At 48.7% G+C, this 43,280-nt stretch carries 49 protein-coding genes and 4 pseudogenes (1 of these 53 running past the window's edge); 36 read left to right on the top strand and 17 right to left on the bottom strand.

All coding sequences use genetic code 11. The features are described 5' to 3' along the window. Positions 1-390: 390 nt before the first annotated feature. From ACFS25_RS16285 to ACFS25_RS16275, 3 genes are all read right to left on the bottom strand, one after another. The gene (locus ACFS25_RS16285) at positions 391-795 is read right to left on the bottom strand and encodes a LytTR family transcriptional regulator DNA-binding domain-containing protein (protein ID WP_381503075.1); all 405 of its coding nucleotides are present in this window, start codon (positions 793-795) and stop codon (positions 391-393) included. An 87-nt stretch (positions 796-882) separates the two neighbouring features. Further along, a complete protein-coding gene (locus tag ACFS25_RS16280; protein WP_381503071.1) occupies positions 883-1,197 on the bottom strand; it encodes a hypothetical protein in 315 nt (104 codons plus the stop codon). Between the two features lie 842 nt (positions 1,198-2,039). Further along, on the bottom strand, positions 2,040-6,068 hold the full coding sequence (locus ACFS25_RS16275) for a hybrid sensor histidine kinase/response regulator transcription factor (protein ID WP_381503067.1): 4,029 nt from the start codon (positions 6,066-6,068) through the stop codon (positions 2,040-2,042). A gap of 129 nt (positions 6,069-6,197) precedes the next feature. Here ACFS25_RS16275 and ACFS25_RS16270 point away from each other — a divergent pair, with 129 nt between their 5' ends. The 3 genes from ACFS25_RS16270 to ACFS25_RS16260 all read left to right on the top strand — a co-directional run bounded on the left by ACFS25_RS16270 (position 6,198) and on the right by ACFS25_RS16260 (position 8,100). After that, a complete protein-coding gene (locus ACFS25_RS16270; protein ID WP_381503064.1) occupies positions 6,198-6,362 on the top strand; it encodes a hypothetical protein in 165 nt (54 codons plus the stop codon). Between the two features lie 572 nt (positions 6,363-6,934). Beyond that, positions 6,935-7,237 carry a transposase gene (locus ACFS25_RS16265; RefSeq protein ID WP_381503061.1) on the top strand — a complete coding sequence of 101 codons (303 nt, stop codon included), beginning with the start codon at positions 6,935-6,937 and terminating at the stop codon, positions 7,235-7,237. Then, complete coding sequence (locus ACFS25_RS16260) at positions 7,222-8,100, top strand: IS3 family transposase (protein WP_381503107.1); 879 nt, start codon at positions 7,222-7,224, stop codon at positions 8,098-8,100. Before ACFS25_RS16265 ends, ACFS25_RS16260 begins: the two co-directional genes overlap by 16 nt. 228 nt (positions 8,101-8,328) lie before the next feature. Here the strand turns inward: ACFS25_RS16260 and ACFS25_RS16255 are convergent, their stop codons facing one another. Next, on the bottom strand, positions 8,329-8,556 hold the full coding sequence (locus ACFS25_RS16255; RefSeq protein ID WP_381503058.1) for a helix-turn-helix domain-containing protein: 228 nt from the start codon (positions 8,554-8,556) through the stop codon (positions 8,329-8,331). A 210-nt stretch (positions 8,557-8,766) separates the two neighbouring features. Here ACFS25_RS16255 and ACFS25_RS16250 point away from each other — a divergent pair, with 210 nt between their 5' ends. The 11 genes and pseudogenes from ACFS25_RS16250 (at position 8,767) to ACFS25_RS16200 (ending at position 20,377) form a co-directional block, all read left to right on the top strand. After that, complete coding sequence (locus ACFS25_RS16250; RefSeq protein WP_381503055.1) at positions 8,767-8,931, top strand: hypothetical protein; 165 nt, start codon at positions 8,767-8,769, stop codon at positions 8,929-8,931. Positions 8,932-9,034: 103 nt separating this feature from the next. Further along, on the top strand, positions 9,035-10,072 hold the full coding sequence (locus ACFS25_RS16245) for a CgeB family protein (protein ID WP_381503052.1): 1,038 nt from the start codon (positions 9,035-9,037) through the stop codon (positions 10,070-10,072). Next, entirely contained in the window at positions 10,069-11,286 is a 1,218-nt protein-coding gene (locus ACFS25_RS16240) for a lipopolysaccharide biosynthesis protein (RefSeq protein WP_381503049.1), read from the top strand. Before ACFS25_RS16245 ends, ACFS25_RS16240 begins: the two co-directional genes overlap by 4 nt. Further along, on the top strand, positions 11,240-12,361 hold the full coding sequence (locus ACFS25_RS16235) for a glycosyltransferase family 4 protein (protein ID WP_381503046.1): 1,122 nt from the start codon (positions 11,240-11,242) through the stop codon (positions 12,359-12,361). Before ACFS25_RS16240 ends, ACFS25_RS16235 begins: the two co-directional genes overlap by 47 nt. Next, positions 12,354-13,475 (top strand): glycosyltransferase, encoded by a 1,122-nt coding sequence (locus tag ACFS25_RS16230; RefSeq protein ID WP_381503043.1) that lies wholly within the window; start codon positions 12,354-12,356, stop codon positions 13,473-13,475. The genes ACFS25_RS16235 and ACFS25_RS16230 overlap by 8 nt, the downstream gene beginning before the upstream one ends. After that, positions 13,457-14,692 (top strand): glycosyltransferase family 4 protein, encoded by a 1,236-nt coding sequence (locus ACFS25_RS16225; RefSeq protein ID WP_381503040.1) that lies wholly within the window; start codon positions 13,457-13,459, stop codon positions 14,690-14,692. The genes ACFS25_RS16230 and ACFS25_RS16225 overlap by 19 nt, the downstream gene beginning before the upstream one ends. Continuing rightward, positions 14,667-16,007, top strand: coding sequence for a hypothetical protein (locus ACFS25_RS16220; protein ID WP_381503036.1), 1,341 nt, complete (start codon positions 14,667-14,669; stop codon positions 16,005-16,007). Before ACFS25_RS16225 ends, ACFS25_RS16220 begins: the two co-directional genes overlap by 26 nt. A 796-nt stretch (positions 16,008-16,803) precedes the next feature. After that, positions 16,804-17,136, top strand: a complete 333-nt coding sequence (locus ACFS25_RS16215) for a hypothetical protein (protein ID WP_381503034.1) — start codon at positions 16,804-16,806, stop codon at positions 17,134-17,136. Between the two features lie 76 nt (positions 17,137-17,212). Next, positions 17,213-18,031 (top strand): annotated as a pseudogene (locus tag ACFS25_RS16210) (IS3 family transposase); the annotation flags it as partial. A 329-nt stretch (positions 18,032-18,360) separates the two neighbouring features. Next, complete coding sequence (locus tag ACFS25_RS16205; RefSeq protein WP_381503031.1) at positions 18,361-19,476, top strand: Fic family protein; 1,116 nt, start codon at positions 18,361-18,363, stop codon at positions 19,474-19,476. 229 nt (positions 19,477-19,705) lie between these two features. After that, a pseudogene (locus tag ACFS25_RS16200) lies at positions 19,706-20,377 on the top strand (recombinase family protein). Between the two features lie 142 nt (positions 20,378-20,519). Here ACFS25_RS16200 and ACFS25_RS16195 read toward each other — a convergent pair. Next, the gene (locus tag ACFS25_RS16195) at positions 20,520-20,900 is read right to left on the bottom strand and encodes a winged helix-turn-helix transcriptional regulator (RefSeq protein WP_381503029.1); all 381 of its coding nucleotides are present in this window, start codon (positions 20,898-20,900) and stop codon (positions 20,520-20,522) included. A 106-nt stretch (positions 20,901-21,006) separates the two neighbouring features. Here ACFS25_RS16195 and ACFS25_RS16190 point away from each other — a divergent pair, with 106 nt between their 5' ends. From ACFS25_RS16190 to ACFS25_RS16175, 4 genes are all read left to right on the top strand, one after another. Further along, positions 21,007-21,759 (top strand): SDR family NAD(P)-dependent oxidoreductase, encoded by a 753-nt coding sequence (locus tag ACFS25_RS16190; RefSeq protein WP_381503027.1) that lies wholly within the window; start codon positions 21,007-21,009, stop codon positions 21,757-21,759. Positions 21,760-21,810: 51 nt separating this feature from the next. Continuing rightward, positions 21,811-22,437, top strand: a complete 627-nt coding sequence (locus ACFS25_RS16185) for an NADPH-dependent F420 reductase (RefSeq protein WP_381503024.1) — start codon at positions 21,811-21,813, stop codon at positions 22,435-22,437. A 109-nt stretch (positions 22,438-22,546) separates the two neighbouring features. Further along, positions 22,547-23,305 carry an SDR family NAD(P)-dependent oxidoreductase gene (locus tag ACFS25_RS16180; RefSeq protein ID WP_381503021.1) on the top strand — a complete coding sequence of 253 codons (759 nt, stop codon included), beginning with the start codon at positions 22,547-22,549 and terminating at the stop codon, positions 23,303-23,305. 467 nt (positions 23,306-23,772) lie between these two features. Next, on the top strand, positions 23,773-24,591 hold the full coding sequence (locus ACFS25_RS16175; protein WP_381503018.1) for an alpha/beta hydrolase: 819 nt from the start codon (positions 23,773-23,775) through the stop codon (positions 24,589-24,591). A 217-nt stretch (positions 24,592-24,808) separates the two neighbouring features. Here the strand turns inward: ACFS25_RS16175 and wrbA are convergent, their stop codons facing one another. Further along, positions 24,809-25,423 carry an NAD(P)H:quinone oxidoreductase gene (gene wrbA, locus ACFS25_RS16170; RefSeq protein ID WP_381503015.1) on the bottom strand — a complete coding sequence of 205 codons (615 nt, stop codon included), beginning with the start codon at positions 25,421-25,423 and terminating at the stop codon, positions 24,809-24,811. A gap of 315 nt (positions 25,424-25,738) precedes the next feature. Between wrbA and ACFS25_RS16165 the strand changes: the two genes are divergently transcribed. From ACFS25_RS16165 to ACFS25_RS16115, 8 genes and pseudogenes are all read left to right on the top strand, one after another. Next, the gene (locus ACFS25_RS16165; protein WP_381503012.1) at positions 25,739-25,894 is read left to right on the top strand and encodes a hypothetical protein; all 156 of its coding nucleotides are present in this window, start codon (positions 25,739-25,741) and stop codon (positions 25,892-25,894) included. A gap of 230 nt (positions 25,895-26,124) precedes the next feature. Then, complete coding sequence (locus tag ACFS25_RS16160; RefSeq protein ID WP_381503009.1) at positions 26,125-26,637, top strand: IS110 family transposase; 513 nt, start codon at positions 26,125-26,127, stop codon at positions 26,635-26,637. 182 nt (positions 26,638-26,819) lie between these two features. Next, a complete protein-coding gene (locus tag ACFS25_RS16155; protein WP_381503007.1) occupies positions 26,820-27,038 on the top strand; it encodes a transposase in 219 nt (72 codons plus the stop codon). A gap of 174 nt (positions 27,039-27,212) precedes the next feature. Further along, a pseudogene (locus ACFS25_RS31895) lies at positions 27,213-28,646 on the top strand (IS1182 family transposase); the annotation flags it as partial. A gap of 221 nt (positions 28,647-28,867) precedes the next feature. Beyond that, positions 28,868-29,065, top strand: coding sequence for a hypothetical protein (locus ACFS25_RS16130; RefSeq protein ID WP_381502990.1), 198 nt, complete (start codon positions 28,868-28,870; stop codon positions 29,063-29,065). Positions 29,066-29,068: 3 nt separating this feature from the next. Then, complete coding sequence (locus tag ACFS25_RS16125) at positions 29,069-29,308, top strand: alpha/beta fold hydrolase (protein WP_381503105.1); 240 nt, start codon at positions 29,069-29,071, stop codon at positions 29,306-29,308. Between the two features lie 314 nt (positions 29,309-29,622). Next, positions 29,623-29,847 carry a hypothetical protein gene (locus tag ACFS25_RS16120; RefSeq protein ID WP_381502987.1) on the top strand — a complete coding sequence of 75 codons (225 nt, stop codon included), beginning with the start codon at positions 29,623-29,625 and terminating at the stop codon, positions 29,845-29,847. Between the two features lie 435 nt (positions 29,848-30,282). After that, positions 30,283-31,236 (top strand): ABC transporter substrate-binding protein, encoded by a 954-nt coding sequence (locus ACFS25_RS16115; RefSeq protein ID WP_381502985.1) that lies wholly within the window; start codon positions 30,283-30,285, stop codon positions 31,234-31,236. A gap of 349 nt (positions 31,237-31,585) precedes the next feature. Here the strand turns inward: ACFS25_RS16115 and ACFS25_RS16110 are convergent, their stop codons facing one another. Continuing rightward, positions 31,586-32,197, bottom strand: a complete 612-nt coding sequence (locus ACFS25_RS16110) for a hypothetical protein (protein ID WP_381502982.1) — start codon at positions 32,195-32,197, stop codon at positions 31,586-31,588. Between the two features lie 125 nt (positions 32,198-32,322). Between ACFS25_RS16110 and ACFS25_RS16105 the strand changes: the two are divergent. The 4 genes and pseudogenes from ACFS25_RS16105 to ACFS25_RS16090 form a co-directional block, all read left to right on the top strand. Then, a pseudogene (locus ACFS25_RS16105) lies at positions 32,323-32,586 on the top strand (transposase); the annotation flags it as partial. 70 nt (positions 32,587-32,656) lie between these two features. Beyond that, positions 32,657-33,211, top strand: a complete 555-nt coding sequence (locus ACFS25_RS16100) for a hypothetical protein (protein WP_381503109.1) — start codon at positions 32,657-32,659, stop codon at positions 33,209-33,211. Between the two features lie 139 nt (positions 33,212-33,350). Then, entirely contained in the window at positions 33,351-33,824 is a 474-nt protein-coding gene (locus ACFS25_RS16095; RefSeq protein WP_381502979.1) for a transposase, read from the top strand. A gap of 30 nt (positions 33,825-33,854) precedes the next feature. Continuing rightward, positions 33,855-33,992, top strand: coding sequence for a hypothetical protein (locus ACFS25_RS16090; RefSeq protein WP_381502976.1), 138 nt, complete (start codon positions 33,855-33,857; stop codon positions 33,990-33,992). Between the two features lie 802 nt (positions 33,993-34,794). Here the strand turns inward: ACFS25_RS16090 and ACFS25_RS16085 are convergent. Beyond that, a complete protein-coding gene (locus ACFS25_RS16085; protein WP_381502973.1) occupies positions 34,795-35,463 on the bottom strand; it encodes a recombinase family protein in 669 nt (222 codons plus the stop codon). Positions 35,464-35,723: 260 nt separating this feature from the next. Here ACFS25_RS16085 and ACFS25_RS16080 point away from each other — a divergent pair, with 260 nt between their 5' ends. Together ACFS25_RS16080 and ACFS25_RS16075 are read left to right on the top strand one after the other, a co-directional pair. Then, entirely contained in the window at positions 35,724-35,972 is a 249-nt protein-coding gene (locus ACFS25_RS16080) for a hypothetical protein (RefSeq protein ID WP_381502971.1), read from the top strand. Further along, entirely contained in the window at positions 35,965-36,669 is a 705-nt protein-coding gene (locus ACFS25_RS16075) for a recombinase family protein (RefSeq protein WP_381502968.1), read from the top strand. Before ACFS25_RS16080 ends, ACFS25_RS16075 begins: the two co-directional genes overlap by 8 nt. On the opposite strand, the gene ACFS25_RS16070 is transcribed toward ACFS25_RS16075, so the two are convergent. The 6 genes from ACFS25_RS16070 to ACFS25_RS16045 form a co-directional block, all read right to left on the bottom strand. Next, positions 36,661-37,050: a DUF1810 domain-containing protein gene (locus ACFS25_RS16070; protein WP_381503103.1), complete on the bottom strand. Its 390-nt coding sequence runs from the start codon at positions 37,048-37,050 to the stop codon at positions 36,661-36,663. The genes ACFS25_RS16075 and ACFS25_RS16070 overlap by 9 nt on opposite strands. Before the next feature lie 126 nt (positions 37,051-37,176). Continuing rightward, positions 37,177-37,479 (bottom strand): transposase, encoded by a 303-nt coding sequence (locus ACFS25_RS16065; protein WP_381502965.1) that lies wholly within the window; start codon positions 37,477-37,479, stop codon positions 37,177-37,179. Further along, positions 37,424-38,200 (bottom strand): IS110 family transposase, encoded by a 777-nt coding sequence (locus ACFS25_RS16060; RefSeq protein WP_381502963.1) that lies wholly within the window; start codon positions 38,198-38,200, stop codon positions 37,424-37,426. The genes ACFS25_RS16065 and ACFS25_RS16060 overlap by 56 nt, the downstream gene beginning before the upstream one ends. Positions 38,201-38,454: 254 nt before the next feature. Further along, complete coding sequence (locus tag ACFS25_RS16055) at positions 38,455-38,601, bottom strand: IS3 family transposase (protein ID WP_381502960.1); 147 nt, start codon at positions 38,599-38,601, stop codon at positions 38,455-38,457. After that, the gene (locus ACFS25_RS16050) at positions 38,582-38,806 is read right to left on the bottom strand and encodes a DDE-type integrase/transposase/recombinase (protein WP_381503101.1); all 225 of its coding nucleotides are present in this window, start codon (positions 38,804-38,806) and stop codon (positions 38,582-38,584) included. Before ACFS25_RS16050 ends, ACFS25_RS16055 begins: the two co-directional genes overlap by 20 nt. After that, complete coding sequence (locus ACFS25_RS16045) at positions 38,781-39,242, bottom strand: IS3 family transposase (protein WP_381502957.1); 462 nt, start codon at positions 39,240-39,242, stop codon at positions 38,781-38,783. The genes ACFS25_RS16050 and ACFS25_RS16045 overlap by 26 nt, the downstream gene beginning before the upstream one ends. Positions 39,243-39,566: 324 nt before the next feature. Here ACFS25_RS16045 and ACFS25_RS16040 point away from each other — a divergent pair, with 324 nt between their 5' ends. Together ACFS25_RS16040 and ACFS25_RS16035 are read left to right on the top strand one after the other, a co-directional pair. After that, positions 39,567-40,250: an IS110 family transposase gene (locus ACFS25_RS16040; protein WP_381502953.1), complete on the top strand. Its 684-nt coding sequence runs from the start codon at positions 39,567-39,569 to the stop codon at positions 40,248-40,250. Then, positions 40,222-40,422 carry a transposase gene (locus ACFS25_RS16035; protein WP_381502951.1) on the top strand — a complete coding sequence of 67 codons (201 nt, stop codon included), beginning with the start codon at positions 40,222-40,224 and terminating at the stop codon, positions 40,420-40,422. The genes ACFS25_RS16040 and ACFS25_RS16035 overlap by 29 nt, the downstream gene beginning before the upstream one ends. Positions 40,423-40,676: 254 nt before the next feature. Here the strand turns inward: ACFS25_RS16035 and ACFS25_RS16030 are convergent, their stop codons facing one another. The 3 genes from ACFS25_RS16030 to ACFS25_RS16020 form a co-directional block, all read right to left on the bottom strand. Then, the gene (locus ACFS25_RS16030) at positions 40,677-41,741 is read right to left on the bottom strand and encodes a transposase (RefSeq protein ID WP_381502948.1); all 1,065 of its coding nucleotides are present in this window, start codon (positions 41,739-41,741) and stop codon (positions 40,677-40,679) included. A gap of 7 nt (positions 41,742-41,748) precedes the next feature. Continuing rightward, positions 41,749-42,060, bottom strand: a complete 312-nt coding sequence (locus ACFS25_RS16025) for an IS110 family transposase (protein WP_381502945.1) — start codon at positions 42,058-42,060, stop codon at positions 41,749-41,751. Positions 42,061-42,395: 335 nt separating this feature from the next. After that, the gene (locus ACFS25_RS16020; RefSeq protein ID WP_381502943.1) at positions 42,396-42,596 is read right to left on the bottom strand and encodes a hypothetical protein; all 201 of its coding nucleotides are present in this window, start codon (positions 42,594-42,596) and stop codon (positions 42,396-42,398) included. Here ACFS25_RS16020 and ACFS25_RS16015 point away from each other — a divergent pair. Next, positions 42,595-43,107 carry a TolC family protein gene (locus ACFS25_RS16015; protein WP_381502939.1) on the top strand — a complete coding sequence of 171 codons (513 nt, stop codon included), beginning with the start codon at positions 42,595-42,597 and terminating at the stop codon, positions 43,105-43,107. The two genes, ACFS25_RS16020 and ACFS25_RS16015, sit on opposite strands and share 2 nt — an antisense overlap. Further along, positions 43,061-43,280, top strand: the 5' portion of a protein-coding gene (locus ACFS25_RS16010; RefSeq protein ID WP_381502936.1) for a hypothetical protein. 5 nt of this gene lie beyond the right edge of the window; only the first 220 of its 225 coding nucleotides appear in the window; the start codon lies at positions 43,061-43,063; its stop codon lies off the right edge, out of view. Before ACFS25_RS16015 ends, ACFS25_RS16010 begins: the two co-directional genes overlap by 47 nt.

The following is a 43,280-nucleotide window of genomic DNA, read 5'->3' as shown; positions in this document are numbered from 1 at the left end:
TAGTCTAACAAGCCTGTCCATAAATTGACTGTTTATGGTCAATATTTTTCAGGACAAGTCAGACTAAAATTTAATAGATCTGACTGGTCGGTAAACTGTAATAGCCGTTCACTTATCGAAGCGTTTTCGTGGACAAAAAGAGTTAAATCTACATTTGTACTAAAGCAACAATGGACACGGAATGGATTATCAAAAATTTTAAAAACAAAATAATACAGTAGTAAGATCGGACTTTCTACCCTTTACTAGACTAACCAATGAACGATCTTAGTGTAATGTCCAGTAAACGGTAGACAGTCCAGTAGGTATATTATATAAGCATTTAAGAGACGTAGAAATTAAGATTAGGCCTGAATGAACTTACGGCCAATTCGATTAACCAACAAGCCATTAGCCACCTTGACTACCCCCGGTAGAATCCTGTAATTCTTTTTTGACTAGCGACCACCGCCGTCGGGAAATAGCAACGTCAATCCCGGTCGAAAGACGTAACAGGGGCCCACGATGGGTCAACTGGGTTTTCTGCACAAACGCTCGGTTGATGAGGCAGTTCTGATGAACACGGATAAAGTCGTTCATTGGTAATTGGCTGACGTAATGCTTCAGCGTGTAGGCCATCAGCTGTTTGGTCCCATCGTTCCAGTACAGCCAGCTATAGCCACGGACTCCTTTGATCATCATCAAATCAGTAATGGGTCTACTTTGCCAGCCAACGCGATGATCATTGACGCGTATCGTGATACTATACGAAACAGCAACACGTTCAGGGGTGGAAACCAGAAACGGATAATTCATAAATAACTTGAGTTTAGAGGAAGGTCGTCGGATTGATAAATACACCCCAACAGGTATCGTTTAGGCTTTTTCGACCAGCAGACCTATTTATTTCAAGAACTTTTGCAATGATTTAAAGCGATTCCAATCCCGGATAGCCCCATCCTGATCACCCATATCATATTTGGTTAGAGCCCGAATCTGGTAGGCAAGATGACTGGTCGGATGGAGCAACAAAACGTCATTACACGCGACAAGAGCAAGCTCACACTGTTGACTCAGGCGTAACTCAGCCGCCTGTTTTAAGCGAGTCATTATTTCTTTAGCTGTCGAGGGGGCCAGTTCAATAGGCCGGGGCTCTTCTTGCCTAAGAAGCTTTTTAAAGAAATTCATAACGGATGAGGTAATTAATGGCGGATTCATAACGATTTATGTGTTTTTATCAAGCAGATAGATATGGCTTGCACCTGAAAAAATCTTGAAAATTGAGCCGGGCTGTCGGGCCATACTACCATAATCACCTTTCCGCTCTGGTCGATTCGACGATTAATTGGATAACCACTTCACTAACACGAGCCGCGTTTAGTGTACAGTTGGCCAGTACAGGACTGCTGTCTTGGTGGGTATTCCCCGTGATGACTATCTCGTCCAGGTGAGCCATGGTGCCCCAATCAATAGGGCTAACAACCGATCCTGAAACCTTGGTTGGATTGGTGCAGGATGAGTATGGTCCTAGACATAACGAATGGTTGGCCCCCAACCTGGAAACATCACAGCACGTAGTTGAAGCAGAATTGGTAAGCCGATAGCCTCCCGGTTAAATAGGCAAAAAGATGGTTTCATAACGATGAGTGGGTAATGCGGTTGACTGCCCCAAAAGTAGAATAACCCCGTTTGTCCAACTCTTACGGTGGTAACACATCCTCTTGCTGTGGTAACAGATGGCAAAAAAAGCCCGTTACAGCGCCTAGCAGGTAATCTAGTCGGGCGTAACCCGGCAGTTGGGTGGCTCATCCGGTCATTAAACAAATCTGGGGTGGCATCCCCGAGTTAGCCCAACTGCTGACTGTGTCCGGGGCGGGGCGGTCAACCGCTGGTTGGAGATGAAGTCGAAAATGGAGTGCATCGTCGGCGCGGTTTAGGGCTTGAGAACGCAGCCGTACGTGTGGGACGTTGGGCTCATTGGGGTGCCTACGAGAGACGTATTGACTCTCGCTTATGTAAGATAGGCCGTCACTGAAACGGCACACTGGCAAGGCAGAGGTTTAGACGGACCGGGTAATAAAGCGGGAAGGGGGCTGGCCAAACTGTTCGCGGAAACACTGCCCAAAGTAGGAGGGGTTGTCAAAGCCCACTGCGTAAGCCGACTGGCTGACTGATAAGCCCTGTTGCAGCAGCGCGATCGACTGCTTGAGTCGGTACTCCCGAATGAAGTCGGTGGCCGGTAAGCCGACCAGCGTTTTGAGTTTGCGGTAAAGCTGCATTCGGCTTAAATTGGCCTGTATCGCCAGTTCTTCCGCCCCAAATGACGAATCGTCCAGATGGGTATCTAGGATCCGGTACAGCGTTTGTACAAACGGGTGCACCGGTTCGGACGAGGTTTCAGGCGATTGTAATTCCGCCCGGATCTTCTCACCCAGTCGGCGCTGGGTAGCCAGCAAATTGCGTACCCGCAGGCGCAGTTCGGTTACGTGGAAGGGTTTAGTCAGATACTCGTCGGCACCCAGCCGCAGCCCCTGCATCCGGCTATCCAGACTTACTTTGGCCGTGAGCAAGATCACCGGAATATGATCCGTACTGGCATCTGTTTTAAGCTCCTGGCAGAGTTCATAGCCGTTCAGGCGGGGCATCATTACGTCGCTGATGATCAGATCGGGGAGTAGTTGTCGGGCCTGTTCCAGCCCATCCAGTCCATCAGCGGCCCGATGCAGGGTGTAGTAGGGGGGCAAACTGGCGGTGATGAACTGGGCCATGTCGTCGTTGTCTTCCACCAGCAACAACACCGCGGGTTCGGCTTGGGGCGAGTCGGCAGACTGGCTTTCGGAAGCAGGCTCCTGTGGGGCCGTTGTTAGCGGAGCGCTTCCAGTCGGATCAAGGGCCACGGTTGTAGCGGTCACTGTGGGAGCGGCCACCGAATCAGTAACGGACTGATAGGGAAGCCAGACCCGGAACGTGGTTCCCCGGCCCGGCTGACTCTCGACCTGGATGGTTCCCTGTTGCAGATCGACCAGTTCGTTCACCAGCGCCAGCCCAAGGCCCGTTCCTATTGGCTGAAGACCGTTGCTTTTCTCGACCTGGTAAAATCGCTCGAAGAGGTGCGCCAGATGGTCAGCGGCCAAGCCAATGCCGGTGTCGGCTACCGTTAGGTGAAGGCCGTCCTGACCATACAGCTTTACGGTTACCCGACCCGGCTGCTGAAGGCTGCCCGGCGTAAACTTGAGCGCATTAGCCACCAGATTCGTTACGATGCGCTCAAGTTTGTCGGCATCGAACCAGTACAGACCGGTCTCTTCGGGCTGGTACATCAGGTCAATGTGAGCCGTGGTGGCCGCAGCAGTAAAGCCCTCCAGTACGTGGGCTATCACCCTATCAGGCCGCCCCGACACCAGCGTTAGCTTCATCTGCCGGGCATCCAGCCGGGCCAGGTCCATGAGCTGATTAACCAGTCCCAGCAACTGCCGGGCATTACGCTCCACCAGAATCAACCGTTCGCCGTAGGGCGTCTGTTTCAATTCACTCAGCAACGTTTCCACCGGCGACAGGATCAAGGTCAGTGGCGTTCGGAAGTCGTGGGTAATGTTGGCAAAAAAACGTGATTTGGCTTCATCAAGCTGTAGCAGATACTGGGCCTGCCGGGCAATGGTCTGGGTGGCCTCATTGATCTGGGTTTGCAGCCGGATTTGTGCCTGCTGGTATTGCCATTCCCGCCACCGACCCCAGGCCCATACCCCGCCCAGCAACAAAAACGACAGGGGAAAGGCAAACCAGCCGCGCAGATAAAACGGCCGTAGTACCCGAACCCCAATGGATAGCGTGGCCGACGACATTCGGCCGTCGGCGGCCTGCCCCCGAATCAGCAGTTCATGGTCGCCGTAGGGTAGGTTACCCAGCCGCAGCGAGGACTCCGTCTGGTAGCGCCAGGTATTATCCACTCCCCTGAATTGGTAGGCATACGTATTTTTCTGGGCATCGGTGTAATTGAGCAGCGCGAAGTCGAGGATACTACTCCGGTCGTCGGGCAGCAGCGTTATCTGACCTGTCTTGAGCAGTTCCGCGGTTTTATCGACCAGCGTGTTGCGGTCGGCATCGAACTGGCGGAAGGAAACTACCTGCAGGGGCAGGGAGGGCAGGGGGGGCTCGGCTTCAAAATCACGCGGGTCGAAAGCCGTTACCCCATTCAAGCCACCAAAATAGAGCCGCCCCTGCTTGTCCTGGTGATGCGCGATGCGGTTAAACTCGTTGTGGGTGATGCCCTCCTGCACTGTGTAGGTCCGGGTGGTGAGCCGGACCGGATCAAACTGCATGATGCCGTTGTCGCTGCTGAGCCAGAGGTGGCCCCGCCGGTCGGCATACACCGCATAAATATTATCGTTGTTCAACCCGTCGGCCCGTTTGAACTGGCGGTAGCGGTTTAGGGCTCGATCCCAGCACACCAGCCCGGCATTAGCCGTGGCCAGCCAGTAGTGTCCGTCAGGGTCCTGGTAAAAATGCTGGTAGCTGTCGGCGGGTAGCTTAAAGGCACCCCTGCCACCACGCCAGTAGCGGGCCGTAACGCCTTGTTGGGGGTCGACGGTGTAGAACCCCGTAGTGGCGCAGAGCCAGATCGTGCCCTGGCGGTCGGGGCCAATGTGCAATACGTGGGCCTGGGCTAATTCGGGAAACTGGTTATAGCCCCGGAAGGGGGTTACCCGGTTGGTGGCCGGGTCAACCAGCCACAAACCAGGATCGCCACCGGCCAGCAATCGGTGGGGGGTAGCCGAAAAGGGATGAATGGTCCATACGGCTCCTGGGCCCGGTAGGGGCATCACGGTGCTTTTCGTGGTTCGGTAATCGTAGGTAAAAAGCGTATAGCCCTCGCCTAAGTAGAGTTTGCCATCCAGATTACCGCTCAAACTATTGAATGACCGTGGCCTCCCCAGCAACCGAATGGCCGATGCTCCCGAGCGCCTGCTGGCGAACAACCCCAACCCATTCTCCAGATTCGTGTAGAGCGTATCGCCCACGGCGGTAATGCCCCGAACGGCGGGTTGTTTCCTGTTGCCGGATTCGTAGAACAAGCGTTGAAAGTAGTTCTGGCTGATCCGGATCTGGTAGAGGCCAAAGCTGGTTCCCAACCAGAAGCCCCCAATTTTGTCACGAAAAAAGCTCCGGTTATCAATCAGGCCGCTGGCCAGTTGATCGCTGATATCGAGGATGAACCGGCCAACCGAATCACGCAACTGGTAGCCATTCCAAACCAGTCCATTCCGGTCGAAGGCATAGGCAAGTCGTCGTTGCAGTTTCTGTGGTTTGATCAAGTCATTGGATTGCTCATGACGACGACCCGATCCGTCGATTTTATACAGTTGGCCCGTATAAGGGTGTTGCGCGTCTGTTGCATTCCGGTAAAAGAATTCCGTACCGGCATGGCGCTGGCCTAAATAGGTATAGATAGTTCCTGGGTGATCGTAGGTATGTAGCAAACGTCCATCCGACGTTAGTTCCACCAGTTGTTTCTGGTTGGCAATGGCCCAAATGGTGTTGCGGCTGGTAACGGCCGCCAGCGTCAGTGTCGTGTACCGAGGTAATGCTACCGTCCGCAACCCCGTTTTGGGATGGTAGACGGTCAGTTTGGCTGGCTGGTAATCTATGAAGAAGATCGTTCCGTCAGGACCATTCAGTAGTTGAATCTGCGGCAATACCAGGGGGTGATTGGGTCGGGGCTGGTGGAAGCGTTTCTCGAAGGAGGTGGCTTGGCCGGTTACCGGGTTAAAGAGGGTGATGGCTGATTTACCCTCGGGACCCATGAGCCACAACAGCCCATCGGCATCCTGAGCGATGGAATGGATGTCATCAAAGTCGAGCCCGTTTTTTTCCCGGGTATACGTCGTGAACGTAGCCCCGTCGAAGCGACTAAGACCCAGCTTGGTACCGAACCACATAAAGTCTCGGCGGTCCTGAAAAATAGCGTTCACTTCGCGGTGGGCCAGCCCTTGCTCGATTCCATACCGCTGGACGGAAGCCCCAAAGTGCTGCGCCCCGGCCAGCGAGTAGAAACCGACTAAGAAGGCTAAAACTAGACTGACTGCTTTCAACTTGTACTATGTTAACGCCTGCTTGCTGGGCTGGGATGCCAAATATAAATAGTATATTATTCTGACAGGTATACTAGATGAGTATTAGTTGGCCGCTCTCATAACTCACTCTGGCTCACCAGCGTGCTAATGGGGTGGATCAGAGCGCCACCGACAAGTATAGCCCAGATGGCCCTGGTGGGTGGAAAAGCGGTAGATGATACCAGCTGTTGTCAGCCACACGAGGCCGTAGATGAGTATACCCGTAGCGCCATTTCGGTAAATGTTGCTGATGTCGGATTGGGCTGCTTTTAAGGAATCGATCAAGCAAGGCTATTTCATATAGGACTATCTGCTCAGGATTGAGCTGGCCTAAAGTAACTACGTTCATCTCCTAGACTTTCTTAAAATAGTATTTTACCGTTAATTTTGGGACAAGAAATCCTTATTCTTACGTCTTCAGGTAATTGTACTTTTGCCAGAAATCGTCCGAACAAGGTAACATTTTAATAAGCGTTTACTGGTGTACTTGATAACAGTTAAACTTAGTCTATGCGTCGAGGGGAGAGTTAATTAATTGAAGCCTTTTCGTGAACGTTATCTTAGAAACAGCTAGTTGTATTTATCTAATAGAAAACCAATAGTAAGATCATCAAATTTCATACACATAAATTGTCTATTACCAATACAACAATTGTACTCTCACGGCTAGTTAAGCCAAGCTAAGAGTTCACTAGACTGTTACTAGAAGCATGGCGCCAGTTGGGTAGCTATGTCCCCGCCCGTACCGACTGATAAAGTCCGAATTAAGAGAGCGATCTTTGGACTTGCTACATTTGACTGGAGACGGATTTTAGGCACATTTGGGAACAAACCCAAAAGTACATATGAAGAAAAGACGTGTATTCGACGAGACGTTTAGAAAAATGGCCGTTGAGTTATCTCATGCAAAAGGCTCCGTGCAAGAAGCTGCTCGTGAGTTGGGCATCGATTCCAGCCGAATCACTAAATGGCGACAAAGCCACAAAAGCTCCAGTCAATTAGCATCCTCGGCCGCTGGGCTTAGTGAGGAGCAGAAGCTGATCAGGCGACTACAGAAAGAGCTGAAAGAGGCTCAGCTTGAGCGCGACATACTAAAAAAGGCAGTCGGCATCTTCTCCAGGGGAGACGGGAAATTTTCCGATTTATAGCGGAACATGCTGATCAGTTTCCTGTTGAGAAGATGTGCAAAGTACTGAAAGTCAGTAGCAGTGGCTACTATTATTGGCGCAAGCACCCAGTTGGTGCTAGGCAGCTGAAACAAACTCAGTTGCTGGACGATATTCGGCAGGTACACGCCGAAAGTCAGTCTCGGTACGGCAGCCCTCGGATTGCCGATGAGTTACGAGAGCGTGGCGTAAAAGCATCGCGTAATCGGGTTGCCCGTTTGATGCACAAGGCAGCTATCCGTAGTATCATGTATAAAAAGTATCGTGTTCAGACAACCGACTCATCGCATGATTATCCAGTAGCTAAAAACCTGTTAAACAGAGACTTTACGGCTGATAAGCCAGGCCAGAAATGGGTGTCTGATATTACTTATATTCCCACTTACGAAGGTTGGCTATACCTGACAACCGTACTGGATTTAGCAGATCGAAAGGTGATCGGCTGGGCCTTGAGCGATAACCTGAAAGCCATAGATACGAGCGTGGCTGCGTGGCGTATGGCCCTTAAGAACAGACAAATAGAAGGCGAACTTCTCTTTCATTCAGATCGTGGCGTCCAGTACGCTTGTACTGAATTTAGAGAACAGTTAAAGGGACTGCCAGTCGTACAGAGCATGAGTCGTAAAGGCAACTGCTGGGACAATGCCGTGGCGGAAAGCTTTTTCAAGACGTTCAAAAGTGAACTAGTGAACCATACTGATTTTCCGACTCGGACCGTAGCGCGGTTGGCCACCTTCGAATATATCGAGGGCTGGTACAATCGTCGGCGGAAACATTCAAGCCTAAATTATCAGACTCCCGCTCAACAAGAATCATATTTTTACACTTCCCCAATGGCCGCTTAAGAAAAATCTCCAGTATACTGTTGCAAGTCCACTTTACGACCATTGAGGAATGAAGGCCTGTCATATATAATTTATGACAGGCCTTATTTTTGGCTTACATTCTGTAGTACTTAGGGTAAAATTTCCAAATCGTACCGCATCAGCGGACCGCATAATTCGCCACGACTTCGCTGTAGCGTTCCTTCGTCAGTCTTATTTATCCGCGAATAAGCGATTCTACAGGGTAGCCTACCTGTCAATCAAGGAGTAACTTAGGGGTTGCAAGGCCATATACGGATACACCTTGGCTCGGCTAATGCCTAACAGTTTGGCGATTTCCTGAGCACTTTTTTCCCGCTTTTCACACAAAGTTCGTACGGCCTGAGCTTTATCACTGGCTTCTTTCGTCATGCCTTTGGGACGGCCACCCTGTCGGCCACAAGCACGGGCTGCCGACAAGCCCGCTTCGGAGGGCATAAAATGGCCCTTTTACCCTAGGCTCTTTATGCTCTCCTACTTTACCTCACGCACGGTTTTGGAGACCAGTCGTCGAGGTAACTCGACGGCTGAGTTTAATTACATAAATCCTCGTCAGCTGTCAGTGGCTTTGACACAATGTTTCGAATCGTACAGCACAGTAACGGCTGACCGTCGGCGGCCCTGCGAAAAATCCGACACGTTAAACGTATGTTCGGTAAACGGTTATTTTTCTCGTCGAGCGGCCATCGAATTGTGTTTGAGCTACGCTACGCCCCTGTTATCATTCCGGGCGTATTGCATGGTATTGAGTGCGGCTTTGATCGTATATTGCTCCGCAATAGTCTATGCGCCGGTTGGAGTGGCTATAGCTAAGTAAGCTTTCCTTAAACTATACCGTGATAGTGGGTTCACGGTATAAAAACGACATCAGGAATCTGAAACGGTAGTAGAACACTAACCGTAACTGGTGCATCGAATGGGAAATAACAAACGGGAACCATTCAACAGCTTCAGCAGGGAATACATGAACATTGTCATTATAGGGGCAACGACATATGACGGGGTAGAATTCCACCTGCAACACGCGTGTGAGCAACTTGGGCACAGTTGCGAAATTATTGACTACTTCACCTGGCAACCGATTCCGACGCGCTACATCCGGTATGCGACCCAGGCGAGTGAGTGGTTTGACCGGAGTCTCTCCCAACGCGTGCTGAAACACATCCACCGCAGCCAACCTGATTTGGTCATCTGCACCTATCGTGACATTCATCCCCAGTTAATTGTCGACCTCAAAACCCGCGATTTTCGGGTCATCCACCTCAATCCCGACACGCTTACGACTTTACAACGACAGCAAATCATTGCCTCGCCCTATGATTGTTATTTTACCAAGTGCCCCATCATGGAAGCGCTGTTGAAAAAAATCGGCAAAACCGTGTTTTCCTATTGCGAGCGTTTTAACCCGACGGTTCACCAAAGCCGATTTAACACCAAACAAGAGGCCGAGCGGCACACCAACATCGATATAATGATGATCGGTGAGTTTAACCCCTACCGAGTACATTTCTTACGCGCCCTGGAACAACTGCCTTACTCCATTCGGTGTTTTGGTTATCGGGGACCTTATTTCCCCGCTTCCCTGGAGAAATACTTCACGAACCAATACATAACAGGCCACCAAAAAGCGGATTTGATATACGGTTCCAAAATCGTGATCAATAATTTTCATTTGGGTGAAATCAACTCGGTCAACAACAAGTTTTTTGAGATTGGTGGCATTGGCGGGGTTCAAGTCACCGATTACAAACCGGTGTTGTCCGAGTTTTATGATCAGGACACCATTGCGTTAATCAGTTTTGATACGCTAAACGAACTGGTCGAAAAAGTAGAGCGATTACTAACTTCCGACGAACAACGCTTTCAGCTATCGGCCCTTAACAAAGCTGTATTTGCTCCGTACACCTACACAAATTTGGTACAGGAAATACTAAACTGCCTGTCCGGTTTATGAGCTTTTCTGCTTACATTCACCCAAAACATGTGTATTCGGCTGCAATAGCGATTACGCCATCCCTGTTGGGTTTTGCCCTGCTCAAACTTTTGCTGACCCACCTGAACACGAGTCAATATGCCGACTATACCTTGTTTTTAGTAAGCATTAGTTTTGCCAATGGTTTCGTTGCCGGACCTTACGTCAACTTTCTGAAAGTAGGCGTATATGCACCATCGTCCGCCGATAGGTACTCCTCCTCGTCTGTTTTCGGACTCATTGGCTTGCTGATACTTGTCTGTAACCTGTTTCTGTACGCTTGCTTCGGCGCGTTCGGCGGCAATTTCTTTTTTACGGTCTATGTATGTGGGTATCAACTCTGCTTTGCGATCTACAATTTCGGCATTTTTATCCTCAACAAGGACGACCAGTTGCGTAGACTACTGGCGCTGAGCGTAGCCCCACCGCTACTCAATCTGGCATTCGTAGGCGCCTACTTAGGGTGGGGTGGCAAAAATGACCTTGTCATAGGTGGACTCTCGGTGGCTGGGTACGTGCTTGCGTGCGTGGTGCTCCGAAATAAAATCCATTGGGTTTCTTTGGGGGAGTTAGGGCGGATTTTCAGGCAAAGTTGGCGTTACATTGCGCCCTTGGGGGGATACAACCTGTTGGTTTGGGTCAATGCCAGCGTAGGCGTTCTGGTTCTACACTATTACTATACGGCAGCCGATTTATCGGTTTTCGGGGCGTTTCAGGTTATTCTTACCAAACTATACGCCCTGATCGGCTCACTGGCTTTGGTTCGCTTCACCGCCGATTTGTTCAGGCTGAACGACGTAAATGAAGCGCTGTCCAGCAATCTGAAACTGTATGTCGTTGTAGCAGCGTTGGCCTTTATCGTATTGACCAGTATGCCCAGCTTCTGGATTGCGCTGTTAGTCGCCGAACCACTGGCGAATCACTGGATGCTCTTTGTCTTGATGAACCTCATTTACTTTCTAAGTAGCCTGGTGAGTTTGCTGGAGCAGGTATTTTACTATCGAAAACAAACACATATCCTGGTCATCAATTTTATGATCGGTAACGCGATCACGCTTTGCAGCATCGCATTTTTACCCTTTTCAGGGGGTTTTGGGGTGGCCGTTGCGTATTTGCTGGGCTTTTTGGGTATGATTTTTTACTTACGCAATGAATGGCAAAAAAGTAATCGTTCAAATCGGGTCTATCAACCATAAGCTATACCCCGGTGGCATTTCGAGCTATTTCGAATCAATCATTGACTACCTGAATCTCACGAATCAGGCGGTTATCAGTATTGAAATTGGCGAAAAAGTGGGCGTAAGCGGGAAGCGAATATTTTTCAGCAGTTTCAGACATTCGGCGGTAGTGCGGATGCTGATGATGCGAAACTTGCTGACAGCCATTGACAAACGATTTGGCGACGTCGTTTTTGTTGCCCATTACTTACCCACTATTTTTTTGAGTCTCCCCTTTTTGTTTCGAAGCCATTCGGTTTTCCATTTTCACGGTTGTGCCTTTTTGGAAGCACAGATAGAAGGTAAAAACAAACTCTACGTGCAACTGCTCAAATGGTTCGAGCAATTGATTTACCCCAGGTTTCAACAAATCATTGTTTTGTCGGACTATTCAAAAAGCCTCCTGATCGACCAGTTCAAGGTAAATCCGGCGCAGGTGATTGTGGTACCATATTCATTCAACGGCGATCTGCTCAACATTCCGGCGATCTGCCACCAAAAAGCGGCCCTGCTGACGCCTACGTTTCGAATTAGTTGCGTACGGCGTCTCTATAAACGCATGGGCATTATCCATCTCCTCGAAGCCGTAAAATCGTTGCTCGAAGCGGGGTATGCCCTTGAGCTGTTCATTATTGGCGATGGGGCACTGTTTAATTTATTCAAAACCTATATTGAACAGCACCACCTGCAAGGTCACGTGTTTTTGCTGGGCAAGGTCTCCAACGAGGTGTTGCACGAATACCTGACCTCGTCTCATCTGACGGTTGTGCCCTCTGTTGATTTAGAAGGCTTCGGCATTGCCATTATCGAATCGTTGCAGCGGGGAACACCCTGTTTGGGGACATCCGTAGGCGGAATTCCCGAAATACTGCAAAAAATAGACCCACGCCTGCTCATCGACGAGAATAACCCGAACGGAATTCGTGCCAAATTGCAGTACTATTTAGATAGTCCTGCGTCTCTGCCTTCTCCAACCGAACTGCTGATTCGAACCAAGGCCGCCTTTGCCTACGAAGTTAACTATCCCCGCTTACTGACCGTTTATCATGGGTAAAGGGACTCCAGGCGTTTTGCAGGTCATCCATGGCGAGGCCTTTGGGGGAGTCGAAAGCTGGCTTATCCACATCCTTCCGCTGCTTTTGACGGCCGTTAAGGTTAAAATTCTTATTTGTGACAAACACATTCATCCGGTACTGCGCCATACATTTGAGCAACATCGGATAGCCTACCTGCATCTTCCTATTACGGCGCACGTGTTGGACTACAACCGTCAGCTTTTCCGAAACCGCGCCTTTTTCGATGACATAGACTGCGTGCATTGTCACGTTTACTTCAAGTCTGTTTGGCCACTTCCTTTTTTTAAAGTGCTGCGAAAGCATGTGATTCTGCACAATCATGCGGCCGCTACCGCCCATATCAAAACCCGACGTTATCGCCTGGTTTTTGGTGTCTTAAAGCAGGTACTCAACCTTGGCGCAGACACCAAAATCGCCGTTTCTGAGCAGTCATATCGAGATTTATTCGGTCGCAAAACACCTCGGCACGGCATGATGCCCTGCGGGGTGTGTGATAACCCAACGGATGAATTTCTTACCCATTGCAGCCAACGGCAACAGCGTAAACCGACCAACCGAATCACGTTGCTACACATCGGGCGATTCTATGAAAGCGCCATGTTTGAAGACGCTAAGAATCAGGAATTTATCGTGGCTATTTTGGCCGTATTGAAGCGGATGCAGGTGGATTTCGATATGCTTTTTGTGGGCGAAGGAGACAATAAAGCCATACGGCACCGAATTGAGCAGCTGGGCTTTAGCGAACACGTGCAATTTGTGGCGTATACCGCCGACAAACTGCACGTGTTCGCTAAGGCGGATGTGTTTCTGTTTCCGTCCAGGCACGAAGGTTATGGAATGAGCCTCGTGGAAGCACAACTGGCGGGTTGCCCGTGCTGCGTGTCGGACGCCATCCCTGATGAGGCTATTTTTACAGACAATGTAACCCGATTGTCTTTATCCGACAGCGCAGAGACGTGGGCAGCGGCCGTGCTCGCCCGCAAAAATGCCCCCCTCAGCAACACCTACAACGCCCACATTCAGTATGCCTCCCTTCCCCAAAACGCAAGGGAGTTGCTAACCCTTTATACCCGGTGCCAAAGCGAGAAATAATCATTGAAGCGTTTGTGGTAGACCCTGTCAAAGGCTCGGAGGCAGGCATGGCGTGGCAATACATTGTGGCGTTATCAGCTCGTTTCACCTTGCACGTCGTTACTCAATCGTACGACGGAAACGACCTTCGTATTGCGGCCTGCCTGCTCCAGCATCCGTTACCAAACGTTTCTTTTTATTTCATACCCCTTGCTGCGGTGGGCTGGCTACACCGTTTTCCCATTAATTACGCCCTGTACAATGTTTGGCACATGCAGTCGGCTCGCTTTATCAGCCGGCAATTCAAACACAGCGGCATCGCCATTATTCATAAACTGAATACGACCGGCTACCGAATTCCGGGGTTTTGCTATTGGTTGCCCTATCGATTCGTGTGGGGACCGATAGACGGGTTTACCAATGTAGACAGACGCCTGCTGGTTTTTCTGAATCAAAAAGGCCGTTTGGCTTACTACGGATACAATTTTATCAATACGATAGAACGTACCCTATCGCCCAACGTACGCCTGGCCTGCTCCAAATCGGCCGGGCTGTTAGCGGCTACCTATGACAGTTATCAGTATTTGAAAAAGAGGGTTAAGAACAAACCAATAGCTTATGTACTCGAAACGGGTGTGTCAGACAGTATTATATCGAGCGAGACGCCCCCGAAAGACCCGGCCGTTTTTCAGATTGGGTGGGTGGGGCAATGCATTCACCGGAAAAACCTGCCCTTTCTCTTACGCGCTTTGGCGCAGTTACCGTCCCACATGCGCTACCAGTTACAGGTCGTGGGGGATGGCCCTCTGCTCCATGATTGGCAGAAGCTGGCGATCAAACTGGGTATTGCGCCGTTCATTGAGTGGCACGGCTGGGTTGAGCGGGCGCAAGCCCTCGCCATACTAGCCCGTTCTTCCGTGTTCGTACAGACCAGTATTCGGGAAATCAACAGCACGGTCGTGTTTGAGGCAATGGCAAATGGAGTGCCCGTTGTTTGTTTGAAAACATCGGGAATGAAAGACATTATCAGCGAAGACATCGGCCACTTGGTGGCCATTACCGATCCACAAACCATGATTGATGACTTACAGGATACGTTGCTTACCTATTATCAAGATCCGTCCCTGTTGGCGGAAAAACGAGAACGAATACGGGTAGTGGCTCAAACCACTTACCACCTGGAGACGCAGACTCACTTGATTACTGAGATGTATGAAAGCTGCCTTCAGTCCTGTTAATATCGTTAACGGGGTGCTTTCCGTGAGTTACCTTGCCTTCTTCGTGCTGACGCCCGACTATACGTTACAAGTCAGTTACTCGTTTATTTTTCTGCTGATTTTCTGGCTCAAAATGCCGCGTCATTTTTTCGGCTATATGCTGTTGGCGTGGGTGATGGGGAATTTTTTGGTTTGGATTGCTTCGTACGCTTTGTTTCGATTCTACTTTTTTTCAATCAGCGAGTTCGACTACTGCCGTGGTACGTTATTCAATCTTTTCCTTATACCCATCAATGCTCTGCTCAGGTCTGGAAAGCGCCCTACTCGTGCCAGCGTACCCACATTTTCCAAAGCAGACGCGCGTCACCTTGGCCGACTGTATCAACGCTTAACGATATTCGTCCTGGTCATCCTGGCAGGCTATGTCCTGGCAGGCGGGTTGAAAGCCCGCGAAGAGATTGGCAACTACGTGACCGAGGCCGACCCTTTTTACTACGTTCGTGCCTTTCTGCCGCTGTTTTTTGTGCAGGGATTCATGACCGGGTACTTGCTCAAGCAACGGCATTGGATCGGCGTTTTCGCCTTTTCTGCGGTCATGCTGGCTTATTTTTTTGGGGGACATCGTGGCGATTTATTCCTGACCTTGCTGTCTTTTTTGATAGGGCGCTGGTGGGTAATCAAGCTTACGCTTCGAACCTATTTTTTCGCCATTTTTACGGCGTTAGCGTCCTTTATGGTATTTGGGTATATATCGGCCGGTCGGCTGCAACCGGAGTTCACCCGCTCTCCACCCGACGAGGTAATCGCCAAATTGCTGCAATCAGACCAATTTCTGCAAACGCTGGATCGCGTGATTGAGCCTTCGGGGCAGCGCGTTATTGACTATACCATGTCAGGCAGATACGAGTATTTTTATTTTGACAATTTTTCGCGGCTCATCACCATTCCCATTCCGGCGTTTTTGGTACGGAAGGGCAACAACGACGACGGCCCCGAGACCCTGGAAGCCTATTATGGCTACGAACTTAGCGATTTTCATTCTGTCCCGATTACGTGGCTGGCCGATGCGTTCCGGCGGTTTGGTTTCTTGGGAGTTCCGATTATATCACTTCTATTTTACGTCATTTTTTGGTTACTCAGTAAGCTGGTTTACTCCCTGATGGCCGCCCCTACACATCACCGGGTAGTCATTTTCTTACTCCTGTCGTCTATCCTTATTCGAATTTTCAGGCTCCCGCCGGCCAGTCTCCTGGGTGCGTTTAGTTTCTTTCTCTACGATTTACCCAAGACGTATCTGCTGCTGCTTGGGATTTCGTACCTGTCGAAAATACGGTAGTTTTGCGGTAAAGCTGCGACTGCTGCGGCAGCCCGGTCGTTTTCCTATCTCTCACCGAAGTGATTTCGGACAAACGACCGGGCTGCCGCAGCAGTCGCAGCCTTTTTTTAGGTATAGGTCTGTCATGCAAAACAGCGGGGCCGCCCACGGTCTGCCGTTGCGGTGCGGGTCAGAATGAAAATAGAGCTTCTTATTTGGCCTTTTTTACGGCTCCTGGTGATTGTTGGTTAAGGCGTACAGCGTTGGCTTGCTAATAGCCTGCATCTCACAAATCTTCTTGACCGATGTCTTTTTAACTTCGTAGAGCTGAACAGTCAACTGTTGGAGAGCCTAAAAAAGCCGGGTGTGAACCGACGATTTTCATACGTTGGGTAGTTAGTTTATGAACTAATTTTTATGGAACATTCGCTTCGGCGCAGGGTGGCCTGTGCCATCCGATCGTACGAATGTAGAAGACTCCCCTGATTCGGAGGAGGGACTTGACGATCCGTAAATACGAATCGTTTCAACCGAGGAGTTTGTGGAAATCGTAAAACGGGCTGGTCAAAAAGAGACTGATAAAGTATCGGCTCCGAATAGAGACTAAGTTTTGGTTTGTCGACCTTCAACAATGTGGTCAGTTAAGGCAGCGATTTCATGAACGAAATTAACGAAATCTCTAATTGTATTTAAGCTAGAAGATAGAACACTATGATCATATAAAATAAACATTCACGTAAATAGAATAATTTCAGGAGAGGATTCACTGCTCTGTCATGTCCTGAAATAGGTTTACAGCCCTCAACTGAGCTGTAAAATGAACAAACGACAAAAAGCAGTACGTGAATACTTGCTGGGTGGGTGTACCTACCTGCAACTGGAAAAAAAGTATGGCATCAGTAAAGCCACGATAAATCGGTGTGTGCTCAAGTATCAAGCGCAACAACAGGCTAAACTAAAGGGCGTGAGCTTAGCTTCAGATCCCATGAAGCCCAAACCCAATCAACCACCCAGCGTTGAGCAACTCCAGAAGCTTTTGGAGCAGGAACAACTACGCAATAAGCTGCTGAACGCCATGCTCGATATTGCCGAGGATGAGCTGCAAGTCCCGATCCGAAAAAAGTTTGGCACCAAGCGGTCGAAAAAGTGAGGCACAACGAAAAGCGACAGAGCCTGTCGGCGTTGTGTGCACTGCTTGGTTATAGCAGGCCTTTTATCAATTTGAAAAAAATAATAACCAGAATTGCTTTGAAGCCGAGCTGGTTATTCAGCAAGTATTACTTCACCGTTCGCTGCAACCCCGCTTAGGCACTCGAAAACTACTCGTGCTGATGCAGGATTTCGTCCAAGAACACCAGTTAAAGCTGGGCCGGGATGCGCTGTTTGATTTGCTACGATCCCATAAGTTATTAGTGAAAAAGCGTCGCCGTAGGGTGCAGACTACTTTCTCTAAACACTGGCAGAAGAAGTATCCAAATCTAATACGGGAGTATGTGCCCAAAGCACCCAACTCGTTATGGGTTAGCGATATAACCTATATTCTGGTCGGCGATGGGTTTGCTTACTTAAGCTTGGTGACCGATGCCTATAGCCGAAAGATCGTCGGATTCTGTGTATCGGAAACGCTGAGTGCGATGGGTAGTCTGAAAGCCTTATCGATGGCCTTGAAAGCCTGCCAGGACACGAATGGATTGATCCATCATAGTGATCGGGGCGTGCAGTATTGTTGCCTAGAGTATGTTAGTCTTTTAAAGGACAATAACATCCAAATCAGCATGACGCAAAGCGGAGATCCATTAGAAAACGCTATCGCAGAACGGGTGAATGGTATCTTGAAAGAAGAGCTATTAGCCGATCACTATCCTACCTTGGCCGTAGCCAAAAAGGGGATTGCTCAGGCTGTCCTGATTTACAATTCATTACGTCCCCATAGCAGTTGTGACATGCTGACCCCACAGCAAGCCCATCAACAAAGGGGCGATTTGCGAAGACACTGGAAGAATTACTATAAGAAAGGGAAAATAGACCTAGAAGTTGCCGGCTGATTTTTAGTTGAGATACTGTAAACCAATGGTAGGACTTTAAGCATGAACTAATAAATTCACTTCGAAACTGTAAACTTATTTCAGGACGCCACATCAAAATGAAACGCTCCTATTTGAGACGGCACACCATATTTTAAAGTGAAGAATCATTTTTCGAAATAAGTAGACACCGACTCAAAATTCTAGGTGTTTGAAACTACCGTTATGGTACTTAATGAATGGTATTATACTAAAAAATGAAAGACAGTAATTTCAAAAGAGTTATAGAAAACAAAGCTATAACTCTTTTTTTTGTTAATATTGAGTTATAGAGAGTAGATTTATAACTCATGAAATGGATTTGGCAACTACCGAACTGGCCACAGTTCACATTTGATACAAGTAAGTTTACCCACTTTGAGAGAGAATTCCATCGAAATACAGGGGTGATAATTGGGTCGTTGACTGCCGTTTCTGCCGATGAGGTCAATGAATTACGGATTACTCTACTAAGTAATGAAGCGCTTGACACCTCAAAAATTGAAGGAGAGATCTTAGACCGTGACTCCGTTCAGTCATCGATCCGCAAACAGTTAGGCCTACAAACGGATGGTAGAAGAGTAGGTCCAAAAGAAACAGGTGTTGCTCAAATGATGGTCGACTTAGTCAGAAGCTATCAGGAGCCACTTACCCAAGAACATCTTTTTTTGTGGCATAAAATGATCATGAATGGTAGAATTGATTTGGAAACGATTGGAGACTATAGAGCCCATGCTGACCCAATGCAAATCGTATCAGGCCGATTAGACATGCCCAAAGTATACTATGAAGCTCCTCCATCCGACCGTATGGAAGTAGAGATGAATCAATACATCGATTGGTTTAATCGAGCTGCTGAAGCGCAAATACCAACAGTTGTTCATGCGGGTATGGCCCATTTATATTTTGAATTGATACATCCTTTTGAGGATGGTAATGGGAGGATCGGACGTACCATTGCCGAAAAGGCACTGGCCATCGGGGCCCGGCAGTCATTGATTACGTCATTATCCAGTGCGATCGAGCAAGACAAAAAAGCCTATTATCAGGCTTTAGAGCGGGCTAATACCTCTTTGAACATTACGGAATGGCTCATCTATTTTTCTGAAAAGATCCTGGAAGCCCAAGTCTATGTTCAGACAATGATCGCCTTTATTGTCCACAAAGCTCGGTATTTAGAAACGTACAGTACCCAGTTGAATGATCGACAGATGAAAGTAGCGTTACGTTTGTTCCAGGAAGGGCTAGCTGGCTTCAAAGGAGGCTTAAGTGCAGAAAACTATATTCGAATCGCCAAAACCTCAAGAGCAACTACTACCCGGGATCTGGCTGAAATGGTTGAATTAGGTGCCCTGACGAAGCAAGGAAAGCTACGACACACGCGCTATTATCTTCCTGTAGAGGAAGTAGCTGAAAAAGAACCGTAGCTTGTGCTGGCTTACCGACCAGCTTAAGTATAACGATGTAAACGTTCCCTATTTTGGTGATAACCGTAAATTAGGGATTAAGTGGGGTATCGGCCCCGAGCCAATAGGTATAAATCAGATAGTCATCATGAAATGGAACAGTCTCACAAAATATACCTCATAATGAGCTGAGGGATTTTGTATAGATCTGCTTCTTAAATGTGGGGATGGCAGACCGATATTTGAGGAGATGGAATTAGTAGTCAGTTGGTTGCATCTCCTCAAATATCAGTCTACACCAGTATGTAATTTAATGACCGGTTCACCGACGGTCGGCCGCTGCCGTTCGGATACTTTTATCCTATTTGGGTATGCACGCGTCTCAACCGCACCGGCGGACCGGCAAGATCAAAATTTAGCCCTTCAACTGGATGACCTTAAAAAAGCAGGTTGTCAAAAAATATTTCAGGAAAAGGTGTCATCGGCTAAGATACGGCCACAGCTTCAGAAGATGCTGGAGGTGATTCGGGAAGGTGACACAAGCATGGTTTGGAAACTGGATGGCACCGGCCACCCGGCGGTTAGGCAGGTCTTTAAAAGAGCTTTTCACTTTGATCAATGACTTTCAAGCCAGAGAAATTGGCTTCCGTAGTCTGAATGATGCCGCGCCACGGTGGCCATTGATACCACCACCGCTCAAGGCCGCTTAATATTTAACCTATTTGCCTCGCTGGCTGAGTTCGAACGTGACCTGATCCGAGAGCGTACCAAAGCGGGCTTGGCCGCAGCTCGTGCTAGGCGACGCATAGGCGGACGTCCGAAGGGTTTAACTGCTGAAGCCCAAACAAAGGCGCGGCTGTTAAGTCCATGTACGCCCTTAAGACGCATACGATTCTGGAGATTGGTCAATTGTTTCATCTAAGCCGAGCGACGGTTTATCGGTATTTAGCATGGCAGGAGGAAACTAACAGTCGATCAATACATGACATTGCTTCATAAATCGGGCGTTTTGAGAAACGGACGAAACACACCCGCATACTACTAATGGGCCAGTTCCAGTCTTTTTAGGGTAAGCAGTCTGTGGGGAGTTTACTCCATTTGTAATCTGTCGCTTTGGGAATTAGAGCTACTTCATATTTTAAATTCCATTCTTTTATGTTTTCTAAAATTGGCAAAAAAGCTAAGCCTTTTTCTGACAACTTATAGTCTACCCTTGGCGGTAGTTCCTTAAAGGCCAATCGTTCCAATAAGCCATCTTCTTCCAACTCTTTTAACTGTTCGGTCAGTACTTTCCTTGAAATGTGGGGTACGATGGCATCTAACTGACCAAAACGCAGGGTACGGGTGCCAAGTACATTGATAATGATCGGCTTCCATTTATTGCCAATCGTGCCAATCGCTCTGGTAAATGGGCAATTCGAGTTGCAAAATCTCTCGTCTTTCATCGTTAAAATTTGTAGTTACCTACTAGTAACCAGAATAAACTATTATAGTTTCAAATATAAACTATTGATGGTTCCTTTGCGAAACAAATGTAAAAGTAGCTAAAAAATGAGTAAGCTAACAAGCAAAGTTGCCGTGATTACAGGGGGTAATAGTGGTATTGGATTGGGCATTGCCCAAGAATTTAAAAAGGAAGGCGCTGTAGGCGCTATTGTCGGTAGAAATCAGGAAACGTTAGCGAGTGCTGTGGCTCAGCTTGGCGATACGTTTATAGCCATCAATGCCGATGTAACCAACCTGACCGACCTGGAAAGAGTGTTTAAAGAAACAGCTGAAAAATTCGGTAAAATAGACGTGGTTGTAGCCAATGCGGGTGGTGGAACGATTGGAACGGTGGCAGATACCGGCGAAGCCGACTATGACAAGACAATGGATCTGAACCTGAAGAGTGTCTACTTCACAGTTCAGAAAGCACTGCCCTATATGAATGATGGTGGCTCAATTATTCTTATCGGCTCAAATGCAGCCCATCGGGCCTATTCCTCATTTTCGCTGTATGGGGCTGCCAAAGCGGCTGTAATCTATTTAGCAAAAGGATTTTCAAGCGACCTGTTAGATCGAAAAATTAGAGCCAATGTCATAACACCCGGTACAACCGATACACCCGCATTTGACAAGTTTGTTCCCGCCGAACAAATTGAAGCAGTAAAGAAACACTATGCAGGTGTCATGCCGATAGGCAGGATTGGGCAACCCGCTGACATTGGTAAAACAGCGGTTTTCCTGGCCTCCGATGATTCTTCGTTTATGCTTGGTGCGGAACTCCTTGTTGATGGTGGTATGACCTATTTGGCTAAGTAATTGACCCCACGCTGGCACGAGGTCAAATTCGTGCTATTAACTAATTAAAAAATGAGTAACTCAGAAAACAACGTAGCAAGCTACGCAATAATCGGCTTCGGCAAGATCGGCCAGGCCCTGGCCAAAGCGTTTGCCCGCAAAGTCATCGAGGTATCCGTGGCAACAACGCGCGACCCGGAACGCTTTGCATCCGATGCGGCCACGATCGGTCCCACGATCATTCCCACCACACTCACGGAAGCCGTTAAAGCAGACATCATCTTTTTAGCGGTGCGTTTTGACGCGCACCCGGATGTCGCCAAGGCACTGCCCACCTGGCAGGGGAAGACCATCGTCGATGTGACCAATGCCTACGGTGTGCCCCCTGAGGAGCTGGGAGGACAGCCTTCCGGTAGGGTCGTCGCGCAGGCCTTCACGGGTGGAAAACTAGTTAAGGGCTTCAATCATTTGGGCGCTGCTGTCCTTGAACAAGATCCGGCCGTACAGGGTGGCAGGCGAGTCGTGTTCCTGGCAAGCGACGATGACGACGCAGCATCGCAGATTAGTGCGCTGGCGGACAATCTCGGTTTTTCACCCGTCCAACTTGGCGGTCTTTCGGAAGGCGGACTGCTGGTGCAGGCGCACGGAAATAAATGGGGTCAACTGATCTTTAAGGACTTGGTTAAGTTCGAGGGATGAATCGTGATCGCACATGTCAATGCGATCCTGCCTGGTGAACAAAGAGAACCACAGGTTAATTGAAGCGACTAAACTGAGTTTGTCGCTCAACCATTAATTAATAAACGTAATGAGTAAATTAGAAAACAAAGTAGCGGTCGTTACCGGTGCGTCAAAAGGGATAGGCGCATCGATCGCTAAACACTTTGCGGCAGAAGGCGCAAAGGTGGTTGTGAATTATGCCTCCAGTAGAGAAGGCGCCGATAACGTGGTGAAAGCCATAACCAACAAGGGAGGCATCGCCATGGCGGTACAAGCCGATGTATCGAATGAAGCCGATGTAACCCGGCTGTTTGACCAAACAAAGAAGGCATTCGGCACGGTGGATATTTTGGTCAACAACGCCGTCTTTCAGCAATTTTTACCTATTGAACAGGCATCCGTAGCCGCTTTTCATCAGCATTTCAACGTCAATGTTTTGGGGCCTGTACTGACCATCCAGGCAGCGTTAAACCTGTTTGGCTCTACCGGTGGCACGATCATCAATATCAGTTCGGGTGCCAGCAAATCGCCGATGGCGGGCGTGTCGTTATATTCTGCTACGAAAGCGGCCTTAGATGCCCTAACGATTTCATTGTCGAAAGAACTGGGGGCAAAAAACGTTCGTATCAACTCGATTTTGCCGGGCGCTACGGAAACCGAAGGGGCCACTAGTGCGGGTGTAACTGCCGGTAGTGAGTATGAAAGAATGTTTATTGCCAATACCCCGCTTGGTCGCAGGGGCCAGCCCGAAGATATTGCGAAAGCGGCCGTATTTCTGGCTTCGGATGATGCCGCCTGGATTACGGGCGAGCAACTTTCAGTTTCGGGTGGTATGTATGGGTTTTAAATCCATCCACCCAGAAATAGGAAGGACAATGGGTCGAAATGATTGGTTGACGGTGGTGCTATCAACTGCGCACTAAACTAAATCAGCAATACCACTACTTAGCCCTAAAAGCCACATATGCACCAGTCATTCGTGGCTTTTTGCTTTTCGGACCACACGTTTAACTGACCAAAAAAACGGATGACAAAAGCCTGTGTTGGTACCATCGGTTTTGCGTTATGGCGGCTGAAGCGTATACGACTAACTGAACCGCGGTGGCGACGGTCAGCCGCTGCTGACCACTTGACAATCATCAAAAAATAATCGTCTCTCTAAACGCTCCTATGCGAGACGAAGGAGCGTCGGTGAAGGTATTTCTTAAAGCGGGTCTGATTGTTGCACAACTTTCGATCGCAATGTTTAACATTTATTAATGAAGCCTCTAGCTCTCAACTACTTAGATTTGGCCCTATCGAACTTAGGGCCAAATGGAGACGAAAAGAAAAAAGACTAAGTGGGCTTGGATTGGACTGCCCATCTGTTTACTACTCTATCTAGGCATCTATCTATTCCTCTACGTCGGGAAAGATCAGCAGATTAATCGGTACCGATCCGCTCAATTGCCCGATACGTTTCGCTACAACTTTGTCCAACCCCTAGAAGAACTAATGATTCAAACTCCGCGAGAGGGCTTGTTAAATGCTTTACTTTTCAAGGCCTCTCAATCGAAAGGGGTCGTCTGTTTCTGGAAAGGCAATGGGGGAACTTTAGCCAACTGGGGGGCTATGGCCCCTACTTTTCTACCATTTGGTTACGATGTTTTGATCATTGACTATCGGCAACACGGCAAAAGTAAAGGAGCCATCAGCTTAGCTAATTTCTACAGTGATGCCCAAACCGTTTACGACTCATTAAAGGGCCGATATTCGGAAAACAAGATGGTGATTTGCGGCTACTCCTTAGGCGGTCGGATAGCCGCTCATCTAGCCTCAACGAATCGACCCAAATTCACGTTCCTGATTGATCCAGCCTCAGCGGGTGGTGATTTTAGTGATCGCTTTACGGATCTGCTGTATTACCCTCTTCCCTCGGTGAATGGCTTCACCTTCCTCACCGACCAAGATGTCCAAAATGCGCTTAGTCCGGTTATCGTCATCAGCACCGACAACCCGCATAGTACAGCTTATAAGCTCCATTCCGTTTTGACCCCAAAAGATCAGCTTTTAGTGATCCCAAATGCGACACATGCCAGTATTCTAAACCACCCGCAAACAATGCAACCGCTCAAAAAATTACTCGTCGATTAACGATTCTTTAGAGTACTAGACCAATCGTTTACCTAATCTCTCATAACCCTCTATTGATGTTAGGGGGTTTTTATGGGCCGATGGGTAAGGAAAAGTTTAATGCCCCAACTCGCTAACTTCTACAGGGACGTTTATGACTACCAGGCACTCTTGACAACACACAGCCTATGTGGGTACCCACATAGGCTGTGTGTTGTCAAGAGTGCTAACTTTGTTACTAGTTGAAAGCCAGTTTACGGGCTATCTCGGCTGTGTGTCGGCCCTGAAAGCGGGCCCCTTCCAACTCGTTGGTGGTGGGCTGGCGTTCGCCCTGGCCGCCCGCTACTGTGCTTGCGCCATAAGGCGTGCCGCCGGTTACCTCCGTATGACCCATCTGGCCCTGCCAGGCGTAGGGCAAACCCACAATCACAAACCCGTGGTGTAGCAGCTCGGTATGGAAGGCGCGAATGGTCTCCTCCTGGCCCCCGTGCTGGGTGGCCGTACTGACAAACGCTCCTCCTACCTTTCCTACAAGAGCCCCCCTGGCCCACAGACTGCCCGTACTGTCCATAAAGGCCTGCATCTGGCCACAGAGGTTCCCATAACGGGTGGGTGTGCCAAACAAGATAGCATCGTACTCAACCAGTTCATCTGGTGTGACGATGGGCACATGAGCGAACGCCTGCTGAGCCTTGGTAGCCCCTGTTTTGTCCAATACTTCAGCGGGCAGTGTTTCCGGTACGCGTTTAACGACCACCTCGTTGTTTTCAATTTGGCGAGCCCCTTCGGCAATGGCTTCGGCTAAGGTCCAGACGTGGCCATAGGTAGAGTAAAATACGACAAGCGTTTTCATAAATACGGATTGACATGTTGCGCACGAAATGCAGAGCTTTATCAACGCATCGCCGGATGGCATTGTTTAAACGAAACTGCTTGGCCGTCTTTCTTGGTGACTTCCCTTAGTCAAATTTCACGCCAACTTCAATAGCTATCTGATGCTCTAAGTCATAAGTGAATGATAGTAATTGACAGATAGTTAGAAGTCAATGTCTTATAAAACGCTCCTACCTGAGACGCAAAACTATTCATGCATCTGCTTCTTAAAACGGTCGTGGCTGTTGCACAACTCTGCTTTGGTATATAAATAGCCTTTTCTGTATCTTGAGTTATGGAAGGCAGAAAAGATTACACCGAAAAGCGCATCACTTGTTTTCAGCTCTCCAGCCGCATCCCAACCCACAATTTCTACCGCCGGTTAAAGGAGACGCTCGACTTGACCGCTCCGGCCTTTAGGTTTGAGAACTGGCAAGAAACCAAGACTTGAGTAGCTTGCCAGACAGACAACCGAGCGGGCTTCCCTAACGTCTCCGGCCAGGCTCGCAACCTATGGGCCGATTCAGGTCCCGCTCGGTCTTTCTTACCCAACCTCGAATAGAAATTAGGGCGTTGTGGCCCCTTAGCAAGGTAGTGAGTGATGAGTAAGCAGTCTGATTGTCTAACCGCTCAGGCGGCCCTGCCTAAAATTAAGTACTCGAATGGACATTCGCCACTTCATTGGGATTGATCGGGGCCGCCCGTGCGGTTTCGAAGAACACGCTGGATTGGGCTGTTTATGCTCATAAAGGTATCGTCTGGCAGACCCAATCTGAAAACTCACCAACTGCTATCCGAGCGGTGATCAAACAACTCCAGGCACTCCCTGATTTTGATCGCTCAAACTGTGTGGTTTGTATGGAGCACACCGGTCTTTACAACGCACACGCCTTGGACGTGTTTTTTCAGGCTCAGTTACCGATCTGGCTCGAAGCTTCCCTACATATTAAACAAGCTGGCGGGCTGCAACGAGGCAACGGGGCCGCCCGGCGGTCAGATAGCGTTGATGCTCAGCGCATTGCTGAGTACGCTTATCGCTTTCAAGACCGAACTCGGCTCTGGAAGCCAGCTCGACCAGTCATGAAAAAGCTGACTGAATTTACTCGACTTCGTCAGCGTCTGCAAGGTATGGTCAGCCAGTTGAAACCGGGCTGCCGGAGCAGTGCCTTTAGCCGAGCAAAAACGATTTGGTGACAAAGCCCTGACTACCCAACTAGGTCAGCATTGCAGCAGCTCACTGAAGGCGCTAATAAGTGATTTAAAAGGGGTCGAAAAGGCAATCAAACAGCTTATTACTGACGATCCTACTTTGAAAGCACTCCGCCCCGGCGGCCCGGTTTGAGTTGGTTACTTCTATCCCCGGTGTTGGTCAAGTCGTGGCCACTGAATTAATCCTGGCCAGTGATGAGTTCAACGCAATTGATGACCCCAAAAAGCTGGCTTGCCATGCGGGCGTAGCTCCCTTCGAGCACTCCTCGGGCAGTAGTGTACGGGGTAAGACCCGAGTGAATCATCACGCTCGAAAATCACTAAAAACCTTGCTTCATATGGCGGCTATGTCGGCTCTTCAAGTGCCGGGTGAATTACAGGAGTAGTATCAGCGAAAAGTCAAAGAAGGCAAGAATAAGATGTTGGTTATCAATGCACTAAGAAATAACGGGGCCGCCCGCGCGGCTCATCCATCGGGTCTATGCAGTCGTTAAGCGGGGCAAAAAATATAACAAAAATTATACGCCAACCCTTGTTTGAACCATAGAAATCGGCCCGGCTTCATCTATGAGGACACTAAACAGCTCTATGGACATACGGGCAACCCTTCTATTGATCCCGTAGTATTCTTTAAGCTCATGCTCATCGGTTGCCTGGAGAATATTACCTCCGACAGAAAGTTGATCGAGCATTGCTCGCTACGGATGGATATGCTGTATTTCTTGGGCTACAACATTGATGAGCCATTACCCTAGCACTCCACGCTAAGCCGTACCCGACAGCTTTATCCGGAAGCACTCTTTGAGGCTGTATTCGATAAAGTGTTCCGCCTGTGTGTAGCCAGCAACATGGTGGCTGGCCGTAGAGTAGCCATCGACTCGGCCCCCGTCAAAGCCAATGCTTCGATGGAAAGACTACTAGAAAAACAACCCAATCCACCTGGTCCCAGGCTGATCCGATCGACTGAGGGTCAGGATGAGCCAGTGACTTCCATAGCCAAACTCAGCCCCCGTCAAGCTGCGTCGGTAATTACCGCAGCCGATCACCAGTTAAGACGGTTGAAAAGCATCAGCAAAACCTGAAGAGTGCACCGACTACCCTAGGAGCCGGTAACGAAAAGGCAAAGTTGCTGAGCAACAAAACCCATTACAGTCCCACCGATCCCGATGCCCGCATTTCGATTAAACCTGGTAAAGCCCGCAAACTCAACTACCATTGTAGCCTAGCAGTTGATACCGCAGAAGGCGTCATCAGTCATGTGCAGGCCGATTTTGCCGATGGCCAGGACAGCCAATACTTGCCTGATATCGCACTCAAGCTTCAGCAACGGTTGGCAGCCAATGAGCTACGTTTAGAAGAGGTATTAGCTGATACGGGTTACTCAAACGGGAGTAACTACGCCTTGCTGGAAGGGTGGAAAATCACTGGCTGGATACCCGTCTTTGGCCAATACAAGCCGCAGATCGAAGGCTTTCCCTATGACCCTGAAGGGGATTACTTTACTTGTTTAGCTGGCAAGCGATTGCCTTTCAAGACCTTTGCCACCCATGCTGAAACCGGTTTGTTGAAAGTCTACCGGGCGGATTACCAGGACTGCAAACAGTGTCCGCTCAAACCCACCTGTGTACCCAAGAGGTGGTCCGCCACCGCGGCAATGTCGACAAATTATCCGAACGGCCTATGATCCGTTCTATCGTCGAGCCCTGGAGCGCCAGCAAAGTCGGCGGGGCAAACGCATGAAACGGCTTCGTCAACGAACGGTGGAACCCGTCTTAGGCAGTCTGGTGGAGTACAATGGGTTGCGAAAGATTAATGTACGGGGTAAAGCTGGAGCTCACAAGGTGATGCTGATGGCGGCTATTGCCTTCAACCTGAAGAAGTATATGAAGTTCACCACCAAGTCAAATCTTAGCCAGGCCATAGCCCTAAAGGTGGAATGGTCATTGTCTTCTCAGGACACTTTTCTAGGCTTTGGCGTGCTTTTTCTCAACTAATAAGGGCAGACGATGGTAGAAAAATCTGATTCGCCATTTCAGAGAATGAAAAAGTGATGTAGAAAGCAGAGTTGTGCAATAGCCACGAGCATATAAAGAGACGGACAATGCACAGGTACGTGGCCTGTACTTTTGTACTTTAGCTGACATATTTGCACTCATTCGACAGGTTATTCTTGAAAACATAAATGAGCCTGAAGCGTCTACTACTTCTTTTAACCATGCTTACTGGGGTTACCATAATCAATTCCAGTTGTACAAACTCTAAAGCTATGGTGCAAAATGGGCATAATGACTCCCTTTTGACCTTCCGCTCCTTTGGAAAAGGAAAACCCGTATTTATTCTTTCAGGCGGTCCTGGTCATACCAGCTTCTACATGGACTCGGTAGCCAAACGAATCAGTCAGATGGGCTACTGAGCAATCGTAATTAATCAGTATGGAACCGATGCATCGGTTCAACGTTTCGATACCGCTCGGGTAACCCTGCCTCAATTTGTTGAGGACATTGAACGACTTAGAAAAGCGTTAGGCTACTCCTCATTCACTCTATTGGGCCATTCTTGGGGGGGATCACTAGCAATGGCCTATGTAAAGACATATCCTAAAATTATTCAAGTCTTACCGCCTTATAAAGGCGGGTTAGTTGACGGTGTTGTCTAGTAAAAGTACAATAATACTGTTTTGCTATTTCGTTCACGAAAACCCTGCTTTAAATGGACTCTTGCAACTATCATAGTTAACTGACAACTTAGTCATGTCATAATCTTAGGCCTATGATTCAGTTGGACGATACTCAGGTAAGAGATATTGTTGAGCAGCAACAAATGGGCATGGTCTGCTATGTACATCGGCAAACGGGTCAACCGATTACTTTTCCTGATCCGAAGCAATTTTCTAATTTGGATTGTGATGATTAGCCAGCCGATACGGAACGAGTTAAATCCTTTCCTGAGCTCTGTTGGGAAGTGGCCACCATGAGCAGCCACGAGGAGTTTGGCTTATGGAGCAGTTTGCCAAGCACGAAATGGCTGACTGAGCCCTTACAAAGTCGCTTACTGGCTATCTTGGGCCAATCAAAGCCCTTCCGCCAGTTTAAAGAGGCCATTGATCGCGCAGGTCCTCATCGCCTAGCTTGGTTTGCCTTTGGCGACAAACAAAAAATAGAGTGGCTGAAGTATGAGCTGACCCTAGCCGATTGACTGGCTACGTTCAGTAAGCCTGGTTAAAATATAGAGATTTATTAAACTGCTACATCTTGAATTTATACAATTGCGCCACCTTTCTTCTGGAGTTCATGTAACTTAATATAGTATAAATTTTTTTAGAATGTTGCCAGGAGGGTGTTGTGTATTACTTAGTCGAGTAAAGCAGTTTACTTATTGTCCAGACAAGGTTGTTGAACGGAGAAAGAGTGCTACTTAAGATTAGCCTATAGAATAGAACTATTCCTAGTTAATTTGCATATACAATCTTATGTTGATAGACTATTTCAAGAAATAGGGGTGAACAAGTGCGAGCAAAATCGTATTTGTCAGCTAACCGGAATCGCCTTTTTATAAAGGCGAAAGAATCCAGCAAAAGCAAACATTGTTTACCCGCAACCGTTTCAAATTAGCTAGTCAATCACTCACTATATGCTTGTTCGTTTAGCCCTCGATTGGACACCCAATACCAATCATACCGGATTCTATGTCGCTATAGCCCAGGGCCTTTATCAAAAGGCTGGGCTTGAGGTGCAAATGATCACGCCCGATCAGGATAACTATCAGACTACACCCGCCAAACGAGTAGCGCAAGGACTAGCTGATCTGGCTATTGACCCTTCCGAAAGTGTGATTAGTTATCAAATCAATGGGTTGCCCTTAGTAGCTGTAGCCACTTTACTAGCCCGCGATGCGAGTACCATTGCTACCCTTCAACGAAGCGGTATTGAGCGACCTAGTCAATTAGAAGGTAAAATTTATGGCTCTTATAATGCCCGCTACGAGGATGAAATCATCCGACAGATGATGCGCAACGATGGAGCGCAGGGGCAGTTTAGTACTCGAAAACCGGACCGATTAAGTTTGTGGCAGGCCCTGCTCGATCAGCAGGTAGACGCAACCTGGATTTTTCACCCTTGGGAAGGCGTGGAGGCTCTTACTACAGGGATTGCCCTGAACGAGTTTGGGCTAGCCGACTACGGGATTCCCTACGGTTACAGTCCTATTTTGACGGCCACTTCGGATTGGGCTACCCAACACGCGACCCCGTTGCGTCAGTTCTTGGAGGCCACGAGTCAGGGCTTTCGATTCGCCGTCGAGCAACCTGACCAAGCGGCCTCATTACTCTGGCAAACAGCGAATCAGGCTAGCCTAAGGGATCTGAACTTTTTGCAGCAAAGCCAGCGGGTCGTATCCAGCTATTACCTGAACGAGCTGGGCCAGTGGGGCTGGATGGATGGGGCAATCTGGCAGCAATTTATTAACTGGCTTTTAGAGCGTAAGCTATTAAAGGATAAAACGGGGGCTCCCATAGAGCAAATGGATGCGGGAAAACTGTTTACGAATGAGTACTTACCAGCTCGAGGGGTGCCCACCCAAGATTAGGCAACGAATGGGGGTAACATTTGACGAACGTTGAGGTGATTAAACCCACTGATTAGGTTCTGAATACATCTTAGATTAACATAACGTTCACTTATATGACTTTCGCACTGTGAAAATATGGAGTTCTATTATTCATAGTGACTCTAAAATACCCCTTTTACATTGAGTTAAAGGCTTAGAGGTTAACATATGCTCAGTGGCTGTTGCAAAAGTTTGGCAGGCGTCTGTTAGACTCAATCCCAAGCCTCATTCCGCTAAATTTTACCTTAAAAAAAAGGGGGTAAAAAGTAGAATTTTAATCGGTAACGACTTTTGCAACAACCACTGCCGATATGTTAACCTGGTAAGTTTATTTAGTTAAGCAATAGCCAATGGCCAGTTGGGCCGTAAATGAACCGTGCAAGCGGCTACTTGACTTGTTGGTGTTGACTTGAAGACCCGCCGAAAGATCATAATAAAAACGCTTAGGAGGTAATTGCCGTTGAATGCCCCACAAGAACCGGACATTAACCGTATTACCTGTCCCTAAGGGGTAAGTACGCTGATAAAGGCTCTGTTCTCCCCACTGAGCAACAACGGGGGAGGTATAGTAAGCCCCCACGCTTAAGTAATTGCCACTGTTGTACTGAATATTTTTTCCCGCCGTTAGACGAGGGTCTAAATTGTAGTAATACCGACCGCTTAGGCTGGCTTGAGCCGTGAGTGACCGATACCAGATGGTAGGCTGATTTTGTTCGCTGTGGCTAATATAATCGGTGCGTAAGTTGGCAACCGAGAGTAGAGATACTTTTCGAGTAAGTCGTAGTTCGTGGCTGAATCCAGGTCTAACCAAGTTGAAGAGACCAACTCGCCACAGCGATTTTCTCAATACAGGCGTGGGTAAATCAGCTTGTGCGACACTGGCTAAAGGAAGGATAGCACAGCTAATCAGTACGATTGAAGTAAGCAGATGTGTCCGCATCGTTGTATTCTTTTAGAGGAGACCTTATCTCTGTGCAGCTGATTGGAAACCCTGTATTTTTTGTTGTATAATCATCGTGGCTGTTGCAAAAGTAACTCATTGAGGGCTAGATTAGTTGTTAGTTCATGCTAGGCTTTCATACGATCCAAACTTCACTGGTGAAACGGGTGCCAGCTCACCACTTTTACCAGCAACTACTGAAAGCGGTCGACTTCCGCTTCGTCAGGCCGCTTTTTGAGCCCTTTTATAGCCCCAGCGGAAGGCCTTCGTTGGACCCGATCGTATTTGTCAAGCTGCTGTTGGTGGCTCATTTGGAGAACATTACCTCCGATCGAAAGCTCCTGGAACTGGCGAATTTGCATCTGGGTATCCGTGCATTTTTGGGCTATGAGCTAGACCAATCCTTGCCTTGGCATAGCACGCTCTGCCGAACCCGCCAACGCATCCCGGTTTCGGTCTTTGAAACCGCACCGGCGGCCCGGCTGCTTCACCCACATTGTTGGCTTATGCGTTCAGAAAGGGCTCGTCAGTGGCCATACCCAGGTGATCGATTCGGCGTATATCAAAGCCAATGCGTCCATGAGTCGACTGAAGCCAAAGCCCTCTATCTGGTCGTCTGAGTCTACCCCTAGCTTAGGTAAATTAAGCGCTCCCCGGCTAAGCGCTTCTGTAGATCGACTACAGCACGTCCACCGCATCCATAGGAATATTCTAAAAGCAGCTCCGAACAAATCCGGTCAGCTTCTCAGCAATCGGACTCATTATAGCCCCACAGACCCCGATGCCCGCATTGCGTTCAAAACGGGCAAGCCCCGCCAGTTAGCGTATATGGCCAACGTGAGCGTTGATGCCGCTCAGCATGTGATCACGCATATCCAGGCTGGCTCAGCCGACCGGCGCGATAGTCGCAACCTGCTGCCCATTGTCGACTCGACTCAGGACCGCTTGAAGCGTTTTGGTATAATAATGAGCAACGTAGTAGCTGACGCTGCCGGGCCGCCGGTGCGGCTATAGCTCAGGGGAAAACTATGAACTCCTAGAAAATAGGGGACTAAACGGCTTTATCCCCCCTCACGGCAAGTACAAAGATGAGCGTTCAGGCTTTCGCTATGATGTCAGTACTGATAGTTACAGCTGTAGTCAAGGCAAACAATTGGCCTTTGACAGCCTGGTAGTCGATAAACAGGGTAATCCTAAGAAGCGTTACTTAGCAAAAGCATCCGATTGCAAGGTCTGCCCTATCTGTGAGCAGTGTAAGGGAAAAAAAGCCAAGGAAAAGCGGTTGCATCACACCTATTACAAAGCTCAATACGAACGAATGGTTGAGCGATTATCGAGTCGGTTCGGCAAGCGAATGATGCGGATACGCTCGGCGACAGTCGAGCCGGTTTTAGGTAGCCTGATCAATTACTTTGGGCTACGTCAAATCAACACCAGGGGTCGAGAAGTCGCAGCCAAAGTAATGTATATAGCGGCTATGGCGTATAACTTGAGGAAGTACCTGCGCTTTACGCCCATTGAAAAAGGTGGAATGGTAGTAGCCCTGCCAGTTCCTGATCAGTTTTATTATATACTGATTTACTTTTGCAACAGCCACCATCTATATGTTAAGTACTATATGATGTAAGACAAAAACAAGATCTGTCATACAGAATGTATGACAGATCAACCGTTGCTAAGTAGCCGTAAGAAAGCTCCGTCCGTAAAGGGTAATGGGGTCGGTTCCGCCACAGCGGGGATGGACGCTTTTTCCCAACGGCGAACCGAAGGGGACATGACAACCCGGCCAGCCTGATGAGTCTACGAGCTGCTCAAAGGGCTATCACCGTGGCTTTACCCGGACCACAAGCTTGACGTATACGATTGAAGTCGTATCAAAGTTGACTAGCATACGGTCGATTTCTTCTTGACTACATGTAATCGAAAGCTTTTGTCATCTCATTCAGCAAACTCCTAGTTAAATTGAACACTCGGGGGCATCATCGGTGTATACCAAGTTGAAGAAGACTTGGTTGATCCCCTCAACTCCCATGTATTCAGATGTCTGGCGGAGATGCTGTAGTCAAGAGATGATTGGTAGAAATAACGTTTCCTTTTCAGACTGACACCAGCCATTTAATACGTAGGGTCCGGTAAGAATTTGGCATCAAGACCCATATGGGCGGTGATCGGCCGGCTTACCCCTTGGTTTGTCATACCCTTTTAAGGCGTTTGACGGGATTAGTTTATCCACGCGGGCTGAAAACCCGTTACTTGTCCACCCGCTCCATTGATCCCCTGGCGGATGGCTCCAGCAGCAGGTGCGTAGCGGACGGAGTGGATTGACCCGATGGGGTAAACAATTTCCCTGAAAAAACTTTTTTATAAAAAATGAAACGCGTCTTGTTAACTTCATGGAAGGCCATCGGATCAGCTCCCCCCGCAACCCGACCCGCTGGCGGTCCAAAAACAACAGTTTGATGCCGCTAACGATTTCTTGACCATCTGCGATCGAGTCTCCACGGGTTATGACAGTGGCTATTATTGGGAAGATGTGCAGCGGGCTTTGCGCATTGCGGCAGGCCTGGAGAAATGGCCTGAGGCCTGATTGATACCAGTTACGCTAGCATCTGCTCTTGCCGTTTAAGAATCCGACGAACCGTTTCGCATTTAAACAGCTTGCCATAGCGGGTGCGAAATCCATGTTCATTTAATCGCTCGGCAATCGCTCGTAGGGTCAAGGCATCCCGCTGATAGAGCCGGATTAATTCGCTGGCCTGCCGATTGGCCGGATGCACCCGCGCATTTTCTTTGATGACCACAACGCCCAGCGTTCGATGATCATTGGTGAAGTTCTCGGGTTTACCTAAGATAAAGCCCCGTGCTTTCTTCTGAACTAAAGCGGCCCGGGTCCGCTTGGAGATCTGTTCGGCTTCGTGCTGAGCAAAGCTAGCCATGATGCCAATGGTGAGCGTGTTGGCATCGGGCAGATCACCCGCCACAAAATCCACTTCCGAATCCCGGAGCACCATCACAAAAGAAGCATTGCGGCTGAGCCGGTCGAGCTTGGCAATCAGCAGCCGGGCGCTATGTTGTTTGGCGCTTTGGATGGCGGCTTGCAGCTGGGGCCGCTCTTTCTTTTTTCCTGATTCGATCTCCGTAAATTCCAGCACTAACTCATCATCTTCCCGCAGAAACCGTTGGACCATCTGTCGTTGATCGTCGAGGCCCAGGCCAGAGCGGCCCTGTTTTTGGGTAGAGACGCGGTAGTAAGCGATGTAGCGCATAATGGAGACAAGTTGATATAAGCGGGGGTAAATCGTGGGTAAGATAGGCAATTTCGGTCATCTGCCACAAATCACGAACGCTCGCGTTCAAGACCTGTTATAAACCAATTTTTTTGTACGTTTGACGTGTAGTAAGCTTCCTTTTATAAACGGTCGTGGAGTCCGAAGACGAAAACCAACTCATTCGCCAAGTAGCGTACCCTTGGCTGCAGGCCAACCGGCCAGCGGGTCAGACCCACTAAGCCGATTGGGTGCGGGCCATGGCTGGACTTTATGACGTAACGGGAAGTGCAGACCGGACGAGGAGCATTATTATGGTGGTACTCGATCAGGTCAAGGCGCTAGAAAAATCATCCGAATGGGTAGCGCGTGAACTACGGCTTGAAGCTCTGGCCGAGTTTGTCGAGAGCCGGGCTGACCGGCTACGGCTGGAACAGGCCGCAACCGTCGATGATGAGTCCTTAGATTTATATGTAGACCGCTCAACCCGATTTTCCACCCATGGCTAAACGAGTCCCCTCCATACCGACGGCTATTGATGGCCCTATTTACGTCGCCTATTACCGGCAGGGCGAATCGGGTTTAGGCCTGGAAGCCCAAAAGGGGGCGGTGGTTACTTTCGTCAAAGGAGCGATTGTGGCTGAATTTACCGAGATTGAATCCGGCAAGAATAACCAGCGGGTGGAACTGGCGGCCGCCATTGACCGGGCGAAGCAGGAAAAGGCTATTCTAGTCATTGTGAAGCTGGACCGCTTGAGTCGAAATGCGTCGTTCATTTTTACCCTGCGCGATTCGGGCGTCAACTTTCAATGCGTCGATATGCCAGATGCCAATACCCTCACCATCGGTATTTTTGCCACCCTGGCCCAGCACGAGCGGGAGTTGATCAGTTCGCGCACAAAGGCCGCCTTGCAGGCGAAACTAGCGCAAGGGGCTAAACTAGGCAAGCCCGAGAATTTAACCCTCTGGGCTCGGGCCAAAGGGGCGGCTTCGAACCGACGGTTGGCCATGAATCATCCCGAATCACGCAAAGCGGAAGGACTGGCCAAGGAACTCCGCAACCAGAAAAAGACGTATGCCGAGATTGCCCAAAAGTTAAACGAATTTGGCTTTAAAACGACTCAAGGGTTTGCCTTTCATCCCATGCAAGTTCAGCGATTACTCAAAAGGGTTCTCCGTTTAACGCCCTCCAATGAGCTACTTTAAGTAGCTTGCTGAAGAACTGTTGTTGACAATCGTCAGCGTTCGTTGATCCACCAGGCTGTTCAAATACGTAGCTAAGACCGCTTGAAACAATGGATCAGTCTGGTTCAACAGGATAAACAGGGTCATACTGACGTGTAATTTCATCTGGTCTGGGTTGCCCAGAATTTGATGGGCCGACTTTCCTGCCAGCTGAAGCATGGCGTTCGAAATTTTAATGAGTCGACTTCCCAGCCGTGGGTGCTTCAGAAAATCATCGACTTCCTGGAGGTCTTTGATGGCGTAAAATCGGGCGGTTTCACTAACGCCTAATCCGGCAAGCTGGGGAACGATAGACCACATCCATTGGCTTTGCTTTCGCCCGTTTCTGATTGGACTTGCAATAGTATAGTGGAGATTTTTTAGGCCGCCATTGAGGAAGTGTAAAAATAGGATTCTTGTTGACTAGGCGTGCGGTAATTCAATACTGAATGTTTCCGTCTGCGGTTGTACCGCACGGATTTCCATGGTTCATGCAAGCGCTGGCGTATAGTTTTTATCATATTTCTGTCTGCGGTGAACCACCGAGCAGACACGATGGATTAGTTTGTTACGAACTGCGTTCAGTACTAACATTTTGTTCTTGCCTTCGCCTACTTTCCGTCGATAATAATCACGTAGTTCACCATTCATCTGAATAACCGACATGGCACCCAAGTGGAAAACGGATTTTAAACGTAAACGAGCATGTTGGCTAACGCGTGTTTTGCCACGCACACTACTTCCGGACCGGTACCGCGCGGGCGGCCCCGTCAAATGGAGCAACGCCAGCATGACAGGCCAGTTTTTTAGGATCATTGATCGCTTTAAACTCATCAGTGGCGACCAGTACTTCCGTAGCCGTTACGCTGCCCACACCAGGTACAGAAGTGATCCAGCTAAAGAGTTCTTTGAGCCGACTATCGGCCTGAATGAGCTCATCGATCTGGTTATCAGTTATTTTCAAGTCATCATTGATAGATTTAAGCGATGCCTGACAGTTCTTGATAAGTTGCCTTTGTAGAGTTGAATTAACAAAGTTAGCCTGCTCAGTAAGCGGTTGTAGGAGTTGCTGACGTATGCCTAAAAGGCGTTGACGAAGCGCACTGAAAGCAGCCAGTTTTTGCATCACGGGCCGGGGCGGTTGCCAAAGCTGCATCTGATCTCGAAAGCGAAAAGCATATTCAGCGATGCGCTGGGCGTCGATAGCGTCCGTTTTACCTCGTTGTAAACCGCCTGCTTTCTTGATCTGCAAACTGCTTTCTAACCAAAGGGGGAAAGAAAGCTTGTGCAGGTAGTTCAATAAATGGGCATTGTATATGCCGGTGTGTTCTGCACAGCAAACCGATTCGCTCACTTTGAAGGCTGGTAGTTGCTTAATGAGTTTAAGAGTGGCTTTAATACCGGCTTCGGAGTTCTCTGACTGGCTCTGCAAGAGGATGGTTTTACCATCGAAGACAGCCCAGTCCAGAGTAGCTTTTGATACATCAACACCAATAAAGTAGCGAACGGTCATAGGAAATAGTAGTTTAGAGGGGTCAACAAGTCCTTGCTTCACTGCTCAACCGCCACGGGGCGCCCCGCTTGCTAATGGGGCTGTATCCCCGAATTTCCATTCGAGCCTAAAGCAAGTAAAACAGGGTAGGGCCTGACCGCGACGGCGGACCGTTCCGTGCCTAGAGCTGGTACTCTACGGCCCCCTAGGGTAACCTACCCTGTTCACTTGTTGGCAAGCTATCCCAATTCTTGGTTTCTTACCACAATGCAAACCTAAAGGGCGGCCCCGCAACCCTCGATATACTCGAAGGTAGCCAGCTGGCCCGCTGCCCGCGTGGCAAAATAAATGTGGTTTGCCATTTCGCACTTGAGGGTCTTGAAAAAACTTTCGGCAACCGCATTATCCCAATGGTCCGCCACCGCGGCAGTTTCCTTTGCGACTCATACTTTGCTCAACCGGTAAGTCCTTCAGTTCATCCCTAAATTCAGTACACGCATATTGGATGCCTCGGTCCGAATGAAATACAAGTTGATTATCTATAGCTCTGTTTGTGAGGGCCATACGCCAAGCTGTTACACTCGTGTCCACCGCTTTCATACTATCGCTCATAGCCCAGCCAACCACTTTTCGGTCGGCCAGATCCAAAATCACGGTTAGGTAAAGCCAACCCTGACCAGTGGCGATATAGCGGGGCGGCCCGTGCCGTAATGTCTGAGACCCACTTTTGCCCTGGTTTATCGGCCGTGAACTCCCTATTCAGCACGTTGTTAGCCACGGGGTAATAATGATTTGATTCCGTAGTCTGCACCCGATACTTTTTATACATGATACTGCGAATCCCGACCTTCCGCATGAGTCTGGCAATGCGGTTACGGGAGGCTTTCACCCCCTGCTCGCGGAGCTCATCCGCGATCCGGGGACTGCCGTAACGAGATTGGCTTTTGCCATGCACTCGTCGGATGTGGTTTACAAACTGATTCTGGTTCTGTTGTCTAGCCCCGACGGGGTGCTTGCGCCAATAGTAATAACCACTGCTACTCACTTTGAGCACTTTACACATCTTCTCAACGGGAAATAGCCTGGCATGTTCCTTTATAAATCGGAATATTTCCCACGGTCCGCCGCCTTTAGGTTTGCGTGTCTGTAAAAGTCCTATATTTTCAGATACTACCAGCAGTGCCGGTGAACTTTGTCCGCCGCTAGGTTAACGACCTCAACCGCGAATTAGAACCGGCATTGCTTGGTTGGATGGGAGCCAATTAGAATGGTAGGCGTCAGGGCCTCATAAAGGTATTAGCTAACTCCAATCGCGGTATTTTAACTCCCTTTCCAATCTTAGCTATGGCATTTACTTCTTTCGTGGGCATCGATCGGGGCCGCCCGTGTGGTTTCTAAATTGACGATTGATGCAGCCTTGTACGTTTCAGCGACTGATCCCTCGCTTCATCAGCAGTTTGAGAATCGCCCCTCTGGATTTCGTAAATTGTTAGCCTGGGTGCATCAGCGTAGCGGCCCTACCGGTTTACTATTTTGTCTTGAACATACGGGCATCTATGCCCTTCCCCTGTGTTGCTTTTTGACTCAGCATAAGCTCAGTTATTCTTTGCAATCGGCGCTGCACGTGAAACGGTCAATGGGCATTCAGCGCGCTAAAAATGACAAAGCGGACGCCGTGATGTTGGCCCGGTTTGCCTATCTGTATCGCGACGAGATAAAGCTTTCTCAACTGCCGTCCAAGACGCTGCTCAAAATTCAGCATCTGTTGGCTTACCGCCAACGTTTAATTAAGAATAAAGTAGCTCTAGAAGTAGCGGTCAACGAGTTAGCCAGTTTCGTTGATAAAGAGTTCAGCACCAGCATCATCCGAGATAGCCAAAAACACGTTTCTCAACTGATGGCTAGCGTTCGGTTGGTGGATAAGCAGCTGCAAGCAGTGATTGCTGAAGATCCGGTGGTACAAAAGACTTATCAGCTAGCCACTGCTCCGGCAGCTCGGTTCGGTAACCGGTATTGGCTTACAAACGGCGGCTTATTTACTAGTGTATACGCACTGTTTCAAGAGCTTTGAAAATTGGAGACAGCTAGCCTGTTTTGCCGGCACTGCTCCCTTTGACTACACCTCTGGCAGTAGCGTTCGTGGGCGGACTCGATTGAGCAAAATAGGTGATATGAAGTTGAAGTCTTTATTAAGTAGTGCCGGGCGGCCGGTGCCGAGCAACATCGGCCATTCAATTGCCTAATGAATTTTCGGCTTATTATACCCGGAAACTAGCCGAAGGCAAGCCAAAGCTGGTGGCTCTGAATGGGGTACGTAATAAATTGATCAGCCGTGTGTTCGCGGTTGTGCAAAGAGGAACTCCATACGTCAAAAACCAAGCATACGCCTTACCAACAGCAACTTGTTAAAATTATATGTGGATCACTTGTTTCTACCTTAGAATTCGCGGTCGCCCCTGGAGAAGATGCTGACCGCCTTTTTCTGTACAACTCATTACTAGGTCACTGATAATGAATGCTTTAAAAATAGCTTTTCTAGTTCCTCTTTGGTTAGTTGAAGGGCATGCAATTTCTTGTCCAGGTGCTTTAACTTCATAGCTTTCTGCTTCTCATTACTTAACTCCACTTGGCTCTTTTGATAAGGTTCTGCTTTGATAATCATGTTCCAAATAATAACGGCCAGTTTTCTGGCAGTCGCGATAATAGCAGCCAGCCGACCTTTTTTGAAGGCAATGCGCTTGAAGAATGGTGTCAACTCATGATCCTTCTGGTTGCCAATCGAGTTAGCCGCATGGCGCAGGGCTTTGGCGATTTGATTTTTCCCCGAAGGGGTTCGATTGCTAATGACTTTGCCTCCGCTAATTTTGTTATTGGGCACTAGACCTAACCAGCAGGCAAAACTTTTAGCCGTTGGAAATTTGTGTATATCATGACCTAAGCTGGTCAACAAACATAAAACAGCATTGTAACTAATGCCCGATATGGCAAATAGGTCGGTTTGGAAATACTGGTAGGCCAGATGGGATAAATTAAAGCCAGGGGCATGTTTACCGGCCCGCTTGCGGTTGGTTTTTAGTTGCTTCTTCTCATCCATTGAGACCTCGACCTCAGGCGCATACTTGACCAAAAACGTTTCAATAATCTGGTCGCATTCTTTGATCTTGCGTTCATACAGAAGGTAAAAATCCAGCGAAGCCCGTAATTCAAATAACAGTTCTTCCCGCCACCAGCCTTGCAGGGCATCGGCAATCTCCTGACGGGACTTTTTGACCCGCTGGCTAACCAGTGATACTAAGTGTTCGGGTGCCCGCCGTCCGGCCAGGATGGCCTCAATGACGGCCATACCTGACTGGCCAGTGATGTCATTGAGTACCACATCAAGTCGGATATTCATCAACCGCAACGCCTTCTGCATTTTATTGCTGTAACGCGCTGATTGCTCGACCAAATGCAAGTGATGATAGTAGTAGGTACGCAGCTGCTGGAAGGTATCGCTTAGGAGTAAACTACCCGACAGTAGACCCAGTGAATGTAGCTTCTGAATCCAGATACAGTCGATCACATCGGTTTTACGTCGGCACGGGCCGCCCCGCTTTTACATTTTTTGTCTGACTACCGCCCACTAGCAGCACGTCAAAGCCAGCCTGTTGGAGCGCATTGAATAAAGTCTGCCAATAACTGCCGGTTCTCTCCATGGCGATGGTAGTCACCCCATGCTGGTGCAGATGACTGATAAGATCCTGATGATCTTTGGTGTAAACCCCAAATTCACGGACATTGTCTTTATTCTGGTCAATGGCTACTAGATGAGTGCGGGATCCTACATCAATCCCGGCAGCCTGGGGATTAATAACGTTGAACGATAGCTGGTTCATATCCATAAGAGATTAATGGTTAATGACTTCCAGGGAGCGTATCGGGACTGTAAAATTTTTCTGTACGGGATTCGCCAAAGCGATCACCAATCAATTCACCAAATGCCTTTCGTTAAAAAGGCATGGTACGCTCCAACCCAGATTTTAAGCAGGACTCTAATAAGTACCAGTAAAAGCGGGGGGCTTGGTTCAGAAAGCCTACCAAAAATAGAACTTCTAGCTGGAACGTAAGTTGTTGGGGCTATTCAACAGCGTATGCGCTGTACAACGATTTTAATATATCGCGTTCCATCTGAACTTCTCTAAGTTCCCGTTGCAACCTTCTGATCTGTTACTGTTGGTCAGTAAGTGTAGTATTGGCAGGCAATGTTTGATCGTTTTTTTTGTGCCGTTGCCTCCATTTGCTGATTCGCCCGCCCTGGATCGATGTCCAATTCACGGGCGGCCTCTTGAATTGATCCTTTTGCATACGATAACTCGACGGCCATTTCCTTGAATGCTTCCGGTCCGCCGGTGCGGTCAAACACACGTCGTTTAACCATGGTCAAATTGAAGTTTGTCCCCAAATCTGCCAAAAAAAAGTCTCTAGTCAAATGTAGCAAGTCCAAAGCGGCCAAAGCGGCCAAAGCGGTTCGTACCAATCTGGTGGCGAGTGTAGCGACGAGCTATTTTAACGTTTTACTGCTTGACGCGCAACTGGACGTAGCGAAGCGGAACGTAGCCCTTGGCGATTCCATCGTTCGGCTGATCCGGTTCCAGAAACAGTCGGGTGATGTGACAGAACTGGCAGTTCAACAGGCCGAAGCCCAACGCCAAACCGCCGATCTGTTGCGGTCGCAGCTGGAACAGGCATTGGTCATCGAGCAAAACGGCATCCGGCAGCAGCTGGGCGATTGGGCGGGGGCTATTGCCCGGAGCAGCCGACTCATCACCTATCCTCTCGCCGATACCTTGCTGACGGGAATACCGGCGCAATTGCTGGCTAATCGGCCGAATGGGCGTAATTATGATAGCAACCAAAGCAAATATTATCCGGCTTTGGTTTGGTGCTGATACACCAATTAGAGATTATCAAATAAAAATAAATTTAGCTTTGTGGGAGACCTGTGAGAAGATAAGCAAAACATTTATTCCTCCTTCAGGTGCTAAAGAACCTGGCTCATACCGGAACAGGGACAAGCTAGTCTTTGCCGGTATGGTTCAACAAGCATTGCTGGTCCCTACTG

It is taken from the genome of Spirosoma flavum, from assembly GCF_042686045.1.
In the GTDB taxonomy this organism is placed as follows: domain Bacteria; phylum Bacteroidota; class Bacteroidia; order Cytophagales; family Spirosomataceae; genus Spirosoma; species Spirosoma flavum.
Note: the sequence above shows the minus strand (reverse complement) of the source record. Positions and strands in the feature narration are given on the sequence as shown.

Excerpts from the sequence above, each read along its gene's own strand:
- ACFS25_RS16075 (WP_381502968.1), top strand. The coding sequence starts at position 35,965 with ATGGCTAAACGAGTCCCCTCCATACCGACGGCTATTGATGGCCCTATT.
- ACFS25_RS16045 (WP_381502957.1), bottom strand. The coding sequence starts at position 39,242 with ATGTGTAAAGTGCTCAAAGTGAGTAGCAGTGGTTATTACTATTGGCGC.
- ACFS25_RS16240 (WP_381503049.1), top strand. The coding sequence starts at position 10,069 with ATGAGCTTTTCTGCTTACATTCACCCAAAACATGTGTATTCGGCTGCA.
- ACFS25_RS16180 (WP_381503021.1), top strand. The coding sequence starts at position 22,547 with ATGAGTAAATTAGAAAACAAAGTAGCGGTCGTTACCGGTGCGTCAAAA.
- ACFS25_RS16110 (WP_381502982.1), bottom strand. The coding sequence starts at position 32,197 with ATGCGGACACATCTGCTTACTTCAATCGTACTGATTAGCTGTGCTATC.
- ACFS25_RS16120 (WP_381502987.1), top strand. The coding sequence starts at position 29,623 with ATGAGCAGCCACGAGGAGTTTGGCTTATGGAGCAGTTTGCCAAGCACG.
- ACFS25_RS16015 (WP_381502939.1), top strand. The coding sequence starts at position 42,595 with ATGGTCAAATTGAAGTTTGTCCCCAAATCTGCCAAAAAAAAGTCTCTA.
- ACFS25_RS16065 (WP_381502965.1), bottom strand. The coding sequence starts at position 37,479 with ATGCTGGCGTTGCTCCATTTGACGGGGCCGCCCGCGCGGTACCGGTCC.
- ACFS25_RS16280 (WP_381503071.1), bottom strand. The coding sequence starts at position 1,197 with ATGAATCCGCCATTAATTACCTCATCCGTTATGAATTTCTTTAAAAAG.
- ACFS25_RS16255 (WP_381503058.1), bottom strand. The coding sequence starts at position 8,556 with ATGCCCTCCGAAGCGGGCTTGTCGGCAGCCCGTGCTTGTGGCCGACAG.
- ACFS25_RS16060 (WP_381502963.1), bottom strand. The coding sequence starts at position 38,200 with ATGACCGTTCGCTACTTTATTGGTGTTGATGTATCAAAAGCTACTCTG.
- wrbA (WP_381503015.1), bottom strand. The coding sequence starts at position 25,423 with ATGAAAACGCTTGTCGTATTTTACTCTACCTATGGCCACGTCTGGACC.
- ACFS25_RS16245 (WP_381503052.1), top strand. The coding sequence starts at position 9,035 with ATGGGAAATAACAAACGGGAACCATTCAACAGCTTCAGCAGGGAATAC.
- ACFS25_RS16020 (WP_381502943.1), bottom strand. The coding sequence starts at position 42,596 with ATGGTTAAACGACGTGTGTTTGACCGCACCGGCGGACCGGAAGCATTC.
- ACFS25_RS16025 (WP_381502945.1), bottom strand. The coding sequence starts at position 42,060 with ATGGATATGAACCAGCTATCGTTCAACGTTATTAATCCCCAGGCTGCC.
- ACFS25_RS16195 (WP_381503029.1), bottom strand. The coding sequence starts at position 20,900 with ATGAAAGACGAGAGATTTTGCAACTCGAATTGCCCATTTACCAGAGCG.
- ACFS25_RS16185 (WP_381503024.1), top strand. The coding sequence starts at position 21,811 with ATGAGTAACTCAGAAAACAACGTAGCAAGCTACGCAATAATCGGCTTC.
- ACFS25_RS16205 (WP_381503031.1), top strand. The coding sequence starts at position 18,361 with ATGAAATGGATTTGGCAACTACCGAACTGGCCACAGTTCACATTTGAT.
- ACFS25_RS16220 (WP_381503036.1), top strand. The coding sequence starts at position 14,667 with ATGAAAGCTGCCTTCAGTCCTGTTAATATCGTTAACGGGGTGCTTTCC.
- ACFS25_RS16230 (WP_381503043.1), top strand. The coding sequence starts at position 12,354 with ATGGGTAAAGGGACTCCAGGCGTTTTGCAGGTCATCCATGGCGAGGCC.
- ACFS25_RS16085 (WP_381502973.1), bottom strand. The coding sequence starts at position 35,463 with ATGCGCTACATCGCTTACTACCGCGTCTCTACCCAAAAACAGGGCCGC.
- ACFS25_RS16215 (WP_381503034.1), top strand. The coding sequence starts at position 16,804 with ATGAACAAACGACAAAAAGCAGTACGTGAATACTTGCTGGGTGGGTGT.
- ACFS25_RS16190 (WP_381503027.1), top strand. The coding sequence starts at position 21,007 with ATGAGTAAGCTAACAAGCAAAGTTGCCGTGATTACAGGGGGTAATAGT.
- ACFS25_RS16090 (WP_381502976.1), top strand. The coding sequence starts at position 33,855 with ATGACAGATCAACCGTTGCTAAGTAGCCGTAAGAAAGCTCCGTCCGTA.
- ACFS25_RS16235 (WP_381503046.1), top strand. The coding sequence starts at position 11,240 with ATGAATGGCAAAAAAGTAATCGTTCAAATCGGGTCTATCAACCATAAG.
- ACFS25_RS16270 (WP_381503064.1), top strand. The coding sequence starts at position 6,198 with ATGGGGTGGATCAGAGCGCCACCGACAAGTATAGCCCAGATGGCCCTG.
- ACFS25_RS16165 (WP_381503012.1), top strand. The coding sequence starts at position 25,739 with ATGGAAGGCAGAAAAGATTACACCGAAAAGCGCATCACTTGTTTTCAG.
- ACFS25_RS16115 (WP_381502985.1), top strand. The coding sequence starts at position 30,283 with ATGCTTGTTCGTTTAGCCCTCGATTGGACACCCAATACCAATCATACC.
- ACFS25_RS16080 (WP_381502971.1), top strand. The coding sequence starts at position 35,724 with ATGGCTGGACTTTATGACGTAACGGGAAGTGCAGACCGGACGAGGAGC.
- ACFS25_RS16250 (WP_381503055.1), top strand. The coding sequence starts at position 8,767 with ATGTTCGGTAAACGGTTATTTTTCTCGTCGAGCGGCCATCGAATTGTG.
- ACFS25_RS16130 (WP_381502990.1), top strand. The coding sequence starts at position 28,868 with ATGCTTACTGGGGTTACCATAATCAATTCCAGTTGTACAAACTCTAAA.
- ACFS25_RS16265 (WP_381503061.1), top strand. The coding sequence starts at position 6,935 with ATGAAGAAAAGACGTGTATTCGACGAGACGTTTAGAAAAATGGCCGTT.
- ACFS25_RS16175 (WP_381503018.1), top strand. The coding sequence starts at position 23,773 with ATGGAGACGAAAAGAAAAAAGACTAAGTGGGCTTGGATTGGACTGCCC.
- ACFS25_RS16285 (WP_381503075.1), bottom strand. The coding sequence starts at position 795 with ATGAATTATCCGTTTCTGGTTTCCACCCCTGAACGTGTTGCTGTTTCG.